This is a genomic window from Arthrobacter sp. LjRoot78 (genome assembly GCF_964254335.1).
Classification (GTDB): domain Bacteria; phylum Actinomycetota; class Actinomycetes; order Actinomycetales; family Micrococcaceae; genus Arthrobacter.
The window spans coordinates 3,346,529-3,402,709 of record NZ_CAXUTG020000001.1; the positions used below are offsets into that span (position 1 = coordinate 3,346,529).

A 56,181-nucleotide genomic window follows, 5' to 3' on the forward strand; every position below is an offset into this window, starting at 1 on the left:
CGGCTGGGTGCTCGACGGCGCCAAGCGCTGGATCGGGCTCGCGTCCGTTGCCGGCGTGATGGTGGTCTGGGCCATGACCGACGACGGCGTCCGCGGCTTCCTGGTCCCGGCCGGAACACCCGGGGTCACCGCGACGCCGATCGGCCGGAAGCTTTCGATGCGCGCCTCGATCCAGTGCGACGTGATGTTCGACGGCGTGCGGCTGGGACCCGAGGCCCTGCTGCCGGGTGCCCGCGGCCTCAGCGGCCCCTTCACCTGCCTTAACGAGGCGCGGTACGGGATTGCCTGGGGTGCGATGGGGGCTGCCCGCGATTCCTACGAAGCCGCGCTCAAGTACTCGCAGGACCGGCTCCAGTTCGGCAGGCCGCTGGCCGGCTACCAGCTCACCCAGGAGAAGCTGGTGAACATGCTCGTGGAGATCCAGAAAGGCACCCTGCTGGCACTCCATCTGGGCCGGCTGAAGGACGCCGGCAGGCTGAAGCCGGAACAGATCTCCCTCGGCAAGCTGAACAATGTCCGCGAGGCGTTGGCCATTGCCCGGGAGGCCCGCTCCATCCTGGGAGGCAACGGGATCACGCTGGACTACTCGCCGCTGCGGCACGCCGCCAACCTCGAGTCGGTGCGGACCTACGAGGGCACGGACGAGGTCCACACGCTGATCCTGGGCCAGCACATCACCGGCATCGGCGCCTTCCGCTAGGTCTCTCCCAACTGGCTCGCAGTTAACGTCGCGAAAAGCCCGTTTGACGACGTTAACTGCGAGCCAGTTGGGCTGACGCGGGAACCTAGGCCGAGAAGCCGCCGTCGGACTTGATCAGCTGCCCGGACACCCAGCGGCCCTCGGGCGAGAGCAGGAACGCCACCGTTCCCGCCACATCCGCAGGGGTTCCGAGCCGCCCGCCGGGCTGGCGCCGGGTGAGGTCCTCGCGTACCTGTTGGTCCATCCAGCCGGTGTCCACCGGGCCGGGATTCAGCACGTTTGCCGTGATGCCCAGCGGGCCCAGCTCCCGTGCCGCGGCAATGACGGTCCGGTCCAGCGCGCCCTTGGATGCGCCGTACGGCAGGTTGAACGCTGTGTGGTCACTGGTCAGCGCCACGATCGCGCCCCCGTCGTGCGCCGCCTGCCGGGCGAAGGCGGCGATCAGCTGCCAGCTGGCCCGGGTGTTCACGGCGAAGTGCCGTTCCCAGCTTGCCAGGGTGGTGTCCAGGATGCCTGAGTCCACGGACTCGGCGTGGCTGAGCACCAGCCCCTGCAATGTGCCGGCTTGCTCTGCCACTGACTCCATGAGCCGGTCCACGGCCTGTGGATCCTCCAGGTCCGCCGGGAGCGCAAGGACGCGGGCGCCGGTTGCTTCCAGCTCCGCTGCGAGGCGTTCGACGTCGTCCGGCTGGACTCCCCAGGGCATCCGGGAGTCGTAGTCGTGCCAGTACGTCAGCACCAGGTCCCAGCCGTCGGCGGCCAGGTGCCTGGCGATGCCGGCACCGATTCCGGCCAGGCGGCCGACGCCTGTGACCATTGCCGTCCGGTTCATGCAGGCACGTCAGCCAGCGAGCCACGCCGGAGCACCACGAGCCAGCAGGCCAGGATGGCCACCGCGCAGAAGACGCCGGCGCTGGAGGCCATCAGCCAGGGCTCGGGCACCTGGAAGTCCAGGTTCTCCGCGCCCAAGGCCTCGCCGATGCTTTTGGGCGAGAAGAAGAACACGATAATGGATGCCCCGAGCACGCCGCCCATGACCCAGCGGGTTGCCCGGTGGCGGTACGGTGTCTCGCGGAGGGTCCATGCGAAGGCCGGAAGCACGGCTGCCATCCAGACCCAATGGTGGGACCAGGAGACAGGGCTGATGAGGAGCATGGTGAGGGCCGTCGCGGAAATGGCCACCACGCGGGCGCCCTGCTCGCTGGCAACCTTGATCACCATGGCACCCATGCCCGTCACCAGAATGCTCAGCAGCAGCCAGGGGACGGTGACGCCGGCTTCAGGAACACCGAAATGCAGCAGCGCGCCCTTGATGGAGAGGTTGTCCACATAGCCCGCCCCGCCGATCCTGGACGTGTCCGGGAGGATTTCCAGCCAGAACGTGATCGATTCCGCCGGGCGGACCAGCCAGCCCAGCAGCACGGTGAACGCGAACCCGCCGGCCATGTTGAAAAGTCCGCGCCAGTCCTTGCGCACCAGGAAGTACAGCCCGAAGACCAGGGGTGTCAGCTTGATGCCGGCGGCCATGCCCACGAGGAAGCCGCGGCCCGGAAGACCCTGGTTCCAGCGCTGGTTCCCGGCCAGGAGGTCGGCGGCCATGAGCCCCATGAGCAGGATGTTGATCTGGCCGAACGCCAGTGTCTCGCGCCAGGGGCCCAGGTTGATGACGGCGAGCAGCAGGATGACGGCGCCCCACCGGTTGCGGGTTGCCTTGAACCCGGCGCCCCCGAAGGTGCTGCGCCAGTCCTGCTTGGCGCTCCAGTACCGCACACCGCGCACGGCGACCCACACTGCCACGGCCACCCCGGCGGCGTTGAAGAGCATCAGGGCGGATTCCTCCGGCAGCCTGGCCAGCAGGCCGAACAGCAGCGCGGCGAACGGCGGGTACGTGAACGGCAGTTCCGGGCCTCCGGCCCAGCCCACAGTCCTGCTGTACAGGTTCGACGGCGCCTGGCCGGCTTCGTTGAGGATCTTGCCGCCGTGCCAGTAAACGCTGAAGTCCAGGCCCTGCTCACCCCAGGCATCAAGCCTTGAGGACATAAAGACGGCGGTAGCCAGGATGGCCAGCAACGTCACCAGCTCGCCGGAGATGCCCAGCGCCAGCCGGCCGCGGTACCTGGCCCCGGCAGTTCTGGGTGCGGCAGTCATCGGTGCGGCGGTCCTCAGCGCGGTGGTTCCCTTGCCGGCGTCGTTTTCGGCGTCGAGCAGTGCCATCCCGTGTCCCCAAACGTTTGTACCTGCAGAGCGGCGCCAGTGTAGGCGCGTTAGCGCGTATCGCGATGTTGTGCCGGCTGACTCGCGCCGGATCAGGCGCGTCCTCCCCACATCCTACTGATGCAGCGGGCCCGTCCCCTGTTACGCAACCCCGGCGTGGCACCGCACTCCGTGCTCAGCGCGCAGTGCTCAGTGCTCATTGCTCAGCGCGCAGCGGTCAGTGCTCCGCAGCCCTGGCCTCCACCAGGACCGGTTCCCGCGCTCCGGCGTCCTTGCGGATGGTGGCGCTGATGACGGCGGCAATGGTGCACATGGCAGCTGCGCCGAACCAGGCGTAGGTGTACTGGCCGGTCGCGTCGCGGATGGCGCCGGCGGCCAGAGCGGCGGCGGCAGCGCCGAGCTGATGGGCGGCGAACACCCACCCGAACACCACACTGCCGTCGGCGCCGAAGACCTGGCGGCAGATGGCGGCGGTGGGCGGAACGGTGGCCACCCAGTCCAGTCCGTAGATCACCACGAACACGATCATGCTGGGCTGGACCGTGGCGCTCAGCAGCAGCGGCAGCACCAGCAGTCCGATGCCGCGGAACTGGTAGTACACCGCCAGCAGGATCCGCGGGTTGAAGCGGTCCGTCAGCCAGCCGGAGGCGATGGTGCCCACAATGTCGAAGATGCCTACGACGGCGAGCAGGCCCGCCGCCGTGGTTTCCGCCATGCCGTGGTCGTGCGCGGAGGGGATGAAGTGGGTGCCGATGAGCCCGTTAGTGGTGGCACCGCAGATCGCGAAGCCGGCCACCAGTGCCCAGAACGTCCGGACCTTGCTGGCGCGTTTCAGCACCTGGAGTGCCCGGATTGCCGCATTCCCGGCGGGTGCTGCAGCATCCCGGGGCACGGTTTTACCGGGCGCGGGTTCAGGCGCCTGTTCCGGGACGGCGTCGGCGCCGTAGGGCAGCACTCCGGCGTCGGCGGGTGAGTTCTTGAGGAATTTGAGCACCAGCGGCACCACCGCGAGGGCGCCGGCTGCGATGAGCAGGGATGCCTGCCGCCAGCCGGGGTCCTGGGCGAGCATGGCGATGAAGGGCAGGAAGACCAGCTGCCCCGCGGCGCTGCCGGCCGTCAGGATGCCGATCACCAGGCCGCGGCTCTTGCTGAACCAGGTGTTGGCGATGGTGGCGGCGAAGACCAGTGCCATGGACCCCGTGCCCAGTCCGATCAGCAGCCCCCAGGTCAGCAGGATCTGCCACGACTGGTTCACCAGCACGGTCAACGCACTGCCGGCGCCGATCAGCACGAGGGCCACCGAGGTCACCGCCCGGATGCCGAACCGTTCCATGAGCGCCGCGGCGAACGGCGCGGTGAGGCCGAACAGCACCAGGTTGATGCTGACGGCAGCGGACAGCACAGTGGTGGACCAGCCGAACTCGTTCTGCAGCGGCACCATCAGGACGCCGGGGGCGGCCCGGAAGCCGGCAGCGCCCACCAGTGCCAGGAACGCAACGGCGGCCACAATCCACGCGGGGTGCAGCTGTCTGCGCGTCCGTTTGGTGGGCGCGGGCTGCAGGGCGGTCTCGGGGGCGTTCATGCTGCGGGTCCGTTCTGTGAAAATGCGTCGCGGGAGGGAGCCGGGGCGGTGGCCAGCCGGACCGGCTCCGGTGTGCGGGTAAGGCTGTGCCAGCTGGTGTTTTCGGCAGTGAGCCGCTCACCGCAGGCGGTGCAGCTGTCCGCGGAGGTCGTGCGCTGACCGCACGTTGTGTGGATGACAAACATGTGCGCCTGTTCGGACGGCGCCGGGAGGTGCTTTTCGGCCCAGATCACGACGGCGTTGAGCACCGGCAGTGCGTCCTCACCCTTCTCGGTGAGCACGTATTCCTGCCTGGTGCGGCCGCCGTCGTCGTACGGTTTCCGATCCAGCAGCCCGGCGTCCACCAGACCCGCAAGGCGTTTGGTGAGCACGGAATCGGCCACCATCAGCCGATTCTTCATCGCATCGAAGCGGCCGATGCCGAAGAAGACCTCGCGGAGCACCAGCATGCTCCAGGGGTCGCCAAGGATGTCCAGGCCGCGCGCCATGGCGCAACTGCGTTGGGACCAGTCGGAACGGAGTGCCATGCAGGCAACCGTAGCTGACTTTCTTCAAGAAAGCTAGCATTTCCTGAGGCCCACCGGGCTCCGGGGTTACGGGCGGAGCGCGGCCCTCGAGGGGTGGTACGCGAGGGCCCAGTAGGCGAGCATGGCGATGCCGCACACCACGCCCAGGCTGGACACGGTGAGCTGCCACTGCGTCTGCGGGTCCTTGCCCCATTCGGCTGCTCCGGCCCAGACGGCCAGGTTCTTTGGCGTCATGTAGAAGGCGATGGTGGAGAAGACCACGATGACCCAGCCGGCCGTGCGCATCCTGCCGTTTCGTGACGGCACGCGGTGCATCGCGAAGGCCATGCTGGGCAGTGCTACAGCAACCCAGACCCAGTGGTGCGACCAGGAAACCGGGCTGATCAACAGCATCAGGACGGCGGTGGCGGACACTGCGATGAAGTTCTCGTCAGCGTCCACCGCCCATTTGATGACCAGGGCGGCGAGAACCACCAGCGCCAGCGAGAGGCCCAGCCACGCCAGGTTGGTCAGTGACGAGTCCGGCATGCCGACGTGCAGGAGCAGCCCCTTGACGGACAGGTTGTCCACGTAGCCGGGACCGCCGATCCGTCCGGTGTCCGGCAGGATCTTGGTCCAGAAGGTCAGCGAGGCATTCGGCAGCAGCGCCCAGGACAGCGCAATGGAACCGAAGAAGCCGGCGGCCATCCAGGCCAGCGCCTTGAAATCGCGGCGCACCAGGAAGTACAGGCCGAACGCGAGCGGGGTGAGCTTCACTCCGGCGGCCAGACCGATCAGCAGGCCTGCGGGCCAGCGGATTTCGCCCGCACGCGACTTCCCGTACAACGCGAAATCAGCCAGGATTACGCCCATCAGGATGATGTTGATCTGGCCGAAGACAAACGTGTCCCGCCATGGCCCCAGGAGCAGGATCGCCCCGGTTCCCAGCAAGGCGGTGGTCCTGAAGCGGTAGTCGGCGAAGGCCGCGCGCCATGTCTTCATGCCGAAGTAGTGCCGGGCCAGCCAGCCGGCCACTACCGCGGCGCCGGCCAGGGCGGCACCGATGAAGAGCAGGCTGCTCGCGCCGAAGTCCATGGTGGCCAGGGCGGCAAAGAGCAGGGCAGCGAACGGCGGGTACGTAAACGGCAGGCCGTCCCGCGGTGCGTAGAGCTCGTTGACGCCGCCTTCACCCGTTGCCAGCACGCGTCCGCCGCCGTAGTAGTAGACCTCGAAGTCGTTCATGAACGGCTTGTAGTCCGTGTACAGGAACCACACTGCAAAGGCCAGGATCAGGGCACCCGCCGCCGTCGCGAGCCAGCCGCGGGTGGTGGGCGATACGGCCCGAAGCGAGATGGTCACCGGCTGCTAGCTGCCCGTCCCGATGAAGGTGAAGGCGTGCTCCAGGTCCGCGATGAGGTCCTCGACGTCCTCGATGCCGCAGGAGAGCCGGATCAGGTTGACCGGAACAGCCAGCTCGGTTCCCTTGACGGAGGCGTGGGTCATTTCGGAGGGGTAGTTCATGAGCGATTCGATGCCGCCGAGGGATTCGGCCAGGGTGAAGACCGAGGTGTTCTCCGCGACCGTGCGGGCCGCGGCTTCACCGCCCTTGAACTGCACGGAGATCATGCCGCCGAACTTCTTCATCTGCTTCTTCGCGAGCTCGTGGCCCGGGTGCGAGGGCAGGCCCGGGTAGAGCACGGCCTCCACTTCGGGGCGCTCCAGCAGCCACTCGGCCACGGCCTGGGCGTTGTCGCTGTGCCGGTCCATCCGGACACCGAGGGTCTTGAGCCCGCGGGTGGTGAGGAAGGCGTCCATGGGGCCGGACACCGCGCCAACGGCGAACTGGACGAAGCCGATCTTCTCGGCAAGCCCGGCGTCGTTGACCACGATCGCACCGCCGACGACGTCGGAGTGGCCGCCGATGTATTTGGTGGTGGAGTGCACCACGATGTCGGCGCCGAGCGCCAGCGGGGTCTGCAGGTAAGGAGAGGCGAAGGTGTTGTCCACCACCAGGAGGGCCCCGGCGTCGTGCGCCAGCTTGGCCAGGGCGGCGATGTCGGTGATCTTCATCATCGGGTTCGACGGCGTTTCCACCCATACAAGGCGCGTCTTGCCGCCGTTTGTTCCGCCCGCGGCAACGGCCGTGGCGACGGCGTCGAGGTCCGACATGTCCACGGGCGTGTTGCCGATTCCCCATTCACCCAGCACACGGCTGATCAGGCGGTAGGTTCCGCCGTAGGCGTCGTTGCCCAGCACGATGTGGTCCCCGGGGCGGGTGAGGGCACGGATGAGGGAGTCCTCCGCGGCCAGGCCGGAGCTGAAGGAGTACGCGTGCGAGCCCCCTTCGAGCGCGGCCAGCTGCTCCTGCAGGGCGTCGCGGGTGGGGTTTCCGCCGCGGCCGTATTCATAGCCGTCACGGAGCCCGCCGATTCCGTCCTGGGCATACGTGGAACTGAAGTGCAGCGGGGGCACGACAGCGCCGGTCCGCGGCTCGAAGGCCTGGCCGGCATGGACGGCGCGGGTGTTGAAACCTTGGTTTTCAGAAACAGACATTGAAGGTCCTTTCATACGGTGATCGAGCCCGCATCCGGAGATCGAACTTGTCGATCCGGGTTTCGACAGGCTCAAGCACCGGAAGTTAGTTACTGAGGTAGGCGAGCAGGTCGTGGCGGGTCAGGATGCCCACGGGGGCGCCGACGAAGGTGACCATCACGGTGTCGACGTCGGAGAGCAGTTCGCGGGCGGCGGAGATGGTCTCCAGGGACCCGATCACGGGCAGTCGCTCCCCCATGTGTTCGGAGATCTTGTCGGTCAGCTTCGCCTCGCCGCGGAACAGCTTGGAGGTGAGGCTCCGCTCGTCCACGGCGCCCAGCACTTCGCCCATGACCACCGGCGGCTCCTGGGACAGGACGGGGATATGGGAGACGCCGAACTCGTTCATGATGTTGATGACATCGCGGACGGTTTCGTTCGGGTGGATGTGCACCAGCGCCGGAAGTTCACCGGTCTTCGACTTGAGCACCTCGCCGACAGAGGCCTCTTCGCCGCCGGACAGGAAGCCGTAGGAGCGCATCCACTGGTCGTTGAAGATCTTGGCCAGGTAGCCGCGGCCCGAGTCGGGCAGGATCACCACCACCACGGCGTCCTCGGGCAGGTCCTTGGCCACCTGGAGTGCGGCCACCACGGCCATGCCCGAGGAGCCACCCACCAGCAGGCCCTCTTCGCGGGCCAGCCTGCGGGTCATCTCGAAGGACTCGGCGTCGCTGACGGCAATCACGTCGTCCGGGACGGCCTTGTCGTAGTTCGCCGGCCACATGTCCTCGCCGACGCCCTCCACGAAGTAGGGGCGGCCGGTGCCGCCGGAGTAAACCGAGCCTTCGGGGTCGGCGCCGATGATCCGGACGCGTCCGCCGTCGGCCTCGGGACGGTTGGCGGACACCTCCTTGAGGTAGCGGCCCGTTCCGGTGATGGTGCCGCCGGTCCCGGCGCCGATCACGCAGTGCGTGACCCGGCCGTCGGTGTCGCGCCAGATTTCGGGCCCGGTGGTCTCGTAGTGGCTGCCGGGCGCGGCGGGGTTGGAGAACTGGTCCGGCTTGTAGGCGCCGGGGATTTCGGTGACCAGTCGGTCCGACACGCTGTAATAGCTTTGCGGGCTGTCCGGGGCGACGGCGGTCGGCGTCACCACCACTTCGGCACCGTAGGCCTGCAGGACGGCGCGCTTGTCCTCGCCCACCTTGTCCGGCACCACGAAGACGCACCGGTAGCCCTTCTGCTGTGCCACGAGGGCCAGGCCAACACCGGTGTTCCCGGACGTGGGTTCAACAATGGTTCCGCCGGGGAGCAGTTTGCCGTCCCGTTCGGCCTCTTCGATCATCTTCGCCGCGATCCGGTCCTTGATGGACCCGCCAGGGTTCAGGTATTCCACCTTGGCCAGGACGGTGGCTTGGATGCCATCGGTGACGTGGTTGAGCTTGACGAGAGGCGTGTTGCCGATGAGGTCCAGGACGGACTGGGCGTACTTCATAGGTACAAAGTTACCGTCTCGGGACCGCTGAACCCGCTTTGGCAGCGAGGGTGGGACGATTGGGCAGTGCATCGGTTCGCATGGCTGACAAAGATCAAGAGTTACCTCCTGCCGGGAGCCACTCTCGCGGCAGGCGTGGCCGCCCTTGCCGCGGGCTCGCTCCCCGAACCTGCCTTCGCGGAACTGGCAGGCCGCACCATTCCCATCCTGTCCTTCGTGCTGGCAATGTCACTCGTCACTGAGCTTCTGGACGAGGCCGGCCTGTTCCGGGTGGTGACGGACCGCCTGGCTGCCCTGGGCCGCGGCCGCGTTTTCATCCTGTGGCTCCTGGTTATTGCGGTGGCCACGGTTTCCACGGTGTTCCTGTCCCTGGACACCACGGCGGTGCTGGTGACTCCGGTGGTGGTGCTCCTGGCTGTTCATGCCCGCATTCCGCCCCTGCCGTTCGCCCTGACCAGCATTTGGCTGGCCAACACGGCCTCCCTGCTCCTTCCGGTGTCCAACCTGACGAACCTGCTGGCCCAGGACAGGCTCGGGCTCAGCCCACTGGGATTCGCGGGCCTTGTCTGGGCACCTGCCCTGATGGGAGTGCTGGTTCCGCTCACCCTGTTGTGGCTGGCGTTCAGGCGGGAGCTGCGGGGAAAGTACGGGCCGCAGCCGGTCCACCGCGTCCGGGACCGCGGCCTGCTGATGGCTGCGGCGGGTACGGTGCTGGTGTTGCTGCCCGCGCTGGTGTCCGGAGTGCCGGTGCAGTACCCAGCCATGGCTGCCGCTGCCTTCCTCCTGGCACTCTTCCTGAGGCGGCGCCCTGCCGCGCTGCGATGGTCCATGGTTCCGTGGCGTCCGCTGATGCTCACGGTGGGCCTGTTCATGCTGGTGGAGGCACTGCACGCCAATGGCCTGACCGTCCTCCTGGCGGGGACGGCCGGATCGGGCGACAGCCTGCCCGCCCTCCTGCAGCTGGCCGGACTGGGCGCGGGCGCCGCCAATGCAGCCAACAACCTCCCCGCGTACCTGGCCCTGGAACCGGTGGCGGGATCGCCCGTGAGGCTGGCGGCCCTGCTCATCGGCGTAAACCTTGGTCCGTTGGTCAGTCCGTGGGCGTCCCTGGCCACGTTGCTCTGGCATGAACGGCTCCGGGCGCTGAACGTCCGGATCAAATGGGGCGGATTCGCGCTCGCAGGCCTGGCAGCCGTGGCGCTGACCGTTCCGTTGGCTGTCGTGGCGCTGTGGGTGGTCTCAGGGATGCACTGAGGGGGATGCGCTGACGGGGATGCGCTCAGGCGCTACGCTCCGATGTCGTTCGCTGCGGCGTCGGAGCTGGCGGCAGGGTTGGAGCCGGGTTCGGCGTTCTGCCACAGGCCGACGATGTTGCCTTCGCTGTCCTTGAAATACGCGTTCCATCCCATGCCCGGAACCTCCATTTTGGCCCGGTGGACCGCACCGCCCAGGGCGGCAATTTTCTCCAGGGCCGCGTCAATGTCCTCGACGTCAACAGTGACAACCGGGGCGGTCAAGTCCCCGCGCCTGAACAGACCGCCGTTGATGGACCCGGGAACAGTGGGCCTGCCCGTTTCGTCCATCGGCGTGGTCATCGCCAGGCTGTATTCCATTTCGGGCATGACCTGAAATTCCCACCCGAAAGCGGATGTGTAGAAGTCCCGTGCGCGGTTTTCGTCGTCCGCGGGGATCTCGAAGTGCACCACTCCTCCGGCCACTGTTTCTCACCTGGCATTCCACAGTCCGGCCCTACAGGGCCGGGCGCGGGCGGTCCGCGCCACAACTGGAGTCTAGGCCCGGGCATGCCTGACGGGCAGGGCCGTTTGGCCTTGCCCGTTTCCTGCATTGCCGTTTCCGGCACTGCCCGTTTCTGGAACTGCCCGTTTCCGGCACTGTCAGCCCAGCGTGGGACGATTGTTAAATGACCATCGCAGACGTCCCCGCCGGCCTGGCCGCCGCGGCGGACGCCTCGCTGCGGTGGCATCCCGGCGGCCCGTTCAGCCTGCTGCAGTCCCTCGGAACCTTGATGCGCGGCAACGGTGATCCCGCTTTTGCGTCGGGGCCGGACGGGCTCTGGATGGCGTTCACGACGCCGGGCGGCCCGGTGACGCTGCGTCTCGCCGTTTCCGGGGACCCCCGCGAACCGGCAGTCGACGTTCAGGCATGGGGACCGGGTTCGGAGGAGGCCGTGGCCGCCGCCCCGCGGCTGCTGGGCAGCGGGGACGACTGGTCCGCTTTTGACCACCCGGAGTTCCACGCCACGCTCCCCCGGATGGTGGTGGAGGCCCGACGCCGGAACCTGGCGCTGCGACTCCCTGCCACCGGCCGGATGATTGACTCGCTGGTGCCCACCATTCTTGAGCAGAAGGTCACGGTCATCGAAGCGCGCCGGGGTTACCGCTACCTGGTGTACCGCTTCGGCACCGCGGCACCCTGCGCGGGCACGGTCGCACCGGCGGGGCTGCGGCTTCAGCCCACCCCGGAGCAGTGGCTGCGCGTCCCGTCGTGGGAGTGGCACAAGGCCGGCGTGGGACCGCAGCGTTCGGCAACGGTCATGCGGGCGCTGCGTTCCGCCGTCGCCCTTGAACGTCTGGCGAAGGTGCCGGCCGCGGAAGCAGCGGCCAAGATGCAGACCATTCCCGGCATCGGCATCTGGACCACGGCGGAGGTGGTGCAGAGAACCCATGGCTGCCCGGACTCCATCGCTGTGGGCGATTACCACCTCGCGGCCTACGTGGGGGCCGCGCTGACCGGACGGAGGACTGACGACGCCGGCATGCTGCGGCTGCTGGCCCCGTGGCAGGGACACCGGCAGCGGGTGGTGCGGATGATCGGCCTCAGCGGCTTCCGGAAACCCACGTTCGGCCCCCGCATGACCATCCAGGACCACCGCCGGCACTAGCTACAGTGCGCGCAAGGAGCGCGAACGGACACTTGCGGCCCCATTGATCACAGCCCCAGCCGTGCCACGGCCTCGTGCCGCATCTCCACCTTGCGGATCTTTCCCGAAACGGTCATCGGGAAGCTGTCGCGGACCTCCACGTAGCGCGGGATCTTGTAGTGGGCCAGCCTCCCCCGGCAGAACTCGGCGACGGCGGGCGCGTCCAGCGGCTCCGCGCCGGGCTTGAGGATGACGCAGGCCATGAGTTCCTCGCCGTACTTGGCATCGGGGACGCCGATCACCTGCACATCCTGGATCGAGGGGTGCGTGTAGAGGAATTCCTCGATCTCGCGCGGGTAGATGTTTTCGCCGCCGCGGATCACCATGTCCTTGATCCTGCCCTCGATCACCACATACCCGTCCGCGTCCATGCGGGCCAGGTCGCCGGTGTGCATCCAGCCGTCCGCGTCGATGGCCTCGGCGGTCTTGTCCGGCTGGTTCCAGTACCCCTTCATCACGGCGTAGCCGCGGGTGCACAGCTCGCCGATCTCGCCTCGCTCCAGCACGCTGCCCGTCACCGGGTCCACCACCTGGCTCTCAAGGTGCGGCATGGTCCGGCCGACGGTCTCCGTGCGCTGCTGCATGGTGTCCCCCGCGCGGGTCATGGTGGACACCGGCGACGTTTCCGTCATGCCGTAGCAGATGGCCACATCCTTCATGTTCATCTCCGTGATGACCCGGTTCATCACCTCAATCGGACAGAGTGACCCGGCCATGACGCCGGTGCGGAGCGTGGACAGGTCGTACGAGGCGAAGTCCGGCAGCGCCAGCTCGGCGATGAACATGGTGGGCACGCCGTACAGGGACGTCCCGCCGAAGTCCTGGACCGCTTCCAGCGCGGCCGCCGGAGTGAAGGAGCGTCCCGGAATGATGGTGGCTGCGCCGTGGCTCAGGGCATTCAGGTTCCCGATCACCATCCCGAAGCAGTGGTAGAAGGGCACCGGAACCACCACCCGGTCATGCTCCGTATAGCCCAGCAGCTCACCGATGGAATAGCCGTTGTTCAGGATGTTGCGGTGCGTCAGGGTGGCGCCTTTGGGGAACCCGGTGGTGCCCGACGTGTACTGCAGGTTGATGGGGTCGTCCGGGTCCAGCCCCGCCAGGCGGGCCTTCAGGACGGAATGCCCGACGTCGTCGGCCCGCTTGAGCAGCTCGGCATACGTCAGTTCCGCATCGGTTTCAGGATCGCCGGCCTGCAGCTGGGGCTGGCCGCCATCGGGCAGGAAGACGAGTTCCTTCAGTTCCGGGCATTCGGCGAGGGCCTGCCGGGCCATTCCGGTGTAGTCGCTGGCCCGGTCCGACGGCGCTGCCACGAGCATCCTCATGCCGCTCTGCCTGACCACGAACTCCAGTTCATGGCTGCGGTACGCCGGGTTCACGTTCACCAGGATCGCCCCGATCTTGGCCGTGGCGTACTGCAGGATGGTCCACTCCGCGCAGTTGGGGCTCCAGATGCCGATCCGCTCCCCCGCTGTGACGCCCCGGGCGAGCAGTGCGCGGGCCAGCCTGTCGACGTCGTCGTTCAGTTTGGTGTAACTCCAGCGGCGGGCATCGGCGCCGGGGACGGGAGCCGCCTCAATCAGGGCGTCGTGGAACGGAAAGCCGGCCACGATCCGTTCGAAGTTCTGGCCGATGGTCTCGTCAAGCAGCGGGACGTCAGTGTCCCCGGCTGTATAAGCGCGCATGTTGGCACGCTACCAACAGACCACCAGTAAAAGAAGCGTAGGAGAAGCAAAAAGCTAGGAAGCCCTACAAAATATTTCGGGACGGCAGGCGATGGCCCGGTAGGGTAAAACGCATGAGTGCACCGATTGACCTGAAGGCAACGTTCATCCCCAACGACGGCGAATTCTTCCGCGTGAAGCTCGCCCTCGAAATCGCGATCGACGAGGTGGTGAATGAGCCCGGCTGCATCCGTTACGAACTGACGGAGGCCACCGAGGAAAAGCTGGTGCTGACTGAGCAGTGGGCCTCGGAGGAAGACCTGGAGAAGCATTCCAAGGGCACCGCCGTCCAGGACCTCAACGAGTCGCTGAGCGCGCTGCTGGCCGAACCTGTCCAGCTCGAACGGCTATAGCCCGCCGCCGATCAGAACAACTTTCCGAGCAAAACAACGCGGGGCCCCTTCACCGGCATGAACCTGGGTTCATCGGCTGAAGCGGCCCCGCGTTGAAGTTTAAGGCTCTGTGCAGCGGATTTGTGCAGCGGGGCCTTTAGGCCTCGGGAATCTGGGCGCCGTCCTGCTTGCCGGCAGCCGCGGCCGCCTCAGCCTGCGACCGTGCCACGTGCGCGTGGACTTCTTCCATGTCCAGTGCTTTGACGGCGTCAACCACCTGTTCCAGCTGCTGGGCGTTCAGCGCGCCGGGCTGCGAGAACACCAGCACCTTTTCGCGGAAGGCCATCAGCGTGGGGATGGACGTGATCCCTGCCTCGGCGGCCAGCTGCTGTTCGGCTTCGGTGTCCACCTTGGTGAAGACGACGTCCGGGTGCTTCTCGGAAACTGCGGAATACGTGGGTCCAAACTGCTTGCAGGGACCACACCATTCGGCCCAGAAATCAACGAGGACGATGTCGTTGTTCTCGACGGTTGATGCGAACTGTTCACCTGTAATGTCTACGGTAGCCATGGGTCAACGGTACGCGAGCCGTCCGGCGATGTCCCGATCGTTTCGCTCATGGCACACCTCTTGCCGTGCGACGGTTGCTGCACAGTGCCTGGTCTCAGTGCCAGAAGTGTGGCGCCTCGCGGCGGGAACCGGGCAGCGCGTTGGTTTCGCGCCACTCGTGAATCCACTCCGGCAGTTCCAGCCCGGCCGGCGGCTCGCCGAACTCCCGGAGAATCTCCTCCTGGCTCACCGGCCTCCCCTTGCTGACCAGCCGCGTGGCAATGTAGGCGCGGGCGTAGATCTCCCCGTCCGCCACCATGCGCTGCTCGAAGTAGATGGCCTTGGCATCCAGCCCGATGATGCGGGTTTCGATGGTGTACTGCTGCCAAAGCTGCAGGGACTTCCGGAAGGCGATGGTCTCCCCGGCGGCCACGGGCGACCAACCCCGCCGGCGCATCTTCTGCCAGGTCCCGCTCCGCGCCATGAGGTCAAAACGGCCCAGATCCATCAGCGAGAAGTACATCCCGTTGTTGACGTGCATGGCGATGTCGATGTCCGTGGGCAGTACCCGCAGCTGCAGCGACGAGCTGCCCCAGATACTCAGGGGCGGCCTGCGGGAGGAAGTGAAGAGGAGCAGGAGCGTTCGCAAAAGGAGGTGCATGCCACCATGTTACCCGCGAGTAACATCAGGGCCAAGAGCACCCGCGCTTAGGATTTCACCATGACGCAGCAACGCTACAGGGACATCGCAGAGTGGCCCCTGATGGGAACAGCACTCGTTTTCCTGACAGCCTATGCCTGGCAGGTGATCGGACACATCGAAGGGCGGCAGGCCGACGTCCTTGAAGGCGTCATGTGGATCACTTGGGCTGTCTTCGTTGCTGACTATGCCGCCAACCTGTGGCTCGCGGACAACAGGAAGCGCTGGTTCATCCTCAACCTGCACGAACTGCTGATCGTTGCCCTGCCGTTTTTCCGGCCGCTCCGGCTGCTCCGGCTGGTCACCCTGCTCTCCGTTCTGCACCGGACGGTGGGCGAGACCCTTCGTGGCCGCGTGGTCACGTACGTGGGCGGCTCCGCTGTACTGCTGGTGTTCGTGGGCGCACTGGCCGTCCTCGACGTCGAACAAAACGCCCCTGACGCCAAGATCCTCACGTTCGGGGACGCCGCCTGGTGGGCCATCACCACCATCACCACAGTGGGCTACGGAGACCTCTTTCCTGTCACCCCGATTGGCCGGATGGTGGCCGCGGCCCTGATGATGAGCGGCATCGCAGTGCTGGGTGTGGTCACGGCCTCCATTGCATCCTGGCTGGTGCAGAGGGTCGAGGAAAACACGGAAGCGGCTGTGGAATCGGCCGAACTTCCGGTCCGCGCGGACGTCCGGGAACTGCTCGTGGAAGTGGCTGCCCTGCGCCAGGAATTGGCGGAACTGCGCCGCGAACGCCAGAACGAGACATAATTCCGGCAGGCCATGCGAATTCCAGAAAGGCAGCCATCGGACACCTTGAACCGATGACTGCCTTTTTTGTGCAATTAATCCACTCGGGTGAATTAGATAAACACTCAAGATTCCCTCAATATCCTGGATTAGCCCCCGGGTGAACTAATTAACCAGCCGAGCCCGCACGTACGTAGGCGCGGCACCTGCGGGCTCTGGATAGCGGGGCAGTAGGGGCATACTCACCCCGGAGCGAGTAGCCTCCCGCCCCTTAGCGAGTGTTCCCGCCGTCGAATAACGAAGCCGTTAGGTATCCAGCGCACAGGCGCGGGTGCCGCGCACGAATAGTCGGGTAATTCCCACTCGTGCAGTGATTACACCCCATTCATAGACTCGATATTCCTAGGGAAAGCAGCATTCCGGAATTACACATGGCCACTAAGTGGGCATGGGTCTAATCATTCGGCCTCCGAAATTACTCATCATTTCGGCAGGTCACTTCATGCGCCTCCATGCAACGGCCGCACGTCACCGCGGCCTGCTCCCGGCGCACCGCCACCCTGGGGCCCGCTGTCCTGTTGACCCCAAGGCATTGACTCTCGGGGGGAACCGATGGATCAAAACGAGCTTTACTCCGGGGGCAGAGCACCTGCCCCAGCCACTAAAAAAAGTAGCGCCACAACCACCAGGCTGAGGACACTGTTGGCCGCGGGAGCCATAGTCACCGCAGTTGCGGTGACGGCCGTAGGCTACTCCGCCGCAGCGCAGACGTCCCGCGTCAGCGACGCCCAGGCAATAACGGCGCCTGTGCCCGAAACCGACAAGTCCCCAGACAGGCCGGCGACAGCCGGTGCGGGGACGCCGGAGGCGGCCGTTGCTGCCGTCCCGGAAGCCGCTGCGCCACCAGCCCCGGCGGCCGAACCGGCTCCGGCACCAGAACCGGCACCAGCACCCGCCTCAGCTCCAGAGCCGTCCAACCTGTACACCGTGGTGGCCGGCGACACCGTGGGGGCCATCGCAGCCCGCTTCGGCGTCGATATGAACGCCATGCTGGCGGCCAACGGCCTGGGCGTGTACTCGCCGATCGTGCCCGGACAGGTGCTGAAGCTGACGGGACCCGCCGTCGCCGCGCCGGCGCCCGCGGCAGCTCCGGCACCGGCGGCGGCGGCACCAGCCCCGGCCCCAGCGCCAGCCCCCGCTCCGGCACCTGCTCCGGCTCCTGCCGTCCGCACGATCTATGTGGCGGGGGCCGGCGGCCAGTCAATGGTCGACGCCTGTATCGGCCCCATCCACTTCACACCCACCGATGCCTACGCCCTGTTCATCACGGAGCACGACTTCTGCGGCGGGTGGGCACGGTTCTCGGGCATCGGAGTGGGCGAGACTGTCAGCATTCCGGGCTACGGGACCTACACGGTAGTCGGACGCGGACAGGTGCCGAATCCGGGCACCACCAACAATGTCTCAGCGATCTTCGGCGGTTTCCCGCGGGTCATCCTGCAGACCTGCATCCCGGGAACCAATCAGATGCTGGTGATTGGCCTCAACTAAGGGTCCTAGGCTTGTCCGCGGTTCCGAACCTTCAAGGCCAGGAGCCGCGGACAAGACTCTGCCGGAAGGCGATCCTGACCCTAAGATCCTGACCATTAAACAGAAAAGTCTCCGGAACCTGGTGGTTCCGGAGACTTTTCCTTGGGTGGCAGATGAGGGATTCGAACCCCCGTAGGCGTTGCCAGCTGATTTACAGTCAGCCCCCTTTGGCCGCTCGGGTAATCTGCCGAACTTCAAAAGAAGATCACTCGCGGCTTCTATGTTCAGAACGGCTGTTTCCAGTCCGTTTCGCTTCCAGTAACCGCGGGCAAGACAACTTTACAGAACTTCTGCCGAAGAATCGAATCGAGCCCCGAAGGACCCCGAATACCCCGGAATTCCGCCAAAATCAGGCTTCACCAAGAATGCGGCCGGCCAGTTTCGCTTCGAACTTCGCTGCCTGCTCCTCGGTGATCTGGTTCAGCTGCACCGCCCGCATCAGATCCGAGTGGACACCGTCCAGCCGGGAAGACGCATCTGCAACGGGGCTCAGGATGATCGAGGCGGCCACCGCGGCGGCTGCGACGGAAGTGGCTGCGGTGGCGAGGGTGGTGGCGGCCGCGGCAGTCGAGCGGGTGACGTAGCGGACGGCTTTCTGGTGCATGTGCGTTCCTTCCGGGGCAATTCTTCCAACCCCTCCAACTCTGGGGGCCAAGACTTCGTTCCCGCCATGTGTCCGCTATGAGGAAACTGTGAATCGGGCGGAGCGGCCCCGGGCCTTCACTTGGACGCCATCCGTACTAGGCTGGAATGCAGACAGCACCGCCCCTGAAGGGGCATCCAGGCGATCAGCAGGAGGACAGTTATGGCAGGCGAATCCACATTCGACGTCGTCAGCAAGGTAGACAAGCAGGAAGTTGCCAACGCGCTGAACCAGGCACAGAAGGAACTGGCCCAGCGCTACGACTTCAAGGGCGTTGGCGCGGAAGTCGATTTCAGCGGTGAAAAGATCCTGATGAAGGCGAACTCGGAGGAGCGCGTCCTCGCCGTCCTGGACGTTCTGCAGTCGAAGCTCATCCGCCGCGGGATCTCCCTGAAGTCGCTGGACACCGGCGAACCCTATGCATCCGGCAAGGAGTACAGGCTTGAGGCCTCCATCAAGGAGGGCATCGCCCAGGACCTCGCCAAGAAGATCAACAAGCTGATCCGCGACGAGGCACCGAAGTCCGTCAAGTCCCAGATCCAGGGCGACGAGCTCCGCGTCACCTCCAAGTCGCGCGACGATCTCCAGGCCACCATGGCCCTCCTGAAGGACTTTGACGAGGCCGACCTGCAGTTCGTCAACTTCCGCAGCTAGCGATCCCGCCGCCGTTTTCGACGCGCAAAAATCCTGACGCTACGCAAGAAGGCCGGCGACCCCCGTATTCGGGAGTCGCCGGCATTTTTGCGTAGCGAGGGGCTTTTTGCGTGTCGCCGGTCAGTTTGCGCGTCGAGGGCGTTTTTGCGTGTCGCCGGAGGAAAAGTACGACGGCGGCAGCTCAGCCGAGCGGTCCGCGCGCCATCAGTTCGAGCCGGGCGATGCGGTCCTGCATCGCCGGATGCGTTGCGAACATCCGAGCCACGCCACCGCCACGGAACGGATTGGCGATCATCAGATGCGAGGTGTTCACCAGCTTCTGGTCCGGCGGGAGCGGCACCATCTGTACGCCCTGATGGATCTTGCGGAGGGCTGAGGCGAGCGCCAGCGGATCGCCGGTCAGCGCGGAACCGTCCTCGTCGGCGTCGTACTCCCTGGTCCGGGAGATGGCCGACTGGATCACCATCGCCGCGAGTGGCGCAAGCAGTGCCATGGCGAGCATGGCAAGCGGGTTCGAATTGCGCCGGTCACCGCCGCCGAAGAACAGCAGCATCTGCCCCACCGAGGTGATCACGCCGGCCACGGCCGCAGCCACGGACGAGGTGAGAATGTCCCGGTTGTAGACATGCATGAGTTCATGGCCCAGCACCCCGCGAAGCTCCCGGGTGCTCAGAAGCCGCAGGATCCCTTCAGTGCAGCAGACCGCGGCGTTCTGCGGGTTCCGTCCGGTGGCAAAGGCATTCGGCGCCGGCGTGGGCGAGACGAAGATCCGCGGCATGGGCTGGTTGGCCTTAGCGGAGAGCTCACGGACAATCTGGTAAAGCTGGGGAGCCTGCTCCTCGGTGACGGGGTAGGCCTGCATGGACCGGAGGGCGATCTTGTCGCTGTTCCAGTAACCGTATGCCGTGGTGCCTACGCCCACCAGCGCCATGATCCAGATGGGGGTGGTGCTCCGCATGCTGCTGCCGATCACAGCGCCCAGCCCTAGCAGCACCGCCCAGAGAACCCCGAACAGCGCCGCGGTCTTCAGTCCGTTGTGGTGATTATGCACTGTGCCTCCTTGCCGAAGATACTGCCCTCACGAAAGTACTGCCCTTACGGAGTTAATGCCGGGGCGGCGCCGCTACGGAAAGGGATTCCGCGCGTCGTACTTCAGGAAACCCGACTGCCAGCGTGCCACCGCCCACGCCACTGCGATGCACAACAGGCCGCCCAGCAGCAAGACCCAACCTTCACTCAAAAGTTTAGTGCCGCCGCCGGCCAGCATGTCGCCGATCCTCGGACCGCCTGCCACCACCACCACAAACACGCCCTGGAGCCGCCCGCGCAGGTGGTCCGGCGTCGCCGCTTGGAGGATGGTGGTGCGGAAGACGGCGCTCACGGAATCGGAAATGCCGGCCAGGGCGCAGCAGAGCGCGGCGGGCAGCAACCACCACGTCACGCCGTCCTCCCCGGAGCGACCGGCCAGGACGACCACCAGCCCGAAACCGGCAATGGACGCGCCCCAGCCCATGACGGACCACACCACCGCGCTTCCCTGCCGCCGGATGCCGCCCAGCGGCCCGGAAAACAGCCCGGCAAGGAACGCACCCACGGCCGTGGACGCGAGGAGCACGCCCACGGTGGCCTCGCCGCCGCCGATCATCACCGCGCCGATGGCCGGCATCAGGGCCCGCGGCTGCGCGAAGATCATGGCCACGAGGTCGATCACGAACGTCATCCGCAGGTTCGGGCGCGTGCCCAGGAAACGGAAACCCTCGACGACGGAACGCAGCCCGGCGCGGTGCGCCTCCTTGCCCGGCGGCATCGGCGGAAGCTTCAGCAGGGCCCAGAAGGCAAACACGAAGCTCACCACGTCCAGCGTGTAGGTCCAGCCGAAGCCGACCCACGCCACCAGTACACCGGCCAGGAGCGGACCGGCCGTCATGGCCAGGCCGAAGCTGATCATGCTCAAGGCATTGGCCGCCGGCAGCAGTTCCTTGCGGACCAGCATCGGGATGATGGCGCTGCGGGCCGGCTGGTTGATGGCCTGCGCTCCGCTCTGCACGGCCACCAGCACATACAGCAGCCACACGTTCCCAACCTCCAGCCAGGCCTGAGCCGCCAACGCGGCCGTGGTCAGCCACAGCACGCTCGTTGCCAGGAGGGCCACCCTGCGGCGGTCGTGGGCATCGGCGATGGAGCCGCCCAGCAGTCCTCCCAGCACCAGGGGAACCAGCGCGAAAATACTCAGGAGCCCCACGTAGAGGCTGTCCTGGGTCAGCCGGTACACCTCCAGGCTCACCGCAACCAGGGTCAACTGGCTGCCGAGGTTGGAGACGGCGGATCCGAGCCAGAGCCTGCGGAAGTCGGGGCTTTCGCGCAGCGGGGTGAGGTCAGCCAGAAGTTTTGCCACTGGGCAACTCTAGCCGCGCACGCCGGTGGAACCGGGGCACCCTGCGGTGGACTGCCGTGCGGGGTACGGGCTGCGGTGGGGGCTGCCGAGCCGCGGCCGGGCTGCCGGCCCCGAAGGTTCACCTTGGCCTTGGTATTCTCGGGGATAGCCCCGGGCGGGGCATCACAACGGTGGAGGGAGTGCGCATGCAGTTGTCCAGACGGCTGCTTTTCGGCTCGTCGGTCTGGGAGGTCACCCGGCCGCGCACTCCGCTGACCTCCGGCCACCTGATGATCCGCCTCAGCGATCCGGCAACGGCCCTGGACCACCGTTCGGCCGCCGACTGGCTGCGTTGCCACAACGCTGCCCGCAGAGCACTGGCCGACGTCCTGGGGGCTGATACCTGCACCCTGCTCTTCGCGCACCGCTGGCATGCGCTCGGTGCCTCGATCGGCGAACCGGCTGCGGAATCCTCCACCCCCACGTTCCACCTTTTCGGTCGCTGGGACGGCGAACCGGTCACCCCGGCGGAACAGCTCTCCCTGCCGGCGCAGCGCCGGAAGCCTGCGTCGGACCAGGACCTGGACAAGTACGACGCCGGCCTGCGCACCGCGTTGCTGAACGCGGCAGGCCCGGCGGTACGCTCGGGGGCTGGCCCGGAATCCGGTGCGCCGCTGCCCGCCATCCGCGCCTGGCCGCCATCGACCCCGGCAGGGTCCCACCACACGGTCCTGTCCCCCGAGCGGCCCCTCGGGTCCGTGGAGGATGTGGCCCCGGGGGAACTACTGGCCCTGGCCGCGGCTTTGGAGGCCCTGGCGCTCCGTCAGGCCGTCACCGGCCTGAGCTGCATCGTGCCGGACACCGCCGTCACGGGCCGCCGCCTGGAACTGCACGCGCTGGGCCGCTCCGCCGGTGAAGCCGTCAACCCCTTTGAAATGTTGCTGCATTCCCCGGAGATTAGCCCCGCCTTATTGTGATTTAGTCATAATAAGTGCTTGAATGGGGCTATGACAGTTCACGAGGCCGGCCAGGATGCATGGGCAGCTGCCCTGCGCGCCCACGGCCGCCGGGTGACCAAACAGCGGCTGGCGGTCCTCACCGCCGTCGAACACCACCCTCACTCGCCGGCTGAAAGCATCCTTGCCGCCGCGCGTGAGGAGCTGCCCGAGATGACCGCACAATCCGTATATGTGGTCCTTGGAGACCTCACGGACCTGCATATGCTGCGCCGGTTCGAACCACCCCACTCCCCTGCGCTGTACGAGACGCGGGTGGGCGACAACCACCACCACGCCATCTGCATCAGTTGCGGGCGGGTGGAGGACGTGGACTGCGCCGTGGGCCATGCGCCCTGCCTCACGCCGCACTGGGACGAAAACTCCGAGCCGATGACCATCCAGATCGCTGACGTTATGTACCAGGGCATCTGCCAGGACTGCCAGCGCACCCAAAAGCTACCCGCCGAACGAAACTAAGCAAGAAAACCAACCAAAGGAGAAAGATGACCTTGAACATCTCTGCGCCCGCTGTGTCCACCACACAGTCCGGTGCTCCCGTCACTTCCGATGCACACTCGAAGGCTGTCGGCGCTGACGGCGCCATCATCCTGACCGACCACTACCTGATCGAGAAGCTCGCACAGTTCAACCGCGAGCGCGTCCCGGAGCGTGTAGTGCACGCCAAGGGCGGCGGAGCCTTCGGTAAGTTCACCACGTCCGAGGACGTCTCCAAGTACACCAAGGCCGCGTTCCTGCAGCCGGGCGTCGAGACCGAAATGCTGATCCGTTTCTCCTCGGTCGCCGGCGAGAACGGCTCCCCCGACACCTGGCGCGATCCCCGCGGCTTCGCCGTCAAGTTCTACACCTCCGAGGGCAACTACGACCTCGTGGGCAACAACACCCCGGTATTCTTCATCCGCGACGGCATCAAGTTCCCGGACTTCATCCACTCGCAGAAGCGCCTCCCGGGCACCCACCTGCGCGATGCCGACATGCAGTGGGACTTCTGGACCCTGTCCCCGGAGTCCGCACACCAGGTCACGTGGCTGATGGGCGACCGCGGCCTGCCGGCTTCCTGGCGCGAAATGCAGGGCTACGGCTCGCACACCTACCAGTGGATCAACGCCGAGGGTGAGCGCTTCTGGGTCAAGTACCACTTCAAGTCCAACCAGGGCGTCAAGACCATCACCGGCGACCGCGCCGAAGAGCTGGCCGGTTCGGATGCGGATTTCTACATCCGCGACCTCCAGGAGAACATTGCTGCCGGCAACTTCCCCTCCTGGGACCTGCACGTCCAGGTCATGCCTTACGAGGACGCCAAGACCTACCGCTTCAACCCGTTCGACCTCACCAAGGTGTGGCCGCACTCGGATTACCCGCTGATCAAGGTGGGCACCATGGAGCTGAACCGGAACCCGGAGAACTACTTCGCGCAGATCGAGCAGGCCACCTTCGCGCCGTCGAACTTCGTGCCGGGCATCGCCGCTTCGCCGGACAAGATGCTGCAGGCCCGCATCTTCTCCTACGCTGACGCGCACCGCTACCGCGTGGGCACCAACCACGCCCAGATCCCGGTGAACCAGCCGAAGAACCAGGTCAACAACTACAGCCAGGACGGCGCCGGGCGTTACCACTTCAACGCCCCCTCCGTTCCGGTCTACGCCCCGAACTCGGTGGGCGGCCCCGCTGCCGTTGAGCCCGCGGTTGCGGGCGGCGGCTGGGAGAACGACGGCGAGCTGACGCTCTCCGCACACTCCCTGCACGCCGAGGACGGCGACTTCGGCCAGGCCGGCACGCTGTACCGGGAAGTGTTCGACGACGGCGCCAAGGCCCGCCTGCTGGACACCATCACCGGTGCGGTGGGCGGCGTGAAGACCCCCGAGATCAAGGAACGCGCCATCCAGTACTGGACCAACGTTGATGCCGACCTCGGCGCCAAGCTGCGCGCCAACCTGGGCACCGGCCAGACCGAATCCGACGCCGAGGCAGCCAACAAGCTGTAGCCTCGTTGTTCTGCGGCGCCCCCGGCGCCGCTGACTGCGATTCACAAGGACACCCCGCTGCGGAGCATCCGCGGCGGGGTGTCCTGCGTTTGCCGTATGCGGCTCTTCCCTGCCGTTTGGCTCTTACCCGCTGTTTTCCCGCATGCCGTTTTCCACATACCGTTTTCCACATACGGGCCCCCGGCCACTGGCCCGGCCGGCGACGCCGCCCTAGGCTCCCTATATGAACACATTCGCCGGTATCCCCGCCGCTGCCTTCGGCTTTTATGCCGAACTTGAGCAGAACAACAACCGGGAGTGGTGGCTGGAGCACAAGCCCGGCTACGAAACGCTCGTCCGGGAACCGCTGACTGCCCTGCTGGCCGAACTGGAGCCGAGGTTCGGGCCCGCGAAGATCTTCCGCCCCAACCGGGATGTCCGGTTCTCGCCGGACAAGTCCCCGTACAAGACGGCCCAGGGGGCCCTCGCGTCCTTCCAGGAAGGCGTGGGCTACTACGTGCAGATCAGCGCCGACGGCCTCCTGGTGGGCGGCGGCTGCCATTCGAGCTCACCGGCCCAGCTTGCCCGCTTCCGGAATTCGGTGGACGCGACCGGAACGGGCGAATCCTTGGAGCAGATCGTCCGCAGGGTCGCCGAGGCCGGCTTTACTGTCGAAGGCGAAAGGCTCAAGACCGTGCCGCGGGGCTTCCCGCGTGAACATCCCCGGGCGGAGCTCCTCAAATACAAGTCGCTCTCCGCCGGCCGGGTGCTGGGTGAACCGGACTGGCTGTCCACGCCTGCAGCCGCTGAGGAAATTGGCCGGCTCTGGGACGAACTGCGGCCCCTCGTTGAATGGATGGGCCGCCACGCAGCACCCTAGGCCCGCGCTTAAAGCTCAGAAGTGCTGGCCGTCGGTGGCCAGGCGGTGCTCAAGGTTCGAGAAGAAGACGGCCACCATCAGCTCGAAGGCCTTCGTCGCTTCCTCGGGCTGGTTCATCACCACAAAATCGAACTGCAGGCCGTAAAAGGTGGACGTGAAGAGCCGGGCGTCAGTGTCCGCGTACTCGGGGCGGATGCCCTGCACCACCAGCCAGTCGCGCGCCTTGTCGTGAAGCATGCGAAAGTGGTCCTGCGCTGTTCCGCGGGGCGAGGCCGCCACGACGTCCTGCGCGGTGGCCTCAAACTCCAGCCTGGCCAGGTGGCGGTTCCGCTGCGCCATGGTCCACTGCCAGGATTCCATCAGGAAAGACCGCCAGGCGTCCCTGTCAATGTCGCGCACGTCCGTGGTGCGCATGCTGTCCAGCCGGGATTCGATGGAGCGGATGATCTCGTTGACCAGCTGTTCCCGGTTGCCGAAGTGGTAGACCAGAACGTAGGAGCTGATGCCCAGGCCCTCTGCGAGGCTCCGGAACGTGAGCTCGGCCAGGGTCTTGTCCATCAGGTAGTCCTGGATGGCGGACAGCAGCTCCGCCTTGCGCTCGGGTTTAACAGCTCTGGCCATGACTCCATCTTATGGAGTCATGGCCAGAGCGAATTCCGCGGGAGTCCGCAGGACGGGCGTGAGATCAGTTACGCGTGAGCGCGTCCTCGTCCTCCGGCGTTGCCTTCGGGGCGGCGTTCGGAGCGGCCTTCGGAGCGCCGTTGACGGCGGCCTTGGCTTCCGCGAACTTCTCATTCAGCCGGGAGTGCCGCTGGCCGTAGGAGAAATAGATCGCCACGCCGATGACCAGCCAGATGGCGAAGAAGATCCACGTCTCAACTGCCAGGTTGGTCATCAGGTAGAGGCACAGGAGTGCGGACACCACCGGGAGGACCTTGCCGAACGGCACGCGGAAAGCCGGCTTCAGGTCCGGGCGCTTCTTCCGCAGGACCAGGATGCCCAGGCTCACCATCACAAAGGCGGACAGCGTGCCGATGTTGATCATTTCCTCGAGCAGGTCCACGTTGGTCAGGCCTGCCACGACGGCCACAGCCGCGCCGCAGATGATCTGGAGGCGGACCGGCGTCGCACGGATGGTGCTGGTCTTGGACAGCGAACGCGGCAGCAGGCCGTCGCGGCTCATGGCCAGGACCACGCGGGACAGGCCCATCAGCAGCACCATGATCACCGTGGTGAGGCCCACGAGGGAGCCGAACGCGATGACCTTGGCGGCGTCGGTGTTGCCCACGGCTTCGAAGGCGGTGGTCAGTGTGGGGTTCTTGGCCTCGGCCAGCTGCGTGTAGGACACCATGCCGGTCAGGGCGAGCGACACCAGGATGTAGAGGACAGTGACGATCGCCAGGCCGCCGAAGATGCCCCGCGGCAGGGTCTTCTGCGGGTTCTTGACCTCTTCGGCCGAGGTTGCCACGACGTCGAATCCGATGAAGGCGAAGAAGACGAGCGCCGCGCCGGCGAAGATGCCCAGGGTGCCGTACTGTGCCGGAACGGCTCCGGTCAGGAAACCGAAGAAGGACTGCTTGAGCACGTCAGCCGTGCCCGAGGCGGCCGTGGGTTCGGAGGCCGGAACGAACGGCGAGTAGTTCTCGACCTTCACGTAGGTGAAGCCGACCACGATGACGAACAGCACGACGGCGATCTTGATCAGGGTGAAAATGTTGCCAACGCGGGCGGACAGCTTTGTCCCCAGCACCAGCAGGACGGTGAAGACTGCCACGATCAGGAAGGCACCCCAGTAGAGGTCGATGCCGCCGAGCGAGATGGCGGGCGGAATGTCCACGCCCATGAGCGCGAAGACCTTGCTGAGGTAGATGCCCCAGTACTTGGCGATCACGGCCGCGGCGGTGAAGAGTTCCAGGATGAGGTTCCAGCCGATGATCCAGGCCAGCAGCTCGCCCATGGTGGCGTACGTGAAGACGTAGGCGGAACCCGCCACCGGGATGGCCGTGGCAAACTCGGCGTAGCACATGATGGCCAGCGCACAGGTGACCGCGGCAATGGCGAAGGAAACCGTCACGGCGGGGCCGGCGAAGTTCGCGGCAGCCTTGGCTCCGACGGAGAAGATCCCGGCACCAACTGCGACGGCGACGCCCATGATCATGAGGTCCCACGTGCTCAGGGAACGCTTCAGCTTGCGTCCGGGTTCATCGGCGTCGGCGATCGACTGCTCGATGGATTTCGTCCGGAAAAGGTTCATAGGAAAGTCCACAATCTCGATAGCTTGCTGGAAACAGACTTATCAAGAGTAGTGTCCATCCAGTGGACGGTCACATTTATCCCAAATAGTGAGACGCCAAAGAGCGCGAACGAACAGTTGGGGCCCCTCGGGAGAGGGGCCCCAACTGTTCGTTCGCGCTCCTGTTGGGCGCTGTTTGGGAGGGCAGCTCAGGACGGCCAGTCCATCAGCTTTGACCGGATCAGGAACCGCTTCCCTTCCGGCGCCTCAACCGAGAACCCGCTCCCCCGGCCCGGCACCACGTCCACGGTCAGGTGGGTGTGGCTCCAGTAGTTGAACTGCTCCTTGGACATCCAGAACTCAAGGGGCTGCGGCTCCACGCCGTCGGCGATGTCGAACAGCCCCAGGAGGACGTCCGCGCCGGCGGTGATGAACTCCCCGGCCGGATAACACATGGGCGAGGATCCGTCACAGCAACCGCCGGACTGGTGGAACATCAGAGGCCCGTGTTGGATCCAGAGCTTTCTGAGCAGCTCCACCGCTTCGGCGGTGAGCGCCACCCGGGAGATGTCCTCCCCGGGTAGCGTCACTGCGGCATGAAGCCTCGCCTCCGACATCAGTACTTGATGACGACGCGGCCGTCGATCTTGGCGTGCTTCATCTCGTCAAGAACGGCGTTGACTTCGGAAAGCTCCCGGGTGGACACGGTGGGGTGGATCTTGCCCTCTGCGTAGAACTCGAGTGCTTCCTCGAGGTCCTGCCGGGTACCCACGATGGAGCCCCGGACCGTCAGGCCCTTGAGCACGATCTCAAAGATCGGCGCAGGGAAGTCGCCCGGCGGCAGCCCGTTGAACACGATGGTTCCACCACGGCGCGCCATCCCGATCGCCTGCCCGAATGCTGACGGGTGCACAGCAGTGACCAGGACTCCATGGCAACCTCCGGTTTCACGTTGGATGACTTCGGCGGGATCGTCGTGCAGCGCGTTCACGGTGAGTTCCGCGCCGTGCTTCTTGGCCAGGGCCAGTTTGTCGTCCGCAATGTCCACGGCGGCGACCCGCAGACCCATCGCCACGGCGTACTGGACGGCGATGTGCCCGAGCCCGCCGATGCCGGAAATGGTGACCCACTGACCCGGCTTGGCCTCGGTCATTTTCAGCCCCTTATAGACGGTGACCCCGGCGCAGAGCACCGGTGCCACCTCCACGGGGTCCGAACCCGCGGGAATCCTGGCGGCGAAGCGGCTGTCCACCAGCATGTACTGCCCGAACGAGCCGTCAACGCTGTAACCGGCGTTCTTCTGCGCTTCACACAACGTCTCCCAGCCGGTGCGGCAGTACTGGCAGTCACCGCAGGCGGACCAGAGCCAGGCGTTGCCCACGAGGTCTCCGACAGCCAAATCAGTGACACCTTCACCCAAGGCAACAACTTCGCCTACGCCTTCGTGGCCGGGGATGAACGGCGGTGAGGGCTTGACCGGCCAGTCGCCCTCGGCTGCGTGAAGGTCCGTGTGGCAGACACCGGTGGTGATGACCTTGACCAGCGCCTCACCGCGCCCCGGGGTGGGAATGGGGAGGGTCTGGATCTGAAGATCCTTGCCGAATTCAGTTACTACGGCTGCTTGCATTGTCGTCGTCATTGGCGAAATCCTTGCGTCGTTAAAGCATTGCTTTTGAGGGGGCGGTAAAGGGTCGTGCTGCCTTCCTGAGGGGTGGCCAGGTGGTGCGGGCGGGGACGGATGCGTGCAATCCGTCCCCGCCCGGGCTCAGAGCGGCCTAGAAGAAGCCGAGCTTGTTTTCGTTGTAGCTGACCAGGAGGTTCTTGGTCTGCTGGTAGTGGTCCAGCATCATGGAGTGGTTTTCACGTCCGATGCCGGAGGACTTGTATCCGCCGAACGCTGCGCCGGCCGGGTAGGCGTGGTAGTTGTTGACCCAGACACGGCCCGCCTGGATTTCGCGGCCGGCACGGTACGCAACGTTGCCGTTGCGGGACCAGACACCGGCGCCCAGGCCGTAGAGCGTGTCGTTGGCGATGTCCATGGCGTCGCTGTAATCGCTGAAGCGGGTCACGGAAACCACCGGGCCGAAGATCTCCTCCTGGAAAATCCGCATCTTGTTGTTGCCTTCGAAAACGGTCGGCTGGACGTAATAGCCGCCCGCCAGATCGCCTTCCAGCTGGGCGCGGGCGCCGCCGGTGAGCACCTTGGCACCTTCCTGCTTGCCGATGTCGATGTAGGAGAGGATCTTTTCCAGCTGGTCGTTGGAGGCCTGTGCGCCCACCTGGGTTTCGGTGTCCAGCGGATTGCCTTGAATCATCTTCTCCACACGGGCCACGGCGTCGGCCATGAAGGAGTCGTAGATGTCTTCCTGGACCAGGGCTCGGGAGGGGCAGGTGCAGACTTCGCCCTGGTTGAAGGCGAACAGCGCGAAGCCTTCCTGTGCCTTGTCATAGAACGCGTCGTCGGACTCGGCAACGTCGTTGAAGAAGATGTTCGGGCTCTTGCCGCCGAGCTCCAGGGTGACCGGGATCAGGTTCTGGCTGGCGTACTGGCTGATCAGCCGGCCAGTGGACGTCTCGCCGGTGAAGGCGATCTTGCGGATCCGGGGGCTGGAGGCGAGGGGCTTGCCGGCCTCGACGCCGAAGCCGTTGACCACGTTGAGCACGCCGGCAGGCAGCAGATCGCCGATGAGTTCCATCAGGACCAGGATCGAGGAGGGCGTCTGCTCTGCGGGCTTAAGGACCACGGCGTTGCCCGCGGCCAGTGCCGGGGCGAGCTTCCAGACGGCCATGAGGATGGGGAAGTTCCACGGGATGATCTGGCCTACGACGCCGAGGGGCTCGTGGTAGTGGTAGGCGGTGGTGTCGTCGTCGAGCTGTGACAGCCGGCCTTCCTGGGCCCGGACGGCGGAGGCGAAGTAGCGGAAGTGGTCGGCGGCCAGCGGAATGTCCGCGTTGAGGGTTTCGCGGATCGGCTTGCCGTTGTCCCAGGACTCGGCGACGGCGAGCATCTCGAGGTTCTCGTCGATGCGGTCCGCGATCTTGTTCAGGATGGCTGCGCGCTCGGCGACGGAGGTCTTGCCCCAGGAGGGCGCGATCTTGTGTGCGGCGTCCAGTGCCAGTTCGATGTCCTCGGCCGTGCCGCGGGCCACCTCGCAGAATGCCTTGCCGGTGACCGGGGTGATGTTTTCGAAGTACTGGCCCTTGACGGGGGCAACCCACTCGCCGCCGATCCAGTTCTCGTAGCGGTCCTTGAACGTGACCTTCGAACCTTCGGTACCGGGCTGTGCGTAGACAGTCATTGCTAGCTCCTTTGCTGTGCAAGATGATTAGCGGCCAGTACTGCGGCCGCCGTTGCATTCAGCGTAGGAGCGGGGAGGTTGCAGTCAGGTTGCAACCCAAGTGACGCGGCTCACGTTGTGAGGTCAGGCGCTGAGTTCAGTTTCCAGCCGTTCAAGATCGGCGACGAGGGCGGCCCGCCTGGGCGAGCGCGGCGGCAGGAGCTTCAGTGCGGCGATGCGGACGCCGACGTCGTCCTTTGCTTCCGGCAGTTCCGCGTACTTCAGCAGCGCATCAGCGCTGCCGTCGGTGAGCACCGCTTCGCGCAGCAGCGAGGATACGCGGTCCCTGAGTTCGACGATGCCCGGCGCTTCCGAGCGGGGCAGCACGGCGCCGCGGTAGATCTCCAGGGCGATGCGGTGCGCCCCGCGCTGCAGGCAGTTGAGGACCTGGCCGGAATCCGGCATGAGGTCCATCGGCAGCCGATAGGGTCGGGACCCGGGGACGGCCTCCGGGCTGAGCTGCTGCAGGACCTTGCGCAGGCGCACCATCTCGGGGCGGAGCGTCATGGAGGTGCCCTCGCCCGGGTACAACAGGGTGCAGAGTTCCTCCGCGCTGAGACCGTCCGGATGGACGCTGAGAAGTGCCAGGATTTCGCTGTGCCGGGCCGAGAGCGCCACGGTGCGGCCCTCAATGCTGAGCAGTGCCTGATCCCGGCCCAGGATCTGGAGGCTGTTGCGGTAGAGGCTGCCGGTACCCGCGGCGGACCCAGTGCGCCCCGCGGCAGCCGCGGACCGCCGTCGGGCAGGTGCGGCCTGGCGGGCGGCCGCCAGCTGGAGCCGCTCCACGCGCAACTGGGCCTGGGCTGCCGCAACGGTGGCTTCCACCAGTGAGAGCGTGTGCGGTGCGACGGCGGATTCGGTGCCGGTGATGTCCACGACCCCCAGCAGGGCGCCGGAGTCCGGGTCGTGGAACGGCACGGCCGTGCAGCTCCACGGGTGGACGGAGCGCTTGTAGTGCTCGGCGCCGGAAATCTGGATGCTGCGGCCCAGGGCCAGGGCTGTGCCCGGGGCACTGGTGCCCACGCTGGCCTCGGACCAGTCGGCGCCGGCCACGAACATCATGCCCTCGGCCCGGCGCTGCGTCACGGCGTCGCCCTCCACCCACAGGAGCCGGCCCACCTCGTCACCCACGGCTACCAGCAGGCCGCTGTCGTGGCTGGGCAGGACCAGGAGCTTATGGATGACGGGCATGATGGTGGCGAGGGGATGCTGCCGGCGGTATTCCTCGAGCTCTTCCTGGTCCATGGCCAGCGGCGCTTCGGGGTTGTCCGGATTCGCGCGGAACTGGACTGATCGCTGCCAGGATTCCTCCACGAGGCTTCGCAGTCCGGGCACGCGAACGTTATTGGCCTGACCGGAGCTGCCGGCACCGAGCGGGCCGGGTCCGGCCAGCAGTTCGTGACCAGCGAGGGCATGCCGCTGAAGCAGTGCCGCAGCGTCAACGCTGTCCGCGCTGCCAGGGACGGCCGGCTGCATTGTTTTCCTCATTGGACTCCCCTGCCGGCACAACAGTGTGCCAGGCGTGACGGCATGCCGAAGTGGCTTGGTCCGGCCAGTCTAGTTCCCGCCCGGCGCCGCCGCCACCGGTCCGTTGGTCCACCGGAGCGGGTCAGTCCTCAGCGCTGCGGGAGATGCGGATCATTTCCTCGCGCGGCACAACCTTCACCCGTTCACGCACGACGCCGGTGTCCGCCTGCGCTTCCGTCCACGCCTTCCCGAGGGCTGCTTCGTGCGCGTCGAGCCTGTTCCAGCCTTCCCAGGTGGTGTACTCCACCCCCCGCTCCTCAAGCAGGGCGATGATGGCGTGCGGATCCGGGTTCTGCGCCGGCGGCAGGGTCAGCCGGTCCTCGAGCAGGCAGCCGATGGTCTCCAGGGCATCGCCCTTGGTGTGCCCGATGAGGCCGACGGGACCGCGCTTGATCCAGCCGGTGGCGTAGATCCCCGGGACGGGGTTGCCGGCAGCGTCCAGGACGCGGCCGCCCTCGTTGGGGATCACGCCTGCTTTGGCGTCGTATTCCAGTTCGTCCAGCGGCGATCCGTGATAGCCGATGGCCCGGTAGACAGCCTGGACGGGGTAGTCGATGTACTCTCCCGTGCCCTTGACGTTGCCTGTGCCGTCCAGCTGCATCCGCTCAAACTTGATCCCCGCAACCTTGCCGTTGCCCGCGGCGCTACCCGCGGCGTCGTAGATCTCGACCGGGCTGTGCAGGAAGTGCAGGTGGAGCCGGCGGGAGGAGGGCACTTCGGCTTCGGCGTGCTCTTCAACCAGCCAGTTGGTCATGGTGTTCACCATGGTCTTGGTCTGGTTGTTGGTGCGGATGGCTTCCTCGGAGGCTTCGTCGAACTCAAAGTCCTCGGGGTACAGCACGATGTCAACGTCCTTGGCGTGGCTCAGTTCGCGCAGCTCCAGCGGGGTGAACTTCACCTGGGCCGGGCCGCGGCGGCCGAAGACGTGGACGTCCGTGACCGGGGAGTTTTTCAGCGTCCGGTAAACGTTGTCCGGGATTTCCGTGGACAGCAGCTCGTCGGCGTGCTTCACCAGCATGCGGGCCACATCCAGGGCCACGTTACCGTTGCCGATGACCGCGATTTCCTTGGCGTCCAGCGGCCAGTCACGGGACACGTCGGGGTGGCCGTCGTACCAGGAGACGAAGTCGGCGCCCCCGTAGGAGCCCTCGAGCTCGACGCCGGGAATGTTCAGGTCCGCGTCCTTGATGGCGCCGGTGGAGAAAATCACGGCGTCGTAAAAAGCGCGGAAATCATGGAGTTTCAGGTCGCGGCCATACGTCACGTTGCCGAGGAAGCGGATGTCGCCCCGGTCCAGCACCTTGTGGAGCGCGTTGACGATGCCCTTGATGCGCGGGTGGTCCGGAGCCACGCCGTAGCGGATCAGGCCGTACGGTGCAGGGTAGGCCTCGAAAAGGTCGATGCTGACTTCAAAGTCGCCGTCCTTGACCTCATTGGACTTGGTCAGGATGTCCGCAGCGTAGACGCCTGCCGGTCCGGCGCCGACGATCGCGACGCGGAGCGGACGTTTGGGGGTGGTTTCGGCCGAATTGGACACCGGGAGCCCTTCCAGAACTGAGAGACTGCGCCAGGTCACTTAGCGCACAATTCCCCCATTCTAAGTGGTCAGCCCGCTTTCCCCGGGGAGTTATTGAGGGATACGACGTCGCCCTCCTGGTACAGCAGGGCGCGCAGTTCGGATTCGGCCGAGCCCGTCCGGCGCGGGTCGATGGTCTCCCCCGCGGAAAAATGATCCAGCAGGCGCGGATCCACATAGCTTTTACGGGCGATCGACGGCGTGTTCCCGAGCACCGCCGCGGCGTCCTGCATCGCCAGGCTGATGGCCCGCTTCTTCGCCGCCACCGTCGCCTGCGGCCCGGACCGGGCGAGACTGACCGCCGCGGCCACCGTGCCTCGAAGGGTGCGGAAATCCTTGGCGGTGAAGTCCGCGCCGGTGCGTTCCTTCACGTATTCATTGATGTCAGCACTGCCCACCGGATGCCAGCTGCGCCCGTTCTTGTACGCCAGGAGCCTGGCGTTACCACCGCGGCGCTTGAGCGAACGGACCAGGGCGGCGAGGTCGGCGTCGTCGATCTCCGAGTCCCAGGTCTTGCCGCTCTTGGCGGGGAAGCTGAGCTGGAGGGCCTCCTGCTTCACTTTCACGTGCGCGCACAGCAGGGTGGCCAGGCCGTGGCTGCCGTTCTCGTTGGTGTACCGCTCGGATCCGACCCGCAGCGATCCGCTGTCCAGCATCCTGAAGGCACCCGCCAGGACGCGTTCGCGGGAGAATCCCTCGTTGCGGAGGTCCATGGTGACCAGCCTGCGTGCCCCTGGCAGGGATTCGGCGAGCTGAAGGGCCCGGTCGAACTTGAGCCGGTCCTTCTTTTCACGCCAGGCCGGGTGGTAGATGTACTGGCGGCGACCCACCGCGTCCAGTCCGGTGGCCTGGATGTGGCCGTTGTCGTAGGGCGCAATCCACACATCGGTCCACGCCGGCGGGATGCCGATGCTCTCCAGCCGCTCCCGGACAGGCCCCGGGGGCAGCGTGGAACCGTCCAGGTCGCGGTAGGTGAAGCCCGTGCCTGCGGCCAGCCGCCGGTAGCCCCTGCCCGAGGCGTTGCTGTGGCGGAGCCTCACCGGAGCGCCCGCTCAGAATGCGCGTTCATATTGGTAAGCCTACTGAGTACCGCAAGCCCCTGGGGTACCGTTCCCGCAGTATCGGCATTGTGTTGGCGGAATACCGCCGGCGGAGGTGGTGTTATTGATCGTGTGCCTACACCCGACGGAACCGCCACCCCTATTGCTATGACCGCACCGGGCAGCCCTGTTTCCGCTGCCGCGTCCAACAGCGCTTCCGGCGGACAGCCGGCACGCCCCGGAGCCGCGCTTAAGGCCGTGGACAAGGACACCACGGCGGGTGTCCTCTTCGGGATCGGCGCATATGGACTCTGGGGGCTGCTGCCCCTTTACTTCTTCGTGCTGCAGCCCGCAGGTGCGGTGGAAATCGTGGCCAACCGGGTGGTGTGGTCGCTGGTGTTCTGCACGCTGCTGGTGACGGTCACCCGTTCCTGGGGCGTCCTGGCGGCTGCGTTCCGTGACCGGGCCATCTTCGGCACGTTGTCCATCGCCGCGGCCCTCATCGCCGTCAACTGGCTGACCTACACGTACGGTGTGACCACCGGCCAGGCCGTGGAGGCGTCCCTGGGCTATTTCATCAACCCCCTCGTCTCCGTCCTGCTGGGCGTGTTCGTACTCAAGGAAAAGCTGCGTCCGCTCCAGTGGGCCGCCGTCGGGATCGGGTTCATCGCCGTGGTGGTCCTGACGATTTCGTACGGGAAACTCCCGTGGATCGCGCTGACGCTGGCGGTGAGCTTCGGGCTCTATGGCTTCGTAAAGAAGCGGATCGGTCCCAAGGCGGACGCCATCACCAGCCTGACGATGGAGACGGTGGTGCTCACTCCCCTGGCGGCCGCCACGATGATCTTCCTCGCCGTCAGCGGCACCAACACGCTCGGAACCCAGGGCTCCGCGCACTTCTGGCTCCTGGTTTCCTCGGGCGTGATCACGGCCGTGCCGCTGCTGTTCTTCGGAGCCTCTGCCCGCCGCCTGCCCATGACCACCATCGGGCTGCTGCAGTACTTCGCGCCCGTGCTCCAGTTCATCGTTGCCCTGGTGGTGTTCAAGGAGGCCATGACCCTGGACCGCTGGATCGGCTTCGGCGTGGTGTGGCTGGCTCTGCTGGTGCTGACCGTGGACATGCTGGCCGCGACGCGCCGGAACTCCGTGGCCCGGAAGCGTGCGCTGCGGGAAGCGCGAACGGGCAGATAAGGCCCTGTTTTCCGCTTTTTGGGGGCATTATCTGCCCGCTCGCGCTCTGCTGGGTCAGGGCGCCATGGCGGTGTCCACCCGCTCGTACTCGCGCGGGATGACCACCATGGGCACCGGCAGCGCGCGGAGCACCTTGTTGGCCGTGCTTCCAATGAACAGCTTGTTCTTCTCGGCCAGGCGCGAGGAACCCACAATCAGAATCTCGCCGTCATCCCATTCGAGGTCATCGATGCATTCCTCGATGGTGCGGCCGTGGGCAACTTCCACCGTGACTTTGTGCCCGTCAGGAAGACGGCGCGACGCTTCGGTGAGCACGGTGTTCGCGTGGATGTGCGCCGCGTTGACCACTTCGCCCGGGTCGCCTTCGGCGTCGAGTTCCACCAGGGAAACCATCCGCAGCGGCACGCTCCGGCGTCCCGCCGCCCCGATGGCGACGTCGATCGCCGCTTCCGCGCCGGCGCGCTGGCCGACGGCGAGGGTCAGCCGGGTGATCGCCTCGGTCCGGCGGTAGCCGCGCGGAGCCAGCGCGACGGGCACGGGCGATGCATGCAGGAGGCCGTTGGCCACGCTGCCCACGGTGTGGCGCTTGAACAGTCCGTTGCTCGCCGCCCCAACCACAATAAGTGCGGCGTCATTGTCAACGGCGGCCTCGATCAGTCCCGCGGCGAACGAGTCCGCGTGGCGCGCATGGAACTCCACGGGGACGTCGTCCGGGACCCGACTGAGCCCTTCGCGCTGCGCGTCCTGCACTGCCTTCTCGTTGGCGAGGACATGGCCGCTCGCCACGTCCTGGGCAACATGCAGCCCTTTGTCCACCACAAAGACCAGATCCAGCTGCGCGCCCTGCGCCCGGGCCAATGCGGTGGCCAGGGCAACGGCATCCGCGCCGCGCTCGTTTGGTGTGTAGCCGACTACGTATCGCATGGGTGAACCCCTCTTTGGGTCTGGGGCAGAATCCAGCCTCGCTCGGGGTTCCCGGGCGACGTCGGCCGGTCTGCGTTCCTGCAGTGGTACTGCTGACTCTAGCCCACACGGGCACCAATCAGGGGGGACATTTTCCAGCGGAAAACACGGAGAGCCGCGGACGGTCTGTCCGCGGCTCTCCGGTTGTAATGAGGGTGGTTAGGCGTGCGCCTTGATGGCGGCGGCCAGCACCTCGAGGCCGTCCAGCAGCAGCTCGTCGCCGATGACCAGCGGCGGCAGCAGCCGGATGACGTTGCCGTACGTGCCGCAGGTGAGGATGATGACGCCTTCCTTCAGGCAGGCGGCTGCAACGGCCTTGGTCAGCTCCGGGTTCGGTTCCTTGGAGCCGGCCTGCACGAGCTCGATGGCCAGCATGGCGCCGCGTCCGCGGATGTCGCCGATCACGGATTTCCCCGAAGCGGCAAGCTCGGCCTGCAGTTCGCGGAGGCGGCCGGTGGCCAGTTCCTCGATGTGCTTGGCGCGGCCGTTGAGGTCGTATTCCTCCATGGAGCCGATGGACGCGAGGGCAGCGGCGCAGGCAACCGGGTTGCCGCCGTAGGTGCCGCCGAGGCCGCCCGGGTGGACGGCGTCGAGCAGGTCTGCCCGGCCGGTGATCGCGGAGAGCGGCATGCCCCCGGCGATGCCCTTGGCCATGGTGATGATGTCCGGGACAACACCTTCGTGGTTGACGGCGAACCATTCACCCGTGCGGCAGAAGCCGGACTGGACCTCGTCGGCAATGAAGACGATGCCCTTTTCCTTGGCCCAGGCGGCCAGTGCCGGCAGGAAGCCGTCGGCCGGGACGATGAAGCCGCCCTCGCCCTGGATCGGTTCGATGATGATCGCGGCCACGGACTCGCCGCCGATCTGCTTCTCGATCATGGTGATGGCGCGCTTGGCGGCCTCTGCACCGGTGATTGAGGGGTTTTCCTCGCGGAACGGGTAGCTCATGGGCATGCGGTAGACCTCGGGCGCGAACGGGCCGAAGTTGGTCTTGTACGGCATGGCCTTGGCGGTCAAGGCCATGGTCAGGTTGGTGCGGCCGTGGTAGGCGTGGTCAAAGGCGACGACGGCGTCACGGCCGGTGGCCAGGCGGGCCACCTTGACGGCGTTTTCCACGGCTTCGGCACCGGAGTTGAACAGTACCGTTCGCTTTTCGTGGTCGCCGGGGGTGAGCCGGTTCAGCTGCTCGGCGACTGCCACGTAGCCTTCGTACGGGGTGACCATAAAGCAGGTGTGGGTGAAGTGCTCCACGGCTTCCTTCACGGCGCCGACGACGGCGGGATCGGACGCGCCGACGCTGGTCACGGCGATGCCGGAGCCAAGGTCGATGAAGGAGTTGCCGTCGACGTCGTGGATGATCCCGCCGTCGGCATCCGCGACGTAGACGGGGACGCTGGAGGCGACGCCGGCTGCCACGACAGCCTTGCGACGTTCGGTCAGCGCGATGGACTTGGGGCCCGGGAAGTCGGCCTGGACGCGGCGTTTCTGCTCGAGACGGAAGGTGATGTCATGGGCGGTTGCAGTCATGGGAATGCCTTTCTGGAAAATCGTGGAGTGAGTGAAGCGTCGGAGTTATGCGTCTGCTTTATGCATCCAGTGCACTCATCACATGCTTGATGCGCGTGTAGTCCTCGACGCCGTACATGGAAAGGTCCTTGCCGTAGCCGGATTGCTTGAAGCCGCCGTGCGGCATTTCGGCGGTCAGCAGGATGTGGGTGTTGATCCACACCGCGCCGAAATCCAGGTCGCGGCTGACGCGCATGGCGGTGCCGTGGTCGGTGGTCCAGACGCTGGAGGCCAGGGCGTAGTCGACGTCGTTCGCCAGCTCCACGGCCTCGGCCTCGGAGCTGAACGTCTGGACGGTGATGACCGGTCCGAAGGTTTCCTTCTGGACGATGTCGTCGGTCTGCTTGGCGCCGGTGATGATGGTGGGTTCGAAGAAGAAGCCCTTGTCCCCTGCCCGGTGGCCGCCGGTGACAATCTTGCAGTTCGCGGGCAGGTGCTCCACAACCGACGTCACGGCGTTGAAGTGGTTCACGTTGTTGAGCGGGCCGAAGTAGTTGTCTTCGTCGTTCTGCGAGCCGGTGTGAAGGGTCTTGGTGTGTTCCACCATGGCTGCCACGACGTCGTCGTGAACGGAGTCTTCCACCAGGACGCGGGTGATGGCGGTGCAGTCCTGGCCGGCGTTGAAGAAGGCGAACTCGGCGATGGCCGCGGCGCTCTTCTTGATGTCGGCGTCCTTGAAGACGATGGCCGGGGCCTTGCCGCCGAGCTCCAGGTGCGCGCGCTTGAGTCCCTTGGCAGCACCGGAGGCCACGGCGATGCCGGCCCGGACGGAGCCGGTGATGGAGACAAGGCCGGGGACCTTGTGCTCCACCATCATGGCGCCGGTTTCACCGGTGCCAAGCACCACGTTGAGGACGCCGGCCGGGAAGATCTCCCCGGCAAGGCGGGCGAGGACCAGGGTGGACTCGGGGGTGGTGTCCGAGGGCTTGAGCACCACGGTATTCCCGGCGGCGAGCGCGGGGCCGATCTTCCAGATGGCCATCAGGAACGGGTAGTTCCAGGGGGCCACCTGGGCCACGACGCCGATGGGTTCACGGCGCACGTAGGAAGTGTGGCCTTCGAAGTACTCGCCGGCTGACTTGCCTTCGAGGATGCGGGCGGCGCCGGCGAAGAAGCGCAGCTGGTCGGCGCCGGCGGCGACTTCCTCCGACGCGATCAGCGAACGCACCTGGCCGGTGTTGCGGTGCTGGGCTTCGACGAGTTCATCGCTGTTGGCCTCGACGGCGTCGGCAAGCTTGAGGAGCATCAGCTGCCGCTGGGCCGGGGTGACGTGCTTCCAGGTCTTGAAGGCATCCTTGGCAGCCGTCATGGCGGCGTCGACGTCGGCCTGCACGGAGATGGGCGATTTCGCCACCACCTCACCGTTGGTGGGATTCACGATGTCCAGCAGACCGGTGCCGGCGGGCGTGACGAATTCGCCGTTGATGAAGTTCTGCAAGGTTTGGACCACGGTGTTCAACCTCTTTCATGCTGGTTTCTGTAACCGGTTCTGCGACCGGCCCAGTGTTGCGACTGCTCATGAGCCTATGCCAGGGCCGGTACGCAGGGAATAGCCACCTGCACACCATCCCCGGAATCCTTTAGTGCGGTTGCCCAGCGCGCAGCTATCCTGAATCCATGGCAATTTCCCTCGCCGCCCTGCTGGGCGTCCAGTCGCTCAAGCTCGTCAAATCCGGCCTCGCCGAGACGACGTGGCACCAGGACATCCACTGGGTCGCCGTCACCGAGCAGGAGGACCCGCAGCGCTTCCTCAATGGCGGCGAGCTGGTGCTGACCACCGGGATGCGGCTGAAGTCCGCCCCGGACCAGCGCCGCTTTGTGCGGCAGGTGCAGCGGGCGGGTGCGGTGGGGATCGGTTTCGGGATCGGGCTGACGCACGACGCCGTTCCGCCGGCGCTGATTGCAGAGGCCAACCGCTGGGGCCTTCCCGTGGTGGAGGTCCCCTACGAGACACCGTTCATTGCGATCACCAAGCTGGTGGCGGATGCCCAGTCGGCGGACCACTACGCGAAACTGGAACGGCTCATCGCGGGACACCAAATCCTGGCCCGCGCCCTGCTGACCGGCGGCGGCCTCTCCGAGCTGCTCAAGAACCTCGGCTCCATGCTGCGCACGGATATTGTCCTGACCCAGTTCACTGCGCAGCTGTACAACAGCGTTCCCGGCAACCCCGCCCCCACGGCCGACACGTGGGCGTCCTACCCCATCCCCACCGGCCGGCGCGACGCGTGCACCCTCTGGGTCCGGCAGCCGTTCGAGGACTCCGGCATCGTCGGTTATGCCCAGAACCTCATCAGCGTCGAGTTGAACAACATGGTCAAGCAGCGGCAGGCCCAGCGGGCGCTGTCCGGCCAGGTCCTGGAGGACGTGATCCACGGGACCCTGGAATCCAGCGAGGCGGCCCGGCGGCTTGCCGGCATCGGCATCAACAGCACCCGCAAGAGCGTGGTCCTCCTCGCCGAGTCCGCGGCGCATCCCAAGCAGCTGGTGAGCTCCTCGATGCCGCGGCCGCTGGAGCACGGCGTGACCGCCGTCGTCGGGAAGGACCTGATCGTCGTTGTCCAGGACGACGGCAGCGGGGCCGCCGCCCTGGCGAAGAGCCTCAGCGACCATCTGGCCGAGGCCGGCATCCACGCCACGATCGGCATCGGCGGCGCCTACACCAAACCCAACGGGGTGCGCTGGAGCTACTTCGAGGCGCGCGACGCGGCCAGCCACGGCCTACCCGTCAACGAGCCCGAGCGCCTCAGCCTCACGTCGCTGCTCCTGGCCAGCGAGGACGTGCCGCTGGCGGACATGGCGAACGAGTCCCTCAACCCGCTGCGGAACTTCGACGCCCTGCACGGGGCCGAGCTGATGGCCACGCTGGAGAGCTACCTGAACAACAACGGCTCGGTGGCCGCCGTCGCCGAAGCGCTGACGCTGCACCGCAACACCGTGCGGTACAGGCTGGCGCAGATCACCGAGCTGACCGGCTACGATCCCGCGCAGACCCAGGACCGCGTGCAGCTCTGGCTGGCCCTGGCGGTCCAGCGGCTGAACCAGCGCCAGCAGCGGTAAGAAGCGGCTTTTCGGCCAGCACCGATTGCAGAGGGCCGCTTCGTTAGATGATCACCTGCGCCCCGGTGCTCGGGCTCCAGACAATGCGCCCGCCTTGAAAGTTCTGGATCACGGTTCCGCTGGAGCCAACGTATTCACTGGTGGTGGGATAGCCGAGCGGACCGTTCTCAAAACCCGTATTGGCCCAAGCCTGCCGGATACCGCCCTTGGACACGTGTGCGCCCGTGGCAGGGGACCAAACGATGCCGCCGCCTTCAAACATTTGGTAGGCCCCGCCATCCCGCAGACCCTTGATTTCATTCGTGTACGGGTATCCCAGTGGGCCATTCTGGAGTCCGCTCCACACCCAGGTGCTGCGGATCGCGCCCGTTGATACCTTCGCCCCGGTGGAGGCGGACCAGACAATCGACCCGCGTTGGAAATCCTGGTTCGCTCCGCCATTCCTTAGCCCGCCCACCTCACTGGCGACCGGATACCCCAGCGTGCCCGATTCATATCCCACGCCGCCCCAGGCAACCCGGATAGCGCCTCTCGACGTGTGGGCGCCGGTAACCGGGGACCATACAATGGCGCCCCCCTGGTACATCTGATAAACCCCACCCGACACGAGGCCACCGATTTCATCCGTCACCGGGTAGCCGAGGGGACCACTTTCCATTCCGGACCACAGCCAGGTGTTTCGGATGGCCCCAGTGGACTCGTACGCGCCGCTCGCTGCCGACCAGACGGCGGTGCCACGCTGATAGTCACGGTAGGCGCCGTAATTGGCGAGCCCCAGCGCCGCTGCCCTAACAGGACTACCCAGGCTGTTCCGGGCGGCAGCCTGATCGAGTTGGCTCACGATGGCCGGGGAGACGGAGTCAACTGTTACGGACGCCGATGTCGAAGTGATGTCGTTGACCCGGATCTGCACGCCGGCGTAGGTCGTAAACACTCCGCCGCGTTGCCATGCGAGGTTGGAGCCGTACCAGCCGCTGAAGGCAAGGGTACTGGGCGGAAGAAGCAGTGACGATCCCGGTTCCGGGCCCGCTTTGAGGATCTGGACGCCTTTGTTGCCGTTGACCGCGGTTGCCGAATCGTAGCCGACGGGAAGCCGAAGCTGAACGTAGTAGGTCTCGCCGCTGCCCGGATCCTGGAACTTCACGGCTCGAGCAGCGGAATTGCTGGCCCACGGAAGTAGCGTGACTGTCTGGCTGCCCTGCAATGTTCCAAGATCGCGGATCTCGTCCCCGCTCCCAAACGAACCGTAGTCGTAAAGGGCGGCGTTAAGGTAGGGCTGTGCGTACTGGGAGACGCCCATCAAATCAGTTCCGTCGCCATACTCGCGGGCATAACACTCGCCGTCGCCCACCGCCCAGGCTGTGACGGCCGTGTCCGCGCGTCCACTAGAGCAGTCGAGGGAGTTGGCATGCTGCAGACCGAACACGTGCCCGAACTCGTGCGCCAGGACTGGCGAAGTGAACCCACTGGTCAGCGGCATCACGATTCGCCCGGTGGTGGCTCCGGACGACCAGCCGGCGCCCAGGTTGCCGCCGACGGAATACACGACGACGTCTGACCTCGGAATGAATACGACGAGGGCCTGGCCCGGGTCAGCCTTCCACCCCAGCTCCCTGGTGATGGTCTCCAGAATCACATCGAAGTTGTCGCCGGAGCTGGCGCTGGTGACGAATCCCAGCTTGAGGCTGGCGAGGCTGATGGTCAGCTTGCCGTCGCTGATCGTTCGCCAGTAGTCCCCTGCCGAAGTAACGGCCGCCTTGGCTTTAGTGACATCGATGGATGCAACGTCGGCGTCAGTTTTATCTCTCGTCTTCGCCGTGACCAGGGTGACCTTGATGTCGGCTGCGCGCGCGCCAACTCCCGCGGATTGACGGACGATGGTTCTCTGGGCACCAGACTCTGCGGGCGCGGCCACCACAGGATCGGGCACCGCTGGCTCGGTCGTAGCGTTGGCGGCCGGCAGGCCGGCCATGACCAATAGGGAAGCGGCGGCAAAGGCAGCGGCAACTCGTATGAAGTATGGGGTGAAATTGGACATCAGCCACTCCCGGCAGGACTAACGGTTAACTCTGCGGAAGGACTCCCCCAGAAACTGCCAGCGGCTGGCGTGGACCCCCATGCTTTACGCCGACACTACGAATGGTAAGGCCACGAAGCACATTTGGGAACACTGTTCACATCAGTCACATACGGCGCATGCGTTTCGGGATTACGGTACGTCCGGAACTCGGGCCTTCCGGAGATGTTTGCCACATCTTTACAAACATCAAACGTCTAACGTCTAATGTTTAAGTATGGCAACCACGACGACGGCGGCACCGCCCGGAACTGACACCCCACCTGCCGAGCGGGCAAAGGCAGCCCGGCCCCGCGCCGTCGTCGTCTTCGGAATCGTGGCCTTTGTGCTGATCGGCCTCAACCTCCGCGCAGGCATCACCGGGGCCTCGGCCCTCCTCCATGACCTCCAGGAAGTCCTGGGCTACGGTGCATTCATTGCCGCTGTCATCCCCTCCGTTCCCACCCTGTGCTTTGCAGTCGCCGGGGCGGCCACGTCCTGGCTGACGCGCCGGATGGGGGTGGAAAAAGCCATCCTGCTGGCCCTGGGAATGCTGGCCGTCGGCCTTCTGGTGCGCGGTATCCCGTCCACGGGCATGCTGCTGGCCGGAACGGTGGTGGGGATGTCCGGGCTCGCTGTCTGCAACGTTGCCATGCCGTCCTTCATCCGCGAGCACTACGCCGACCGCACCTCCCTCATGACCGCCCTCTACACGGTCACCATGACCACGGGCGCCACCGTTACGGCCGTGATGGTGGTCCCGGTGGCCCAGCTCCTGGGTTCGGCGTCGGCGGGACTTGGCTCCATCGGACTGCTCTCCGTGGCCGCTTTCCTTGGCTTTCTCCCGGTGGCACTCCACGCCCACCGGAACGCCGCCCCCGGCCGGGGCACCAGCATTTCCCCGTGGCCGCTGATTCGCACCCGCAAGGGCGCACTGCTCACCTCCATCTTCACCCTCCAGGCGCTGCTCGCCTATGCGGTGCTGAGCTGGTTCCCGTACATGCTCACCACCACCGGGCTGACCGCGACGGACAGCGGCCTGATGTACGGCCTGATGCAGCTGGTCTCCGTTCCGGCGGGCATGGTGCTCCTTGCCATCGGCTCCCGTCCGCGGATGCTCCGCCCGGCCTTCTACCTGGCAAGCGTCACCATGCTCCTGGGCATTACTGCCCTGATGCTGCTGCCTGCCGCGCTGGCAGCTGTTCCGGCCGCGCTGCTGGGGTTCGGCCTGGGCATCTTCCCGCTGGTCATGGTGATGATCAGCCGGAGCGGCCGGTCGACGGCGGAAACCACCGCCATGTCCACGCTGGCGCAGTCGGTGGGGTATCTGCTGGCCACAGTGGGCCCGTTCGGCATGGGCCTGCTGCACAGCGCTACCGGCGGCTGGACCGTGCCGTTGGTTCTGCTGCTGGCCATCGCCCTTACCCAGATCGTGGTGGGGCACCTCCTGACGGCAAGGACCAAGCCATGACTCTTACCGCTTCGCACCGGCCTGTTCTGGCCGACGAGATTACGGACAAGCTCCGCGAGATGATCCATTCCGGCGAATGGCAGCTGCAGCAGAAGATCCCCGCGGAGCCCGAGCTGATGGCCCGGCTGGGTGTGTCCCGGGGCACCCTGCGCGAGGCCATCAAGGCGCTGGCCCACAGCGGGATGCTGGAGGTCCGCCGTGGTGACGGCACCTACGTCCGGGCCACCAGCGAGATCTCCGGCGCGGCTCAGCGCATGTACAAGGACCACACCCAGGAGCACATCCTCGAGGTCCGGGTGGGCCTGGACACCCAGGCGGCCCGGCTGGCCGCCCGCAACGCACAACCTGAACACATTGCCGCCATGAAAGCGCTGCTGGCGGAGCGGCGTGACGCCTGGAACGCTGAGGACTACCCCGTTTGGGCCCGCGCCGACTGGGATTTCCATGTGCTGGTGGCGCAGGCTTCGGGGAATCCGCTGCTGCATGAGCTGTACGTCAGCTTTGGCGGCGTGTTCCATGCCGACCTGCTTCGGCAGCAGCGCCGCAGCGGCTTCAACGGTCTCCCCGACGAAGGGCACGGCGAGCTGGTGGATTCCATCGAGGCGCACAATGAAGCGGCTGCCGTGGACAGCGTCAACCGGAACCTGAACTCCTGCGCGGAGTGGCTCGGCGTGTAGCCGGGGCCATAACTCAGTAGGCTTAGCTATTTGGGGAGTTCTCATCCCGGCCTCGGCCGGTCCGGGCGTCCCGTTTCTGCACGCTGACGAATTGGAGTACCCCTTGGCCAGATCAGTCGACATCACGGTGGACGGCAAGCGCCCGGACCCCTGGGCAGACGGCCTGGGCAGGGTGGGCGTCCGCTCGGCCCAGATCCTGCTGGTCCTCACCGTTGTGGTGGTGTCCGTCTTCGCGCTGCTGCAGATCCGGCTCCTGGTCATTCCGGTGCTGATCGCCCTGATCCTGGCGGCCGCCATCATGCCGTTCGTCAATCTCCTGAAGCGCCGGGGCCTGCCCGCCTCCGCGGCCACTGCAGTGGCCTTCGTGGCCTTGCTCGCCGTGCTGGCCGGCGTCACTACCGTCATTGTCGCCTCCATCCGCAGCCAATGGGGAGACCTCGCAAGCCAGGCATCCTCAGGCCTGGACGAACTGCAGTCGTTCCTGCTCAACGGCCCCATCCCGGTGGACGGGGAGCAGATTGAACAGGCCCGGGCGGCCATCGTGGAATTCGCCGCCAGCAGCCAGGTCCGCTCCGGAGCCATCACCGGACTGTCCGTCATCACCGAGTTCCTCGCCGGGGCCAGCCTCATGGTGGTGATCCTTTTCTTCTTCCTCAAGGACGGGGCCGCGATCTGGAACTTCTTCCTGCGGCCTTACACCGGCGCCCGCGAGGCCAAGCTGCGCCGATCGGGCGCACGCACCATTCAGGTTCTGGGCGATTACGTGCGCGGGACAGCCATTGTTGCCCTGGTGGACACGGTGGCCATCGGCACGGCACTGCTGGTCCTGGGGGTCCCGCTGGCCATCCCGCTGGCAATCATCGTCTTCATCGGCGCTTTCGTCCCGATCGTGGGAGCCACCGTGGCAGGCATCCTCGCGGCGCTGGTGGCACTCGTAGCCAACGGACCCGTGGTGGCGCTGATTGTGGTGATCGTGGTGATCGCCGTCAACCAGCTTGAGGGCAATCTGCTTCAACCCGTGGTGATGGGCAAGTCCCTGCAGCTGCACGCCCTGGTCATCCTGCTGGCTTTGACGGCGGGGACCATCCTTGCCGGCATCATCGGAGCGGTGCTGTCCGTCCCGCTGGCCGCCGTAATCTGGGCGATCGTCCAGGTCTGGACCACCGACGCCGCAGAACCGGAACCGGAGGGCTCGGCAGAGGCCGGGGAATCCGCGGACCCTGCTGACGCGGGCCGGGACCTCGCTGCCGCGGACGCCAGCAGGTCCTAGCAGCATCCACGGACATATAATAAGCACCCTTATCAATATCTTGGTAGGGTGAGGCATGCGTAAAATCAGCACCATGAACGGAACCGGAACTCTCTTTGGCTGGGCCTTCGGCGACTCTGCACGGTCCGGCGACCAGTCGTACCTCGACGAACTGCGCCGGGAAGCTCTCGCCAACGCCAGCCAGGACGCCAAGTCGCGGGGCTTCGGCGTCGAGGAGGGCACCGAAAGCTACACGGTCATCAACCCGGCCGAAACCCTCGCGGACGTCCACACCGCACCGGACCAGCTCATCGTCCGCTGCACCGTGAAACTCACCGGCCCGGGCGCCGAAAACATCCACGCCGAAGGCCCCATGAACGGCTAGCAATGTCGGATGAAGATACGGCCCTCGGAGAAGCCGCCAACGCGGCCGAGGCGGTGTCCAATACCAGGGTGCTGGACGTCGTCGCACGTTCCGGGTTCGCTGTAATGGCCCTGCTCCACATTGTGATCGGTGCTATCGCCATCGCTTTGGCGTTCGGCCAGCCGGGGCAGGCCGAACCGACGGGAGCCATCGAACAGCTCGCAGCGAATCCGTGGGGGCCCGGCGTGATGTGGGCCGGGCTGATCGGCTGCGCGGGCCTGTCTCTGTGGCAACTGAGCGAAGCCACCCTCCGCGCCCGCCACCTGCCTGCGGGCCAGCGGCTCGGCAAGCTCATCTCCTCCGGGTTCCTGGCGGTGGCCTACGGCAGTGTGGGGCTCACTTTTGCAGGGTTCGCGGTCGGCCTGCGCGGTGACTCGGGCGATTCCACCAGGGACTTCAGCACCGCCCTGGTCCAGGGACCTCTCGGTGTGCCGGCACTCATCGCGCTGGGCCTGACGGTCATCGGCGTCGGAATCTATTTCATCGTCAAGGGCGTCCGGAAACAGTTCAAGGAGGAACTGCATCACTTCGAGGGCACCCGGCGCGGACGCATGATCAGCGCACTCGGCGTGGCCGGCCACGTGGCCAAAGGCATCGCCCTGATCCTTGCGGGCCTACTGTTCGTGGTAGCAGCCGCCACCAACCGGCCGGGAGAATCCACCGGGCTGGACGGCAGCCTGAAGGCGCTGCGGGACCATCCGGCGGGGCCGTTCCTCCTGATGGCCATTGCCGCCGGACTCATCAGCTACGGATTGTTCGCCCTTGTCCGGGCGAGATTTGGCCGGATGTAGCCGGATATAAAAAGCGCGAACAGGCAGCTAATGACGTCAACCGTGCGGTTTGCGGTCATTAGCTGCCTGTTCGCGCTGGAGAAAGGTTCGGGCTAGACCTGCACGGCCACTCCGTCGCGTGAGATGGAAACCATGTCCTCGCGGGGCACAACCTTGACCCGCTCGCGGGCAACCTCGACGCCGTGCGATCCGGTCTCGGTGGCCTTCTCGCCGAGGGCGCGCTCGTGTGCGTCCAGAGCCAGCCAGCCTTCCCAGCTGGTGTACTGCACGCCGCGGCTCTCCAGCAGTTCGACGACGGCTTCCGGAGCCGGCGCGGCTGCCAGCGGCAGGTTCGCGCGGTCTTCCAGCAGGTACGTCACGGTCTCAAGGGCGTCGCCCTTGGTGTGGCCGATGAGGCCTACGGGGCCGCGCTTGATCCAGCCGGTGGCGTAGACGCCCGGCACGTGGGTGCCGGCAGCGTCCAGCACGCGGCCGCCGTCGTTCGGGACAACACCCTTCTTGTGGTCGAACTCGACCTCCGGCAGGGCGGAACCGAAGTAGCCGATGGCGCGGTACACGGCCTGGACCGGGTAGTCCACGAACTCGCCGGTGCCGCGGGCGTTGCCCGTGCCGTCCAGCTCGGTGCGCTCAAACTTGATGCCGGCAACGCGGCCGGGGGTCTCGGCGTCGTCGTATACCTCAACCGGGCTGTGCAGGAAGTGCAGGTGCAGGCGGCGGGAGGCCGTGAGCTCGGAGAGCTCTTCCGGCTGCTCGGCGATCCAGTTGGTGAGGGTGCCAACCATGGTCTTGGTCTGGTTGTTGCTCTGGACCTGGCGGTCTGATTCCTCGTCGAATTCGAAGTCCTCCGGGTACAGGATGATGTCCACGTCCTTGGAGTGGGCCAGCTCGCGCAGTTCCAGCGGGGTGAACTTCACCTGGGCGGGGCCGCGGCGGCCGAAGACGTGCACGTCAGTGACCGGAGAGGACTTGAGGCCGGCGTAGACGTTGTCCGGGATTTCGGAGACCAGGAGGTCGTCGGCGTGCTTGGAGAGCATGCGGGCCACGTCCAGGGCCACGTTGCCGTTGCCGATCACGGCGATTTCCTTTGCGTCCAGCGGCCATTCGCGGGACACGTCGGGGTGGCCGTCGTACCAGGAGACGAAGTCGGCGCCGCCGTAGGAGCCGTCGAGTTCGATGCCGGGGATGTTCAGGTCCGCGTCCTTGATGGCGCCGGTGGCGAAGATGACGGCGTCGTAGTGGGTGCGGAGGTCCTCAATGGAGAGGTCCGTGCCGTAGTCCACGTTGCCGAAGAAGCGGATGTCGCCGCGGTCCAGGACCTTGTGCAGGGCGTTGACGATGCCCTTGATGCGCGGGTGGTCGGGCGCCACGCCGTAGCGGATCAGGCCATAGGGCGCCGGGTAGCGGTCAAAGAGGTCGATGCTCACGGTCAGCTCGCCGCTCTTGACGGCTTCGCTCTTGGTGAGGATGTCGGCGGCGTACACGCCGGCGGGGCCGGAACCCACGACGGCGACCCGGAGCGGGCGGGCGGCAGAACCTACGGTGGTGCTATTTGACACGGCTGTGTTCCTTTTTCTGTCACGGCCCAACTGACTCGCACTTAACGTCGTGAAAACGGCTTTTGGGAGCGTTAACTGCGAGCTAGTTGGGAAGGGGCTTCGGGCTACTTGGTCAGTACGCGGGGGCGGTTCGGGGTGGTGGTGCTGTAGTCGGCGGTCTTGAAGTGCGACGGCGCGAACGGGCTGACGCGGACAACGTCACCGATCACGATCACCGCGGGATTTGCGACGCCGGCGGCCTCGGCCTGGTCAGCGATGGAACCGACAGTGCCGATGGTCACGCGCTGGTTGGGCAAATAGCCATTCTCAACGATGCCAACTGGAGTGTCCTGAGGCAAACCGGCAGCCATCAGGGCGGCGGCGGATTCGCGGAGCTGGCCCACTCCCATGAGCAGCACGATGGTGTGGTCGGACCGGGCCGGGACCTCGGAAAGTTCCTCGTGGCCGGTAACTACGCTGAAGCCCTTGGCCAGGCCGCGGTGCGTCACGGGAATGCCGGCCGCCGCGGGAACGGAAATGGCCGAGGTCACGCCGGAGACCACCTCAACCTCGACGCCGTGCTGGCGGCAGAATTCCGCTTCCTCGCCGCCGCGGCCCAAAACGTAGGGGTCGCCGCCCTTGAGCCGGACCACGCGGTGGCCCTTGAGCGCCTCTTCGACGAGGATCCGGTTGATCCCCGCCTGCGGCACGGGATGGTGGCCGGGGGTCTTGCCCACCTCTATGACGCGGACATCGGGGGCGAGTTCGTGCAGGAGCTCGCGGGGGCCCAGGCGGTCCGCCACCACGACGTCGGCCTGGCCAAGGAGCCGGCGGCCGCGGACGGTGATGAGCCCGGTGTCGCCGGGACCGCCGCCCACAAGGGCCACGCTTCCCCGGTGGGCGCGCTGCCGGCGGAGCGGGAGGTCACCGGTTTCCAGCGCGGTGGCAACGGCGTCGCGGAGGGCCATGGCGCGGCGCGGGTCTCCCCCGGCGTTCACGGCGATCTGCACGTCGTCAACGACGGCGACGGCGGGGGTCCAGGCAGCGGAGGCTTCGTGGTCGGAGGCGTTGACGCACCAGACTCGCTGCGCCTCGGCGTCGGCCGAAACCTGGGCGTCCACCGCGGAATCGCCGGTAGCTGTCTGGACGAACCAGGCGCCGTCGACGTCGGACGTGAGGTAGGGGCGCTGCTCCCAGGTGAGGAGGCCGGCGTCGGCCAGTTCCTCAAGTCCTGCGGAGGCAACGGGGGCAACCACGGTCACCCGGGCACCGGCGTCGAGCAGCCCTTTGGCGCGGCGCGTGGCCACCGGGCCGCCGCCCACCACCAGTACCGGGCGGCCCAGCAGGCGCAGTGCCGTGGGGTAGATGTCCTGAATTGCCATGGATCAACGGTAGGGCCGCGTCACATACCGGAACAACGGCGCGGAAACACCAGTTCACGTAAGGTAACGCTGCGTCACATTGCCGGCGCGCTCATTCGGCGGGCGGCGCCTTCTCATTCGGCGGGCGGCGGTCCCTGCGTCCGTGCCTGGTTCAGCAGGGCGTTGGCCGTCCACCGCATCGAGGCAACGGCAGCGTCCCTGCTCAGGCCGCCCACATCGGTCAGCCACACCAGCGACTCGATCCCGATGGCACTGCGGATCGCCAGAACCAGCCGATGGATCTCCGCTTCGGACAGCTCCGGCTGCAACGGGGCGAGCGCCTCGGCGATCCACGCGATGGCGCGGCCCTGGCGCAGCGGCAGGCCCCGCTCCTGGCCGTCCGCGGGTTCCAGCGAGAGCCGCAGCATGGTCCGCTGCTGCGCCTCGGTTTCGATGATCATTCCGGTGAACTCACGCACTACGGCATCCAGCCGCTCGGCCACATCCTCCGGGGGATTGTCCGGCAGCATCGATGTCCGTGCAGTCTCCGGATGGGCCGCGGCCAGCAGCTCCCGCTGGCCCGGGAAGTAGCGGTAGGCAGTACTGCGTGCGACACCGGCCACCAGCGCGGCCTCATCCACCGTGGGCGTTGCACCGGACGCGACGAGCTGGCGCGCGGCAGCAACCAGGCCTTCAAGGGTGCGGCGCTTCTGACCGGTGCGCCCGACGTCGGCATAAGGTCTTGACATGTCCTTCATGGTACCTGAGTCTTGTTATGGGACATCAGTCCCATAAGTCTTAACACCAGCATCGAGGCGACCACCATGGAGACGAAGAAAGTTGCATCCGCCGTAGTACTGCACCCCGGCGAGGGAGCCCGCCGCTGGTTCTTCGGCGGCGGGGTACAGACCTGGAAAGCCACGGAAGAAGACACAGCCGGCGCGTTCCTGCTCTTCGAGGATGAAATGGCCCTCAACAAGGTCACTCCGCTCCACACCCATCCCGACTCGGACGAGACCATGTACATCCTGGCCGGCGAGATCCTGATGAACATGGACGGCACCGAGCACCGGGTCGCCGCGGGCGGGGTAACCATCGCGCCGAGGGGTGTTCCGCACGCGTTCAAAGTCACCCAGGAGGGAACCCGCGTGCTCTGCCTGCACACGCCTGGCGGAGCCCAGGCCTTCTACTTTGGCGCCAGCGAGCCGATTGGCGCTGATGAAGACGGTGCGCAGGTGGTGGACTTTGACCGGATCCGCGAATCCGGGCGTGTGAACGGCGGTATTGAGATCATCGGGCCGCCGCCGTTTCCCGGAACGTAGGTTTTCGGGACGGGTGACCTAGCGCGGCGGCGGAACGAGGCCGGCGAGGTAAAGCCCGCGCCCTGCGATGAGCCGTTCCAGGTACCGGCTCAGCACCAGCGTCTCCGCGATCCGGCCCAGCGGGCCGAAGGGCGCCGTGAATTCCACCCGGTCCGTCATGATGCATCCAGTGTCCGTCGCTTCGAACTCGTGGACGTGGCGGAAGGCCGTGAACGGGCCTCGGACCTGCTCGTCCACAAACCTTGACGGGAACTCCAGCGAGGTGATGCGGCTGGTCATGCGTATCGGCAGGCCGAAGTGCCGCGCGCGCCACGTGACCTCCTGCCCGGCGCCGATCAGGCCCGACGTCACCCCCGCCACGGCCCGCTCCCCCGCGTCCGCCTGTGATTCGAGGTGCGCGTCGATGCTGCGTGCGAGGTCAAACAGCTGTTCCCGGGGCAGGGCGGACTCGGTGCGGCACACAAAGCTGACGGTCATGGCGCCAGTCTGCCAGACTCCCCCGCCGGCGAAGCGCCGTCGCCCCCGGCGTGGGGGCCGGGGCACCTCATTCAGACAAAACAGCAAAGCCCGACGGCGGGACTCGCCGTCGGGCTCTGCTCTTTGGTTCTGTTCGGGCTGCCTCAGGCGCCGGCCCTAGCGGGTGCTGCCGGCGAGGAGGCCGCGGCGCCGCAGGAGGCGCTTTTCAATCGGCGCGAAGACCAGCAGTTCGATCAGGATGCCCACGGCCAGGATCAGCAGGATGGCCGACATCACGATGGTCATGTCCGCCAGGTCGCGGCCCTGGTTCAGCATGGAGCCGAGGCCGAAGCCGATAGTGCCGCCAACGGCGATGATTTCGGCGGCCATGAGGGAGCGCCAGGAGAACGCCCAGCCCTGCTTCAGTCCGCTCAGGTAGCCCGGCAACGCGGCCGGAAGGACGATCTGGAGGGCCATTTGCAGCCGGCTGGCGCCCAGCACCGTGCCGACGCTGCGGTACTGCGGCGGGATCTGGTCCACACCGGAAATCAGCCCGTTGATGATGGACGGGATGGCACCCATGAACACCACGAAGTACACCGTGGCGTCGGTCAGGCCGAACCAGATGATGGCCGCGGGCACCCATGCCACGGAGGGCAGCACCTGCAGGCCGGAGATGAGCGGGCCGAATGCGCGGCGCAGCGGGGCCACCTGGGCCAGCAGAAGTCCGATCGGCGTCGCTATGACCACGCTGATCAGGAAGCCGACGATTCCGCGCTGCAGGGATGTCCAGACGGCTTCCTGCAGTGAACCATCGGCCCACAGGGTGCCGAACTGGCCAAGCACGTCGAGCGGTCCGGGCACCAGGTCGCGCCGCTTGAAGCCAAGGGATACGTAGAACTGCCACGCCAGGACCAGCACCACGAGCGCCGCCACCGGGAGCAGGATGCGGCTCCAGTCGATGCGCGCGGCACGGGCTGCGTCCGACTGCAGTGAATCCAGTCCGGATTCGAGCTCGCGCAGGTCTTCGTTGCCGGTGGAGGACCGGGTCAGGGCCGCGTGCACCTTGCGGGTTTCCGGCTCATCGGTGATTGAGCTTGCCTGGCCGGTGATTGAGCTGGTCGAAATCGGGGTCTCGGCAAGCTCGACCAACGGAGTTTGCTTATTTAGCATGGCGGCGGATCTCCTCTCGCAGCCGGGCGGTGATGACCCCGGTCAGCTGTCCGGCAAGACCGGCGTCGGTTCGGTGTTCCTCGGTGACGTTCCATTCCTGGACCACGCGGCCGGGGCGTGAGGACAGCAACAGCACACGCTGGCCCAGCCGGACAGCTTCGCGGACGTTGTGCGTCACAAAAACGATGGTGCGGCCGGTCTCCTTCCAGATCCGTTCCAGCTCGTCGTGGAGGAGGTCGCGGGTGATGGCGTCCAGCGCGGCGAACGGCTCGTCCATAAGCAGCAGCTGCCGGTCCTGGGCCAGGGACCGGGCCAGCGAGACGCGCTGGCGCATGCCGCCGGAGAGCTCGTGCGGGCGCTTGTCCCCGGCTCCGCCAAGGTGGACCAGGTCCAGGAGTTCGTTGGCTTTCGTGCGCCGTTCGGACTTGCCCACGCCACGCAGCTTGAGGGCGAGCTCGATGTTTTCCCGGGCCGTCAGCCATGGGAAGAGGGCTGCGTCCTGGAACATGAAGGCAGCGCCGTCGCTGGGGACTTCAAGGGCGCCCGACGTCGGGAGTTCCAGTCCCGCCATGATGTTCAGCAGGGTTGACTTGCCGCAGCCGGACGCACCCAGGAGCGCGACGAACTCGCCTTGGGCGATGCTGGCGTTGACGTCGTCCAGCACCGGGGCGCCGTCGCCGAAGCGTTTACCCAGGTTTTCCAGTACGACTGGCATGGTCCTGTCCTAACGTTGATGGGGCTGGAGGTGATGCTTGAGCTTGGTGCTTTTGGTGCTGCGTGCCGGGTTAGTCGTTGCCGAGGCCGGCGGCGCTGACCTTGCTGCCGCCGGTTTCGGCGGTGACACTGTTCAGGGCGGTGAGGTCGAAGATGCCGCTGATGTCGGCCTGCTTGGTGGTGCCGGCGTCCACGCCGTCCTGCAGCAGTTTCTTGTAGGCTCCGGCGAGCGGGTCCACGGTGAAGACGATGTTCTTCAGCGACCGCTCGATGACGTCCGCCGGGAGCTCGGCGCCCCCGGATTCCTTCAGCGCGGTGTTCAACACAGCTGCTTTTTCCGCGGCGGGTGTGTCATTGAGCCAGGCCACGGATTCTGCGTGGCCCTTCAGGAGTGCCGTGACGGTGTCCGGGTGGTCGGCGGCGAACTTCTTGCTCACGATCAGGATGGTGGTGGGGAACTCGCCCGGCTTGCCCGTCAGCGACCCGTCCCACAGGTCCTTCTCATCCACGAGGACCTTGGCGCCGGCCTGCAGCACCAGCCGGGACGCCCAGGGCTCGGGCAGCCATGCGCCGTCGAGCTTGCCGTCCTGGAACAGCTTCAGGGTCTGGGCGTTCTCGGTGGGGTTGATGGCAACGTCGCCGCTGCCGTCGGTGTTGGTCTTGTAGCCCTGGGCGGACAGCCAGGCCCGCAGCGCCACGTCCTGGGTCCCGCCCAGCTGCGGCGTGGAGAGGGTCTTGCCCTTCAAATCCGCCGCAGCGGCAATCTCCGGCTTCACCACCAGCTGCGCGCCGCCTGCAGCGGCGCCGGCGATGATGCTGACGGACTCGCCCTTGCTCTTCACGAACGAGTTGATCGCCGGGTTCGGCCCGATGTACGTGGCATCGATCGCGCCGGCGTTCAGCGCCTCGATCGCGGCCGGGCCGGCGTTGAACACCTGCGTGCTGAGCTTGGTCTCACCCAGGCTCTTGGCGATGAAACCCTGCTTCACGCCCACCAGCGCCGGGGCATGGGTGACGTTGCCGAAATAGCCCAGCTTCAACTCAGCAGCAGGCGTCGGAGCGGGGGCCGCTGCCTGGGCTGAGGAATCACGGGAAAGGGTTGACGCCACCACGGCACCGGCGGCAATGAGCAGCACCAGGCCGAGGGCAACCAGGACCTCCACGGCGCGCTTGCGCTTCGGGTTGTTGCTCTCTCCTGCCACGATGCGGATCATTCCGGGCTGGGGACTTGTCATTGTTTCACCATAGGGAGTGACATAAACCCGTTCAATGAAGCGGAAACGGGGGGTCACGCGGGTTCATCTAGCGTCACATTCGGAC

The 56,181-nt window shown here is 66.3% G+C and carries 52 protein-coding genes and 1 tRNA gene (1 of these 53 running past the window's edge); 19 read left to right on the plus strand and 34 right to left on the minus strand.

What is annotated here, in order from left to right:
- A protein-coding gene (locus ACSQ1X_RS15570; RefSeq protein WP_436058297.1) for an acyl-CoA dehydrogenase family protein crosses the window boundary here: on the plus strand, positions 1-700 show its 3' portion. It extends 500 nt beyond the left edge of the window; only the last 700 of its 1,200 coding nucleotides appear in the window; its start codon lies beyond the left edge, outside the window; it ends in the stop codon at positions 698-700.
- Between the two features lie 85 nt (positions 701-785).
- Here ACSQ1X_RS15570 and ACSQ1X_RS15575 read toward each other — a convergent pair whose 3' ends face one another.
- From ACSQ1X_RS15575 to ACSQ1X_RS15605, 7 genes are all read right to left on the minus strand, one after another.
- Positions 786-1,532: an SDR family oxidoreductase gene (locus ACSQ1X_RS15575; RefSeq protein WP_436058298.1), complete on the minus strand. Its 747-nt coding sequence runs from the start codon at positions 1,530-1,532 to the stop codon at positions 786-788.
- Positions 1,529-2,914 (minus strand): glycosyltransferase 87 family protein, encoded by a 1,386-nt coding sequence (locus ACSQ1X_RS15580; RefSeq protein WP_235505682.1) that lies wholly within the window; start codon positions 2,912-2,914, stop codon positions 1,529-1,531. Before ACSQ1X_RS15580 ends, ACSQ1X_RS15575 begins: the two co-directional genes overlap by 4 nt.
- A 217-nt stretch (positions 2,915-3,131) precedes the next feature.
- Positions 3,132-4,496, minus strand: a complete 1,365-nt coding sequence (locus ACSQ1X_RS15585) for an MFS transporter (RefSeq protein ID WP_436058299.1) — start codon at positions 4,494-4,496, stop codon at positions 3,132-3,134.
- Complete coding sequence (locus tag ACSQ1X_RS15590; RefSeq protein WP_436058300.1) at positions 4,493-5,023, minus strand: winged helix-turn-helix transcriptional regulator; 531 nt, start codon at positions 5,021-5,023, stop codon at positions 4,493-4,495. The genes ACSQ1X_RS15585 and ACSQ1X_RS15590 overlap by 4 nt, the downstream gene beginning before the upstream one ends.
- A gap of 66 nt (positions 5,024-5,089) precedes the next feature.
- On the minus strand, positions 5,090-6,361 hold the full coding sequence (locus ACSQ1X_RS15595) for a glycosyltransferase 87 family protein (RefSeq protein WP_436058301.1): 1,272 nt from the start codon (positions 6,359-6,361) through the stop codon (positions 5,090-5,092).
- 6 nt (positions 6,362-6,367) lie between these two features.
- Complete coding sequence (locus tag ACSQ1X_RS15600) at positions 6,368-7,555, minus strand: cystathionine gamma-synthase (RefSeq protein ID WP_436058302.1); 1,188 nt, start codon at positions 7,553-7,555, stop codon at positions 6,368-6,370.
- 85 nt (positions 7,556-7,640) lie between these two features.
- Entirely contained in the window at positions 7,641-9,026 is a 1,386-nt protein-coding gene (locus tag ACSQ1X_RS15605; protein ID WP_055799667.1) for a cystathionine beta-synthase, read from the minus strand.
- 66 nt (positions 9,027-9,092) lie between these two features.
- On the opposite strand from ACSQ1X_RS15605, the gene ACSQ1X_RS15610 reads away from it, so the two are divergent.
- Complete coding sequence (locus ACSQ1X_RS15610; protein WP_436058303.1) at positions 9,093-10,280, plus strand: SLC13 family permease; 1,188 nt, start codon at positions 9,093-9,095, stop codon at positions 10,278-10,280.
- 32 nt (positions 10,281-10,312) lie between these two features.
- On the opposite strand, the gene ACSQ1X_RS15615 is transcribed toward ACSQ1X_RS15610, so the two are convergent.
- Positions 10,313-10,744, minus strand: coding sequence for a VOC family protein (locus ACSQ1X_RS15615; protein WP_436058304.1), 432 nt, complete (start codon positions 10,742-10,744; stop codon positions 10,313-10,315).
- A 203-nt stretch (positions 10,745-10,947) separates the two neighbouring features.
- Between ACSQ1X_RS15615 and ACSQ1X_RS15620 the strand changes: the two genes are divergently transcribed.
- Positions 10,948-11,928 carry a DNA-3-methyladenine glycosylase family protein gene (locus ACSQ1X_RS15620; RefSeq protein WP_436058305.1) on the plus strand — a complete coding sequence of 327 codons (981 nt, stop codon included), beginning with the start codon at positions 10,948-10,950 and terminating at the stop codon, positions 11,926-11,928.
- Between the two features lie 47 nt (positions 11,929-11,975).
- Here the strand turns inward: ACSQ1X_RS15620 and ACSQ1X_RS15625 are convergent, their stop codons facing one another.
- Complete coding sequence (locus ACSQ1X_RS15625; protein WP_436058306.1) at positions 11,976-13,652, minus strand: AMP-binding protein; 1,677 nt, start codon at positions 13,650-13,652, stop codon at positions 11,976-11,978.
- A 113-nt stretch (positions 13,653-13,765) separates the two neighbouring features.
- Between ACSQ1X_RS15625 and ACSQ1X_RS15630 the strand changes: the two genes are divergently transcribed.
- The gene (locus ACSQ1X_RS15630; protein WP_436058307.1) at positions 13,766-14,044 is read left to right on the plus strand and encodes a putative quinol monooxygenase; all 279 of its coding nucleotides are present in this window, start codon (positions 13,766-13,768) and stop codon (positions 14,042-14,044) included.
- A 136-nt stretch (positions 14,045-14,180) separates the two neighbouring features.
- Here ACSQ1X_RS15630 and trxA read toward each other — a convergent pair whose 3' ends face one another.
- On the minus strand, positions 14,181-14,594 hold the full coding sequence (gene trxA, locus ACSQ1X_RS15635; protein ID WP_055799683.1) for a thioredoxin: 414 nt from the start codon (positions 14,592-14,594) through the stop codon (positions 14,181-14,183).
- Positions 14,595-14,688: 94 nt separating this feature from the next.
- Positions 14,689-15,234 (minus strand): acyl-CoA thioesterase, encoded by a 546-nt coding sequence (locus ACSQ1X_RS15640; RefSeq protein WP_055799686.1) that lies wholly within the window; start codon positions 15,232-15,234, stop codon positions 14,689-14,691.
- Between the two features lie 60 nt (positions 15,235-15,294).
- Here ACSQ1X_RS15640 and ACSQ1X_RS15645 point away from each other — a divergent pair, with 60 nt between their 5' ends.
- On the plus strand, positions 15,295-16,035 hold the full coding sequence (locus ACSQ1X_RS15645) for a potassium channel family protein (RefSeq protein ID WP_436058308.1): 741 nt from the start codon (positions 15,295-15,297) through the stop codon (positions 16,033-16,035).
- Positions 16,036-16,626: 591 nt separating this feature from the next.
- Positions 16,627-17,565 (plus strand): LysM peptidoglycan-binding domain-containing protein, encoded by a 939-nt coding sequence (locus ACSQ1X_RS15650; protein ID WP_436058309.1) that lies wholly within the window; start codon positions 16,627-16,629, stop codon positions 17,563-17,565.
- 146 nt (positions 17,566-17,711) lie between these two features.
- Here the strand turns inward: ACSQ1X_RS15650 and ACSQ1X_RS15655 are convergent.
- Together ACSQ1X_RS15655 and ACSQ1X_RS15660 are read right to left on the minus strand one after the other, a co-directional pair.
- Positions 17,712-17,793: transfer RNA gene (locus ACSQ1X_RS15655), tRNA-Tyr, on the minus strand.
- A 160-nt stretch (positions 17,794-17,953) separates the two neighbouring features.
- On the minus strand, positions 17,954-18,208 hold the full coding sequence (locus tag ACSQ1X_RS15660) for a hypothetical protein (protein WP_028269674.1): 255 nt from the start codon (positions 18,206-18,208) through the stop codon (positions 17,954-17,956).
- A gap of 201 nt (positions 18,209-18,409) precedes the next feature.
- Between ACSQ1X_RS15660 and ACSQ1X_RS15665 the strand changes: the two genes are divergently transcribed.
- Complete coding sequence (locus tag ACSQ1X_RS15665; RefSeq protein ID WP_003804256.1) at positions 18,410-18,901, plus strand: YajQ family cyclic di-GMP-binding protein; 492 nt, start codon at positions 18,410-18,412, stop codon at positions 18,899-18,901.
- Between the two features lie 181 nt (positions 18,902-19,082).
- Here the strand turns inward: ACSQ1X_RS15665 and htpX are convergent, their stop codons facing one another.
- Complete coding sequence (gene htpX, locus ACSQ1X_RS15670) at positions 19,083-19,952, minus strand: zinc metalloprotease HtpX (RefSeq protein ID WP_436058310.1); 870 nt, start codon at positions 19,950-19,952, stop codon at positions 19,083-19,085.
- A 72-nt stretch (positions 19,953-20,024) separates the two neighbouring features.
- The gene (locus tag ACSQ1X_RS15675; protein ID WP_436058311.1) at positions 20,025-21,296 is read right to left on the minus strand and encodes an MFS transporter; all 1,272 of its coding nucleotides are present in this window, start codon (positions 21,294-21,296) and stop codon (positions 20,025-20,027) included.
- A gap of 185 nt (positions 21,297-21,481) precedes the next feature.
- Between ACSQ1X_RS15675 and ACSQ1X_RS15680 the strand changes: the two genes are divergently transcribed.
- From ACSQ1X_RS15680 to ACSQ1X_RS15695, 4 genes are all read left to right on the plus strand, one after another.
- A complete protein-coding gene (locus ACSQ1X_RS15680; protein ID WP_436058312.1) occupies positions 21,482-22,252 on the plus strand; it encodes a hypothetical protein in 771 nt (256 codons plus the stop codon).
- Positions 22,253-22,282: 30 nt separating this feature from the next.
- Positions 22,283-22,750 carry a Fur family transcriptional regulator gene (locus ACSQ1X_RS15685; RefSeq protein WP_028269678.1) on the plus strand — a complete coding sequence of 156 codons (468 nt, stop codon included), beginning with the start codon at positions 22,283-22,285 and terminating at the stop codon, positions 22,748-22,750.
- Positions 22,751-22,776: 26 nt separating this feature from the next.
- Complete coding sequence (locus ACSQ1X_RS15690) at positions 22,777-24,276, plus strand: catalase (protein ID WP_436058313.1); 1,500 nt, start codon at positions 22,777-22,779, stop codon at positions 24,274-24,276.
- Positions 24,277-24,499: 223 nt separating this feature from the next.
- The gene (locus ACSQ1X_RS15695; protein ID WP_055799707.1) at positions 24,500-25,135 is read left to right on the plus strand and encodes a DUF2461 domain-containing protein; all 636 of its coding nucleotides are present in this window, start codon (positions 24,500-24,502) and stop codon (positions 25,133-25,135) included.
- 15 nt (positions 25,136-25,150) lie between these two features.
- On the opposite strand, the gene ACSQ1X_RS15700 is transcribed toward ACSQ1X_RS15695, so the two are convergent.
- The 8 genes from ACSQ1X_RS15700 to ACSQ1X_RS15735 all read right to left on the minus strand — a co-directional run bounded on the left by ACSQ1X_RS15700 (position 25,151) and on the right by ACSQ1X_RS15735 (position 34,849).
- Positions 25,151-25,756: a TetR/AcrR family transcriptional regulator gene (locus tag ACSQ1X_RS15700; protein ID WP_055799710.1), complete on the minus strand. Its 606-nt coding sequence runs from the start codon at positions 25,754-25,756 to the stop codon at positions 25,151-25,153.
- Positions 25,757-25,820: 64 nt separating this feature from the next.
- Positions 25,821-27,389, minus strand: a complete 1,569-nt coding sequence (locus ACSQ1X_RS15705; protein ID WP_436058314.1) for an amino acid permease — start codon at positions 27,387-27,389, stop codon at positions 25,821-25,823.
- 188 nt (positions 27,390-27,577) lie between these two features.
- Entirely contained in the window at positions 27,578-27,985 is a 408-nt protein-coding gene (locus ACSQ1X_RS15710; protein WP_436058315.1) for a DUF779 domain-containing protein, read from the minus strand.
- Positions 27,985-29,007, minus strand: coding sequence for an alcohol dehydrogenase AdhP (gene adhP / locus ACSQ1X_RS15715; RefSeq protein ID WP_436058316.1), 1,023 nt, complete (start codon positions 29,005-29,007; stop codon positions 27,985-27,987). The genes ACSQ1X_RS15710 and adhP overlap by 1 nt, the downstream gene beginning before the upstream one ends.
- 136 nt (positions 29,008-29,143) lie before the next feature.
- Positions 29,144-30,667, minus strand: a complete 1,524-nt coding sequence (gene exaC, locus ACSQ1X_RS15720; protein WP_055799718.1) for an acetaldehyde dehydrogenase ExaC — start codon at positions 30,665-30,667, stop codon at positions 29,144-29,146.
- 123 nt (positions 30,668-30,790) lie between these two features.
- A complete protein-coding gene (locus ACSQ1X_RS15725) occupies positions 30,791-32,194 on the minus strand; it encodes a GAF domain-containing protein (RefSeq protein WP_436058317.1) in 1,404 nt (467 codons plus the stop codon).
- A 121-nt stretch (positions 32,195-32,315) separates the two neighbouring features.
- Positions 32,316-33,770 (minus strand): FAD-dependent oxidoreductase, encoded by a 1,455-nt coding sequence (locus ACSQ1X_RS15730; RefSeq protein WP_436059349.1) that lies wholly within the window; start codon positions 33,768-33,770, stop codon positions 32,316-32,318.
- A 68-nt stretch (positions 33,771-33,838) separates the two neighbouring features.
- Entirely contained in the window at positions 33,839-34,849 is a 1,011-nt protein-coding gene (locus ACSQ1X_RS15735) for a DNA topoisomerase IB (protein WP_436058318.1), read from the minus strand.
- A 168-nt stretch (positions 34,850-35,017) separates the two neighbouring features.
- On the opposite strand from ACSQ1X_RS15735, the gene rarD reads away from it, so the two are divergent.
- Positions 35,018-36,040, plus strand: coding sequence for an EamA family transporter RarD (gene rarD / locus ACSQ1X_RS15740; protein WP_436058319.1), 1,023 nt, complete (start codon positions 35,018-35,020; stop codon positions 36,038-36,040).
- A gap of 54 nt (positions 36,041-36,094) precedes the next feature.
- Here the strand turns inward: rarD and ACSQ1X_RS15745 are convergent, their stop codons facing one another.
- The 3 genes from ACSQ1X_RS15745 to ACSQ1X_RS15755 form a co-directional block, all read right to left on the minus strand.
- Positions 36,095-36,964, minus strand: coding sequence for a universal stress protein (locus tag ACSQ1X_RS15745; RefSeq protein WP_436058320.1), 870 nt, complete (start codon positions 36,962-36,964; stop codon positions 36,095-36,097).
- 198 nt (positions 36,965-37,162) lie between these two features.
- Positions 37,163-38,533 (minus strand): 4-aminobutyrate--2-oxoglutarate transaminase, encoded by a 1,371-nt coding sequence (gene gabT, locus ACSQ1X_RS15750; RefSeq protein WP_436058321.1) that lies wholly within the window; start codon positions 38,531-38,533, stop codon positions 37,163-37,165.
- 58 nt (positions 38,534-38,591) lie between these two features.
- A complete protein-coding gene (locus ACSQ1X_RS15755; RefSeq protein ID WP_055799785.1) occupies positions 38,592-40,022 on the minus strand; it encodes a gamma-aminobutyraldehyde dehydrogenase in 1,431 nt (476 codons plus the stop codon).
- A 167-nt stretch (positions 40,023-40,189) separates the two neighbouring features.
- On the opposite strand from ACSQ1X_RS15755, the gene ACSQ1X_RS15760 reads away from it, so the two are divergent.
- Entirely contained in the window at positions 40,190-41,632 is a 1,443-nt protein-coding gene (locus ACSQ1X_RS15760; RefSeq protein WP_055799733.1) for a PucR family transcriptional regulator, read from the plus strand.
- A 43-nt stretch (positions 41,633-41,675) separates the two neighbouring features.
- Here ACSQ1X_RS15760 and ACSQ1X_RS15765 read toward each other — a convergent pair whose 3' ends face one another.
- Entirely contained in the window at positions 41,676-43,670 is a 1,995-nt protein-coding gene (locus tag ACSQ1X_RS15765; protein WP_436058322.1) for a hypothetical protein, read from the minus strand.
- Positions 43,671-43,926: 256 nt separating this feature from the next.
- On the opposite strand from ACSQ1X_RS15765, the gene ACSQ1X_RS15770 reads away from it, so the two are divergent.
- The 5 genes from ACSQ1X_RS15770 (at position 43,927) to ACSQ1X_RS15790 (ending at position 48,300) form a co-directional block, all read left to right on the plus strand.
- Positions 43,927-45,159 carry an MFS transporter gene (locus tag ACSQ1X_RS15770; RefSeq protein ID WP_436058323.1) on the plus strand — a complete coding sequence of 411 codons (1,233 nt, stop codon included), beginning with the start codon at positions 43,927-43,929 and terminating at the stop codon, positions 45,157-45,159.
- On the plus strand, positions 45,156-45,836 hold the full coding sequence (locus ACSQ1X_RS15775; protein ID WP_436058324.1) for a FadR/GntR family transcriptional regulator: 681 nt from the start codon (positions 45,156-45,158) through the stop codon (positions 45,834-45,836). Before ACSQ1X_RS15770 ends, ACSQ1X_RS15775 begins: the two co-directional genes overlap by 4 nt.
- 103 nt (positions 45,837-45,939) lie before the next feature.
- Complete coding sequence (locus ACSQ1X_RS15780; RefSeq protein ID WP_436058325.1) at positions 45,940-47,106, plus strand: AI-2E family transporter; 1,167 nt, start codon at positions 45,940-45,942, stop codon at positions 47,104-47,106.
- Positions 47,107-47,179: 73 nt separating this feature from the next.
- Positions 47,180-47,470, plus strand: a complete 291-nt coding sequence (locus ACSQ1X_RS15785) for a hypothetical protein (protein ID WP_055799788.1) — start codon at positions 47,180-47,182, stop codon at positions 47,468-47,470.
- Positions 47,471-47,472: 2 nt separating this feature from the next.
- A complete protein-coding gene (locus tag ACSQ1X_RS15790; protein ID WP_436058326.1) occupies positions 47,473-48,300 on the plus strand; it encodes a DUF1206 domain-containing protein in 828 nt (275 codons plus the stop codon).
- 92 nt (positions 48,301-48,392) lie between these two features.
- Here ACSQ1X_RS15790 and ACSQ1X_RS15795 read toward each other — a convergent pair whose 3' ends face one another.
- From ACSQ1X_RS15795 to ACSQ1X_RS15805, 3 genes are all read right to left on the minus strand, one after another.
- Positions 48,393-49,856: an FAD-dependent oxidoreductase gene (locus tag ACSQ1X_RS15795; RefSeq protein WP_436058327.1), complete on the minus strand. Its 1,464-nt coding sequence runs from the start codon at positions 49,854-49,856 to the stop codon at positions 48,393-48,395.
- Positions 49,857-49,960: 104 nt separating this feature from the next.
- A complete protein-coding gene (gene cobA / locus ACSQ1X_RS15800; RefSeq protein WP_436058328.1) occupies positions 49,961-51,217 on the minus strand; it encodes a uroporphyrinogen-III C-methyltransferase in 1,257 nt (418 codons plus the stop codon).
- 113 nt (positions 51,218-51,330) lie between these two features.
- Entirely contained in the window at positions 51,331-51,945 is a 615-nt protein-coding gene (locus tag ACSQ1X_RS15805; protein WP_436058329.1) for a TetR/AcrR family transcriptional regulator, read from the minus strand.
- A 75-nt stretch (positions 51,946-52,020) separates the two neighbouring features.
- Between ACSQ1X_RS15805 and ACSQ1X_RS15810 the strand changes: the two genes are divergently transcribed.
- Positions 52,021-52,518, plus strand: a complete 498-nt coding sequence (locus tag ACSQ1X_RS15810) for a cupin domain-containing protein (RefSeq protein ID WP_436058330.1) — start codon at positions 52,021-52,023, stop codon at positions 52,516-52,518.
- Positions 52,519-52,536: 18 nt separating this feature from the next.
- Here ACSQ1X_RS15810 and ACSQ1X_RS15815 read toward each other — a convergent pair whose 3' ends face one another.
- The 4 genes from ACSQ1X_RS15815 to ACSQ1X_RS15830 form a co-directional block, all read right to left on the minus strand.
- A complete protein-coding gene (locus ACSQ1X_RS15815; RefSeq protein WP_436058331.1) occupies positions 52,537-52,995 on the minus strand; it encodes an SRPBCC family protein in 459 nt (152 codons plus the stop codon).
- A 156-nt stretch (positions 52,996-53,151) separates the two neighbouring features.
- Positions 53,152-54,147, minus strand: coding sequence for an ABC transporter permease (locus ACSQ1X_RS15820; protein ID WP_436058332.1), 996 nt, complete (start codon positions 54,145-54,147; stop codon positions 53,152-53,154).
- Positions 54,137-54,862, minus strand: coding sequence for an ABC transporter ATP-binding protein (locus ACSQ1X_RS15825; RefSeq protein WP_028272786.1), 726 nt, complete (start codon positions 54,860-54,862; stop codon positions 54,137-54,139). The genes ACSQ1X_RS15820 and ACSQ1X_RS15825 overlap by 11 nt, the downstream gene beginning before the upstream one ends.
- A gap of 70 nt (positions 54,863-54,932) precedes the next feature.
- Positions 54,933-56,096 (minus strand): ABC transporter substrate-binding protein, encoded by a 1,164-nt coding sequence (locus ACSQ1X_RS15830; RefSeq protein WP_436058333.1) that lies wholly within the window; start codon positions 56,094-56,096, stop codon positions 54,933-54,935.
- Positions 56,097-56,181: the final 85 nt, after the last annotated feature.

What these genes read in the sequence shown, in the direction of transcription:
- ACSQ1X_RS15585 (WP_436058299.1), bottom strand. Translation starts at nt 4,496, where the DNA reads ATGAACGCCCCCGAGACCGCCCTGCAGCCCGCGCCCACCAAACGGACG.
- ACSQ1X_RS15685 (WP_028269678.1), top strand. Translation starts at nt 22,283, where the DNA reads ATGACAGTTCACGAGGCCGGCCAGGATGCATGGGCAGCTGCCCTGCGC.
- ACSQ1X_RS15645 (WP_436058308.1), top strand. Translation starts at nt 15,295, where the DNA reads ATGACGCAGCAACGCTACAGGGACATCGCAGAGTGGCCCCTGATGGGA.
- ACSQ1X_RS15820 (WP_436058332.1), bottom strand. Translation starts at nt 54,147, where the DNA reads ATGCTAAATAAGCAAACTCCGTTGGTCGAGCTTGCCGAGACCCCGATT.
- ACSQ1X_RS15770 (WP_436058323.1), top strand. Translation starts at nt 43,927, where the DNA reads ATGGCAACCACGACGACGGCGGCACCGCCCGGAACTGACACCCCACCT.
- ACSQ1X_RS15690 (WP_436058313.1), top strand. Translation starts at nt 22,777, where the DNA reads ATGACCTTGAACATCTCTGCGCCCGCTGTGTCCACCACACAGTCCGGT.
- adhP (WP_436058316.1), bottom strand. Translation starts at nt 29,007, where the DNA reads ATGACGACGACAATGCAAGCAGCCGTAGTAACTGAATTCGGCAAGGAT.
- ACSQ1X_RS15625 (WP_436058306.1), bottom strand. Translation starts at nt 13,652, where the DNA reads ATGCGCGCTTATACAGCCGGGGACACTGACGTCCCGCTGCTTGACGAG.
- ACSQ1X_RS15630 (WP_436058307.1), top strand. Translation starts at nt 13,766, where the DNA reads ATGAGTGCACCGATTGACCTGAAGGCAACGTTCATCCCCAACGACGGC.
- ACSQ1X_RS15725 (WP_436058317.1), bottom strand. Translation starts at nt 32,194, where the DNA reads ATGAGGAAAACAATGCAGCCGGCCGTCCCTGGCAGCGCGGACAGCGTT.
- ACSQ1X_RS15640 (WP_055799686.1), bottom strand. Translation starts at nt 15,234, where the DNA reads ATGCACCTCCTTTTGCGAACGCTCCTGCTCCTCTTCACTTCCTCCCGC.
- ACSQ1X_RS15580 (WP_235505682.1), bottom strand. Translation starts at nt 2,914, where the DNA reads ATGGCACTGCTCGACGCCGAAAACGACGCCGGCAAGGGAACCACCGCG.
- ACSQ1X_RS15810 (WP_436058330.1), top strand. Translation starts at nt 52,021, where the DNA reads ATGGAGACGAAGAAAGTTGCATCCGCCGTAGTACTGCACCCCGGCGAG.
- ACSQ1X_RS15650 (WP_436058309.1), top strand. Translation starts at nt 16,627, where the DNA reads ATGGATCAAAACGAGCTTTACTCCGGGGGCAGAGCACCTGCCCCAGCC.
- cobA (WP_436058328.1), bottom strand. Translation starts at nt 51,217, where the DNA reads ATGGCAATTCAGGACATCTACCCCACGGCACTGCGCCTGCTGGGCCGC.
- ACSQ1X_RS15815 (WP_436058331.1), bottom strand. Translation starts at nt 52,995, where the DNA reads ATGACCGTCAGCTTTGTGTGCCGCACCGAGTCCGCCCTGCCCCGGGAA.
- ACSQ1X_RS15660 (WP_028269674.1), bottom strand. Translation starts at nt 18,208, where the DNA reads ATGCACCAGAAAGCCGTCCGCTACGTCACCCGCTCGACTGCCGCGGCC.
- ACSQ1X_RS15710 (WP_436058315.1), bottom strand. Translation starts at nt 27,985, where the DNA reads ATGTCGGAGGCGAGGCTTCATGCCGCAGTGACGCTACCCGGGGAGGAC.
- gabT (WP_436058321.1), bottom strand. Translation starts at nt 38,533, where the DNA reads ATGACTGCAACCGCCCATGACATCACCTTCCGTCTCGAGCAGAAACGC.
- ACSQ1X_RS15765 (WP_436058322.1), bottom strand. Translation starts at nt 43,670, where the DNA reads ATGTCCAATTTCACCCCATACTTCATACGAGTTGCCGCTGCCTTTGCC.
- ACSQ1X_RS15705 (WP_436058314.1), bottom strand. Translation starts at nt 27,389, where the DNA reads ATGAACCTTTTCCGGACGAAATCCATCGAGCAGTCGATCGCCGACGCC.
- ACSQ1X_RS15620 (WP_436058305.1), top strand. Translation starts at nt 10,948, where the DNA reads ATGACCATCGCAGACGTCCCCGCCGGCCTGGCCGCCGCGGCGGACGCC.
- ACSQ1X_RS15830 (WP_436058333.1), bottom strand. Translation starts at nt 56,096, where the DNA reads ATGACAAGTCCCCAGCCCGGAATGATCCGCATCGTGGCAGGAGAGAGC.
- ACSQ1X_RS15665 (WP_003804256.1), top strand. Translation starts at nt 18,410, where the DNA reads ATGGCAGGCGAATCCACATTCGACGTCGTCAGCAAGGTAGACAAGCAG.
- exaC (WP_055799718.1), bottom strand. Translation starts at nt 30,667, where the DNA reads ATGACTGTCTACGCACAGCCCGGTACCGAAGGTTCGAAGGTCACGTTC.
- rarD (WP_436058319.1), top strand. Translation starts at nt 35,018, where the DNA reads ATGACCGCACCGGGCAGCCCTGTTTCCGCTGCCGCGTCCAACAGCGCT.
- ACSQ1X_RS15825 (WP_028272786.1), bottom strand. Translation starts at nt 54,862, where the DNA reads ATGCCAGTCGTACTGGAAAACCTGGGTAAACGCTTCGGCGACGGCGCC.
- ACSQ1X_RS15575 (WP_436058298.1), bottom strand. Translation starts at nt 1,532, where the DNA reads ATGAACCGGACGGCAATGGTCACAGGCGTCGGCCGCCTGGCCGGAATC.
- trxA (WP_055799683.1), bottom strand. Translation starts at nt 14,594, where the DNA reads ATGGCTACCGTAGACATTACAGGTGAACAGTTCGCATCAACCGTCGAG.
- ACSQ1X_RS15600 (WP_436058302.1), bottom strand. Translation starts at nt 7,555, where the DNA reads ATGTCTGTTTCTGAAAACCAAGGTTTCAACACCCGCGCCGTCCATGCC.
- ACSQ1X_RS15785 (WP_055799788.1), top strand. Translation starts at nt 47,180, where the DNA reads ATGAACGGAACCGGAACTCTCTTTGGCTGGGCCTTCGGCGACTCTGCA.
- ACSQ1X_RS15680 (WP_436058312.1), top strand. Translation starts at nt 21,482, where the DNA reads ATGCAGTTGTCCAGACGGCTGCTTTTCGGCTCGTCGGTCTGGGAGGTC.
- ACSQ1X_RS15805 (WP_436058329.1), bottom strand. Translation starts at nt 51,945, where the DNA reads ATGTCAAGACCTTATGCCGACGTCGGGCGCACCGGTCAGAAGCGCCGC.
- ACSQ1X_RS15605 (WP_055799667.1), bottom strand. Translation starts at nt 9,026, where the DNA reads ATGAAGTACGCCCAGTCCGTCCTGGACCTCATCGGCAACACGCCTCTC.
- ACSQ1X_RS15775 (WP_436058324.1), top strand. Translation starts at nt 45,156, where the DNA reads ATGACTCTTACCGCTTCGCACCGGCCTGTTCTGGCCGACGAGATTACG.
- ACSQ1X_RS15700 (WP_055799710.1), bottom strand. Translation starts at nt 25,756, where the DNA reads ATGGCCAGAGCTGTTAAACCCGAGCGCAAGGCGGAGCTGCTGTCCGCC.
- ACSQ1X_RS15760 (WP_055799733.1), top strand. Translation starts at nt 40,190, where the DNA reads ATGGCAATTTCCCTCGCCGCCCTGCTGGGCGTCCAGTCGCTCAAGCTC.
- ACSQ1X_RS15695 (WP_055799707.1), top strand. Translation starts at nt 24,500, where the DNA reads ATGAACACATTCGCCGGTATCCCCGCCGCTGCCTTCGGCTTTTATGCC.
- ACSQ1X_RS15790 (WP_436058326.1), top strand. Translation starts at nt 47,473, where the DNA reads ATGTCGGATGAAGATACGGCCCTCGGAGAAGCCGCCAACGCGGCCGAG.
- ACSQ1X_RS15745 (WP_436058320.1), bottom strand. Translation starts at nt 36,964, where the DNA reads ATGCGATACGTAGTCGGCTACACACCAAACGAGCGCGGCGCGGATGCC.
- ACSQ1X_RS15590 (WP_436058300.1), bottom strand. Translation starts at nt 5,023, where the DNA reads ATGGCACTCCGTTCCGACTGGTCCCAACGCAGTTGCGCCATGGCGCGC.